This window comes from Enterobacter sp. PI-10 (assembly GCF_027947695.1).
GTDB lineage: Bacteria > Pseudomonadota > Gammaproteobacteria > Enterobacterales > Enterobacteriaceae > Enterobacter > Enterobacter vonholyi.
Genome location: NZ_JAJNOG010000010.1, coordinates 1 through 57,671, shown reverse-complemented (window position 1 = coordinate 57,671; position 57,671 = coordinate 1). Strand labels below are relative to the sequence as shown.

The window sequence follows — 57,671 nt, the reverse complement described above, 5'->3', positions numbered from 1 at the left end:
AGGTATTCGCCAGAATCGGAATGAAGGTGCTGCGCTCATGGCAATGCAGCATGGCGTCGACAATGTGGCGGCGGTAGGCGCGCAGCATGCAGCCGTAATCGCCCATCGCTTTACCGGTCGTGCGCTGGATCAGACGGTTGATGGTACGCGAGGCCAGCTTGCGGAACAGGCTGTCCTGGCGGTTCTGACGGACCGTGCCGACCACGTCATAGCCTTCGTCGGCTTTGGCCACCAGGCGCGGGATCTCTTCCGGCGGGTTTTGCAGGTCCGCGTCCAGGGTGATAATCAGATCGCCCGTGACGTGGCTAAACCCCGCCATAATCGCCGAGTGCTGGCCGTAGTTACGGTTGAGCAGCACGGCAACGATGTGGCTGCCTTCAGCCTGCGCGGCTTCGGTCATCATCAGCGCGGAATTATCGCTACTGCCATCATCCACCAGCAGAATTTCGTAGGCCTTGCCCATCGTGTCGCAGGCGGCCGTTGTACGGCGGATCAGTTCGGGCAGGCTCTCCTGCTCGTTATAAACCGGGATGACCACGGATACTTTTTGTACAGGCGGTGCACTGAACATATCAATGTCCTGCAAGCTGATGGAGTGCGGTAATGACGCGGGTTGTGTCGTCATGAGTCATGTCCGGGAAAAGAGGGAGAGAACAAATACGCGCGCTATTCCATTCAGAATTCGGGAGCGATACATCAGGAAAACGCTCGCGGTAGTATTTTTGCGTGTGGGCCGCGCGGAAATGGAGGCCGGTACCGATGCCTTTCTCTTTCAGCGCCGCCATCAGGTTGTCGCGTGAGATCCCGCAGCGCGCTTCATCCACGCGAATAATAAACAGGTGCCAGGCGTGCTCATGCGGCCATGATGGAATGGTGAGCGGCTGGAACGGCGTATCGGCAAGCTCCCGCAGGTAGCGTTGTGCTATTTCCTCACGGCGCCTGTTGGCCTCTTTCAGTTTGCCTAGCTGCACCAGCGCCAGCGCGGCGTTGATGTCCGCCAGGTTGTATTTATAGCCCGGCGCGATCACTTCCGCCTGCGGCGCGCGACCGTGCGTCTGGCGATCATAGGCATCTACACCCAGGCCATGGAATTTCAGACTGCGGATCCGCTGTGCCAGCTGCGCGTTATCGGTGACCACCAGGCCGCCTTCCGCGCAGGTCATGTTTTTAATGGCGTGGAAGGAGAAAATTGCCGTTCCTTTCCAGCCCACGTGACGGTTTTTGTAATACGTTCCGGCGGCATGGGCCGCATCTTCAATCACCGGAATACCGTGACGTTCACCGATGGCATGAATTGCGTCGATATCACACGGCGCGCCGGCATAGTGAACGGGAATAATGGCTTTAGTGCGCGGGGTAATAGCGGCTTCAACGGCTTCTGGCGTCACCATTAATGTATCTTTGTCCACATCAATCATGACCGGCGTGGCGCCCAGCAATACGATCATATTCAGCGTGGAGACCCAGGTCTGGGAAGGGGTAATAACTTCATCGCCCGGGCCAATATCCAGCGCCATCAGCGTAACGTGCATGCCCGCGGTGGCGGAACAGAGGGCAATCGCATGCTGATTCCCGGTAAGTTGACAGAATGCCTCTTCAAGTTGCTGATTCTTAGGCCCTGTGGTGATCCAGCCCGACATCAAAACGTCCTGAAGCGCCGCAATTTCCTCAGCGCCCATCGACGGCCGCGAAAAAGGCAGAAAATCACTCATTATTAATTTCCTTGCAATCAAAATGGCATGTTTTTGATATTAACCAAATGCCAGCCCGCTTATTTCAACGAACCATAAACTCATATCAAAGTAGCTCTCTTTCCTTAGGGAAAAATTAAGACAGCGTTTACAACGCTATAAGACAACTAGCAGCCAATTGAAAAACAACAAGTTAATTTTATATTAAATATTTTTGATGTGATCTTCCGCAACATTTTGAAATGGAAACATTTAAACCAATCCTCAACAAACAAAAAAAATCCCGGCTATTTCAAAATAATATGAAATAGCCGGGAACTTTTCTATTTAGTTAATTGTCGCGCTTATTACATGTTATCTGGAAAGTTTTTCGGTAATTCACTGGCCGCGCAGGCGATCACGCTTTCATTATTGGCACCGCAGTCGCGTACAAAGGTGATTGTGGCAAATTCATCAATCACTTCCGTTGGATACGCCGGGCCCGCATCACGGTAGCTGTTCATCAGTGGAATATGATCGTTCTGGAAGCAGACGGTTTTTTCCGGGTTGTTCATGACCCAGCGCGGGAAGAAGATGGTGCCGTGGAACAGTTTGTCGCCCAGGTTCACAATCAGGCTGACGTCGGTACCGGTTGGCTCGGTCCAGGAAATTTTATAGATGCTCTCCCCTACCCGCACGATGTAAGCCTGCTGATCTTTCACCCAACGGTTTGCCACCAGACCGCTGTGAATACGGTAATCCAGGGTCGTCTCATTTTTGACGTAAATCTCGTAGTTCCAGCCGTTGTCGTAGGTATAAACAAGGTGTTTGCCAACGAAGCCGCTTAAGTCGTGTTTGTCGAAGGTGTTCATAAGATGTCTCCTTTGTTTTGATGAGACGATCGTACCACTTCAAAAAATGAATGAATAACGCTATGTTTTAATCAAATTCATCCAAATTTTAGATAAATTATGCACAAGACGACGCTGGAACAATGGTCTTTACTGGAAAGAGTGGTCGAGGCGGGCAGCTTTGCCAAAGCCGCAGAAGAAACCCACCGCAGCCAGTCTTCGGTGAGCTATAACCTGTCGCTGCTGCAGGAGCGGCTCGGCGTGGCGCTGCTGGTCCCGGAGGGGCGACGGGCGGTGTTAACGCCGGCAGGAGAACTGCTGCTCAACCAGGTTAAACCGCTGCTGAAAGCCTTTTCGTACGTTGAGACGCGCGCAGCGACCCTTCGCAACGGGATGCGCACGCGGCTGGATCTGGTGGTGGATTCCATTTTCCCCCGCCGCCGCCTGTTTGCCATTCTGCGCCAGTTCCAGCAGCAGTATCCGCAAACCCAGGTACGCCTCACCGAGGTGCTGGAAAACACCCGGAACGATGCCATTAACGACGAAGCCGATGTGATGGTTCTCACCCGCCGCCAGGACATGACCGGGCTCGGCGAATGGCTGATGAATATCGACTTTGTTGCCGTGGCCCACCATCAGCATCCTCTCTTTCACCTCGACGCGCCGCTTAACGACGACATGCTACGCCCGTGGCCGCTCATTCAGATTGCGGACAGCCAGCCCGCCGCGCGCGCGGCCGGTGAGTCATGGACCTTCTCCACCATCGATGCCGCCATTGAGGCCGTCCTCTCTCAGGTCGGCTACGGCTGGCTGCCAGAGGAACGCATCCTGACCCAGCTGGATCAAGGCGTGCTGAAACGCCTGCCGCTGAGCCACGGCGCACGCAGAGCAACGCCGCTACATCTGATTGTAAAGCGCTCTCTCGCCCCGCTTGATGAGCAGGTTGAGACGCTATTGCGCCTTTTTAGCCAGGAGCCGCCATCCTCACCTGCTACGCTTTAAGGTCCGAACGTTAAAACGATAAGGAGCAGATGATGAAAATCGACTTTGCGGGGAAAGTGGCGCTGGTAACCGCCTCAACCGGCGGGATCGGATTCGCCATTGCCAGAGGTCTGGCAGAAAGCGGTGCGGAAGTGATCGTCAATGGCCGGAGCACGGAATCGGTGAATAGAGGCATTCAGCAGCTGCAGCAGGTAGTGCCAGGCGTACAGGTGCGCGCCGCGATTGCCGATCTCAGCACGGCGGAAGGGGTAGAATCGCTGCTGAAGGTGGCGAATAACGTCGATATTCTGGTCAACAACGCCGGGATTTACGGTCCGCAGGATTTCTATGCCACCGACGATGAGACCTGGGAGCGTTACTGGCAGACCAACGTGATGTCCGGCGTACGCCTGTCCCGCGCCCTGCTGCCGGGCATGGTGCAGAAAGGCTGGGGACGCGTGGTGTTTATCTCGTCCGAGTCGGCCTGCAATATTCCGGCAGATATGATCCACTACGGCGTGACCAAAACGGCGCAGCTCTCGCTGGCGCGCGGGCTGGCGAAGTTCGTGGCGGGAAGCGGCGTGACGGTCAACAGCGTCTTGCCGGGGCCAACGATGTCTGACGGTTTCGCAGAGATGATGAAAGATGAAATCGAAAAAACCGGCAAATCGCTGGAGCAGCTGGCGAAAGAGTTTGTGATGGCCAACCGCCCCAGCTCGGTTATCCAGCGCGCGGCCACGGTTGAAGAGGTGGCCAATATGGTGATTTATGTCTGTTCGACCCAGGCCTCCGCCACCTCGGGCGCGGCGCTGCGCGTCGATGGTGGCGTCGTGGATGACATCATCTGATGCAGTCAGGCCGCGCTGCCTGCGACCCGACGAGCGGTAATATAGTGTGCTTGCCAGTAATCATCCGTCAGGGTTGAAACCGTTACGCCCTGGCTGCTTGAGGCATGAATAAACTGGCTGTCGCCAATATAAACGCCAACGTGCTTGCGGTTCGGACCCGTCTGGAAGAATACCAGGTCTCCGGGCCTCAGGCGATATTGCGCCACCTGCACGCCGCGATGAATTTGCTCGCGCGTTGTGCGCGGCAAATTAAGGTGTGCCGCATCGCTAAACAGGTGCTGCATCAGCGCGGAGCAATCCACCCCGCGATGCGTGGTTCCGCCCCACCGGTACTGGGTGCCTTTCCATTTCTGGTATTGATCGAGAATACGCGAGCGCAGCGGGCCTGTTTCCTGATGCACCAGCGCAGATTTCGCCGGTGAAACTGCCAGCTCACTGTTCATCGAGACCATCGACGCTGGAAGTTGAAAGCTAAACGCAGAAAACGAAGCAAAACTTAACGTGAGGATTGAAATAAGCGATCTAAGAGTCATATCAAGAAAGAAGTAGTGAGTGAGTTTTTCCTTACCTGTGGGGTTCAATGGGTTCCCCTAAATATCTTGCGATGTGGCGATAATATAGACAGGTCGTTTTTTCGCCAATCCTTATCGAGGCCAAAAATAGACTGACTTTGAGATCGCAAGATCGAGAAAAAAATGGTGGGGATATAAGGACTGTCCTGCTAAAGCAGGTAAACTGATCCGCAGAATGTGTATTTCAGCTAAGACGTATTTATGACCAATATGATTGCCGACGAGACGGTGGCAAAATCTAACGTGCTCTCTGTCTTTGACTTTGACGGGACGTTAACGCACCACGACAGCTTTATTCCTTTCCTGCGTTTTGCCTTCGGTAAACGTTACTTCGCGGGCCGCCTGGTGCGCATGGCGCTGCCCACGCTCCACTGCGTGCGTCGCAAGCTGACGCGCGATGAGCTGAAGGAAGTGCTGATTAAAACGTTCCTGACGGGCGTCGATGAACACTGGTTGCGACAGCAGGCGGAAGCGTTTTGCGAAAAATACTGGAACAAGCTGATGCGTCCCGAAGGAGTTCTGGCGGTGGCGGCTGAGGTGAATTCCGGTGCGGAAGTGACCATCTGTTCCGCATCCCCGGCGCTGGTGCTCCAGCCGTGGGCTGACAAACTGGGCATTAAGCTGATTGGCACGCAGCTGGAAGTGAAAGACGGCAAGCTGACGGGGCGCATCACGGGCAATAACTGCCGCTGCGCCCAGAAGGTGGCCAGGCTGGAAAAAGTGTATGGCGATCTCAACGCCTATCACCTGCGTGCCTGGGGAGACACCCGCGGCGACCACGAGCTGCTGGCGGCGGCGCAGGATCCGCACTGGCGGCACTTCCATCACCCGCGCAAGCGTCGGAATTCACCGATTAAGGGTTAGGTGCGGTCTGGTGCCCTCACCCCGGCCCTCTCCCACAGGGAGAGGGAGAAAAACGATGCATCAGGCCTCACGTTTTCCCGGGAACATCACGCTCGCAATAATTCCCAGCGCCAGCACGCCCAATACCACAAACAGGCTGGCCGTGGCGCCAATGCTGTAACCGTGATGCCAGAAGTGATCGGTGGCATTTAACCCCAGCTTGAACGCCACGAAGAACAGCAGAAGCACCACCGCCTTCTCGAGATGCACCAGATACTGCTTCAGCGCTTCCAGCACGAAGTAAAGCGTACGCAGGCCAAGAATGGCGAACATCATGGCGCTGTAGATAATCAGCGGTTCGCGGCTCACGGCAATAATGGCAGGCACGGAGTCAAACGCGAACATCACGTCAGAGAGTTCGACGACGGCCACGCAAAGTAATAGCGGCGTCGCATAGCGCTTCGCCTTCTTCACGCGTCCGACCATCACGTCCTGGTTTTCCGGCTTTTCAAGCTCCGCATCCACCTCTTTCTGCGTCAGAATAAAGGCATTGCTGCTGATTTTTGGCCAGACCGGATAGAAGCGCTTCACCAGACGATAGGCGAGATGACCCGAGTAATCTTCCACTTCGTCACTCTCTTCATTGCGTCGGAGCATCATCACCGCCGTCCAGCCGACGACCAGCGCGAAAATTACCTCAACGTACGGCCCAAGGCTTAGCAGGCTGGTCCCGATAGCCACAAAGATGCCGCGGAAGACAATTGCCCCCAGCACGCCCCAGTAGAGCACGCGGTGACGGTACTTATCCGGCACGCCGAACCAGGCGAAGATCGCCATCATCACGAACAGGTTATCGACGGAAAGCACCTCTTCCAGCGCGTAGCCGGTGAGGAACAGGCTCGCCATCTGGGCGCCGTGGTGAACGTACAGGAAACCGGCGAAGGCCATCGCCATCATGACCCAGAAAACGGACCACATCGCCGCGCTTTTCAGCGAGATCGGTTTATCGTGACGGTGCATAAAGAGGTCGATAAACATCGCTCCAACGGCCATCACCACAAAGACAACAACGGTTTCAGTCGGGAAACCGAGATGAGCAGCAGACATACAAAACCCTTTTGGCAGACAAAACACAACACCATGCAAACTGGCGTAAACCAGGAACAGAAAAGGGTGGGCTGTTAATCAGCCTTTTCACCCTCAAAGCCGCAGCCCTGTCGGCTACGTAAAGAGGGGTGTACTTTACCTTACCAGGCGGGGATCGCGCATCTGCCGTTTAGGCGCTCATTCCGCGCAAGCGCTGCAGCACCGCCACCAGAACCGCTACAGACCAGCCCACCATCAACGCGCCCACCAGCCCCTCCACCCCGCCGATGAGCCGCCAGTGCTGGGGTAACGTGACGTCGCCGTACCCTACCGTCGCATAGCTCACCAGTGAAAAGTAGAAGCTGGTGTTCCAGTCATTAAACGCGTCGATGACAAAATAAAACGCCGCAAACAGTCCGGCCTCAAGGAGATGGGCAAAAATCATGGAGATCACGATACCGACATTGCGTAAAACAATGCGTACCGCAGAATCGACGTCTAATTTAATGAATTTTAAAACGCCAAACATCCACAGCGAATGAATCACCACGGTTAGGGTAAGCAAAATAATAATACTGAGTAGCTGCATGATGCGTGCTCTGACCAAAGGGAGTATGGCCCCGCGAGCGCGGCGGGGCATCTGGTCGAAGCTTAGTTGAATGGAGAGGAAAAGCTGGTGCAATAATTGCGTTGCGTGATTATTTCTCTACCGGCACGACCAGCTTGCGGCTGGTTAGCAGCTGAAAACGCTATATCCGCAGCGCACTATCTGTGAGTCACCTCTTATTTACATCATTTAAACCTTCCATTAACTGGATAAAAATAACGCGCCGTCGCTATAGTGGTTTTGTTTAATAAAACCAAGTTGTACCTAATAAAACAAAGAACACACCCTGCGAGGATACAATGACAGAACATTTACGTAACGGCGCGACCGCCACCGAGGACATAGAAAGAGAGACGATGCGGAAGGTGATCTGGCGTATTCTCCCGTTTCTGATTGTCAGTTACCTGGTCTCCATTATCGATCGCGGGAATATCGGCATGGCTTCGCTGCAGATGAATGAGGACCTTGACCTCAGCAAAGCGGCGTTTGGCTTCGCCAGCAGCCTTTACTTCGTGGCCTATTTTTTGTTTGAGGTACCCAGTAATCTGGCCATGCAGAAAGTCGGCGCCCGGCTGTGGATCCCGCGCATTATGATCAGCTGGGGCATCGTCTCCATGGGCATGGCGCTGGTTCAAAACACCACGTCGCTCTATATCGTCCGTTTTCTTCTCGGGGCAGCGGAAGCAGGCTTCTTCCCAGGCGTCGTGCTGTATCTGACCTGGTGGATCCCTTCCCGCTACCGCGCGCGCATTATTGCGTCCTTTATGGTCGCCATCCCGCTCGCTAACTTCATCGGTTCCCCGCTTTCAGGGTTGATACTGTCGCTGGATGGCTGGCTGGGTCTTCGCGGCTGGCATCTGCTGTTCATCATTGAAGGCTTACCTGCGGTGCTGCTGGGTATTGCGGCCTGGTTTATTCTCCGGGATCGCCCTCATCAGGCGAAATGGCTGAGCAATGAACAGAAAAAGTGGCTGGAAACCACGCTGGAAACCGAGCGGAGCCAGCAAAAGAACATTGGGCATCAGACGACGTGGCAGTTGCTGAAGCATCGCCAAATCTGGCTGATGGCGCTGATTTACGCGGGCGCATCGTCCGCGGGCACCACCATCAGCGTCTGGTCTCCTCAACTGCTGAAATCCTTCCATCTCGATAATCTTGAGACAGGTCTGCTTAACGCCATTCCTTACGGCCTGGCATCGGTTCTGATGATTGTCTGGGGACGACATTCCGATCGCACCAACGAACGCCGCTGGCATACCGCGCTGACGCTGTTCATGATTGCCGCCGGCGTGTTCGCTGCCTTTGTAAACGTCTCGCTCTTTGCCACTATCGTGATCCTGAGCATTATCCTGACAGGCGCGTATTCTGCGAAAGGGCCTTTCTGGGCGCTGGCATCCGGCTGGATGAGCAGCTCCTCGGCGGCGGCAGGGCTGGCCGCGATTGGCGCCATCGCGAACCTGATTGGCGGGGTGGTCATGGTAAATGCCTACGGCATAATCAGCGAGCAGACGGGCAGCTACACGCTGGCTATGCTTCCGCTAGCCGCGCTTTGCCTGGCCGGGGGTATCGCGGTGCTCATTATGGGACGGCAGGCCCGCAACGCTCAGCTACACGAAAAACAGGTCACACATTAGTGATGACAGAAGCGGGACAAATGTCCCGCTTCTGCGTTTAAAGATTTTCTTCCGCCGCGTCGCTCGTTTCACCAAAGAACTGCTGACAGAAGGGCTTACTGGCTCCCATTTTCTGCGACAGACGGCTGGCCGCCGCCTTCATCAATGGCCCTATCTCCTTCTCACGACGATCTTCCGTCAGCCGTGAGATGGGGCCGGTCAGGGCTAACGCCGAAACCAGCTTGTCGTGAACGCCGAAGACGGGCATCGCAAACGCCGCGGTGTGGGGATCGCGTGCGCCTGACGTGTAGAAAGGGAGTTCTGCGTCTCCCTCCGGCAGGCTTTCATTGAGCCCCCAATGGCGCAAGACCTTACTAATGGCCGAATTATCGAGCGGGAACTGGCTGCCGGGAAGATTGCTGTGTCGCAGGCCGTGCGACGCTTCCGCGCGAAACAGGCAAAGGCGCTGCCCACCCTCCAGCACATACCAGCTGGCACTCTCCTGAGACGCCAGGGAGAGCGCCTGAAGCTCTGGCTGAACCACCCGCGAAAGATGGAAAGATTGTTCATACAGCTTGCCGAGGTAAAGCAGACGTGGGCCAAGCGCATAATTGCCGTCTTCATGCCTGACGACGTAATTCATCCGTTCAAGAGAATTCATCAGGCGGTAAACCGTGGTTTTGTGATAACCCGACAGCTGTGCCAGCGCGGTCAGCGTCAGGCTCTCATCCCCAGGACGGAAGCAATCCAGTAAAGCCAGCGCTTTTTCAACCGCTACAACGCCTTCATTCCCCATCATTATCTCCTTGTTAGCCCGGCAGTGAGTGTACCTCAAATTTTGTGAGTCACTTCGTGTTTACATCACAAACGCCACCTCGGGTCTGGCTAAAAGGAAAGCAACACCGCTATAGTTGTTTTGTTCTGTACACCTGCATTGTACTCAGTAAAACAATATGGAGACATTCATGTCCGTTTCTGAAAAAAAACCGATTAATCGCCAGTTCGAACGCGTTTCTGCCGAGGATGTTCGTCGGGCAGCCGAGTATCAGGCAGCCATTCTGGCCGACGTGGCCGGTCGCCGCGGTACGCTTCACGGCCGCATCAAACCGCTGGCCCCACACATGTCCGTTGCGGGTCCGGCCATCACCGTGGAAGTCCGTCCGGGTGATAATCTGGCGATTCATGCCGCGATGGCGGTTGCGCAGCCCGGCGATGTCCTGGTCGTCGATGGCAAAGGCGACCTGAGCTGCGCGCTGCTTGGCGAAATCATGGCTACTCAGGCTCAGGCGAGCGGCATTGCGGGCATCATTATTGACGGCGCTGTACGTGACGCCGATTCCCTGAGCAAAGGCCACTACCCTGTCTTTTCTGCCGGCCTGAACCCCTGCGGCCCGACAAAGTTAATTTCTGGCCGGGTTAATCATCCCATTTCAGTCGCCGGGGCGACGGTTCAGGCCGGGGATCTGGTTGTCGCGGATATCGACGGCGTGGTCGTCATCCCGCGCGATGAGGTTCAGCAGGTTATCGCGCTGGCAAAAGAAAAGCTGGAGATGGAGACCCGGCGTCTTGCCGCCATCCGTGAAGGCGATTTGCGTCCACACTGGCTTGATGACGCGCTTCGTAAGGCCGGTATGTTGACCGACGGGGAGACGCTGTGATGGGGGGCAAAGACGTAGTTCTGGTTACCGGAAGCGACCTGGCGGAGCAGGCCAAGGTGATGCTGCAGGGCTTTGAGGTGGTGTTTGCGGGCCGCCAGCCGACAGAAGATGACCTGATCGCGCTGTGTGAACAACACAATCCCGTGGCGATTCTGGTTCGTTACGGCCGGATCACCGCGAAGGTTATGGATGCCGCCCCGGCTCTGCAGGTTATTTCCAAGCACGGAAGCGGGATCGATGTGATAGACCAGACGGCAGCGGCCGAACGCAATATCGCCGTCCGCGCTGCGCCAGGCGCAAACGCGGCAGCAGTGGCTGAACATACCTGGGCGCTGATCCTCGCCTGCGCAAAGTCCGTGGTGCCTCTGGACAAGCGGTTACGGGACGGGCACTGGGATAAGGCGACGCATAAATCCATTGAGCTGGAGGGCTTAACGCTGGGGCTAATCGGGTTGGGCGCTATCGGCTCGCGCGTGGCGACTATTGGTCACGCCTTCGGCATGAAGGTGCTGGCTTACGATCCCTATGCTAAGTCCATGCCTGCCCTGTGCGAACGCGCAGAGACGCTGACCGGACTTCTTTCCCGTTCCGATGTCATCTCTTTGCACTGTCCTCTGACCGATGAGAATCGGGAGATGATCAATAGCGAGACGCTCGCACACTGCAAGCGGAACGCCATTCTGGTCAATACGGCACGCGGCGGACTGATCCACAGTGAATCGTTACTGGCGGCGCTCCAGGATGGCACGCTGCACAGCGCAGCGCTGGACAGCTTTCCCCACGAGCCGCTGACCGCGCCACATCTCTGGCAGTCCGTAGAAAACGTGGTTATTTCACCGCATATTGGCGGCGTTACCGCAGCGTCATACATCAAGATGGGGACCGTGGCCGCGAGCAATATTCTGGCCGTGACGGACGTCAACACCGTCAGCCCGTAAAGCCAACCGCGACGAGTGGCAGCGCGCTTATGTCACTTGTCTTCTGCCAGCGCCTGAGCACACGCCCAGGCACTTGCCCATGCCCACTGGAAGTTGTACCCGCCGAGCCAGCCGGTCACGTCCATCACTTCGCCAATAAAATAGAGCCCCGGCACGTTGCGCGCTTCCATGGTGCGGGAAGAGAGCTCATTCGTGTCGACCCCGCCCAGCGTAACTTCCGCGGTGCGGTAGCCTTCCGTGCCGTTTGGCTGCACGCGCCAGTTTGTCAGGGTCTCCACCAGAACATCCTGCTCGCGGCTGTTAAGCTGCTTGAGCGACACGTCGGGGATCTGCCCCAGCGCCTGCAAACATTCCACCAGACGTTTTGGTAGCTGCATTGCCAGCGTGTTTTTCAGGCTCTGGTTCGGGTGTGCGGTACGCTGCTCATTAAGGAACGCGTCTAGATCGCAATCGGGGAGCAGGTTAACCGTGACAAACTCCCCCGGCTGCCAGTAGCTGGAGATTTGCAGTACCGCCGGGCCGGAGAGGCCGCGATGGGTAAAGAGCAGGTTTTCGCGGAACACCGTCCCGTCTTCGGCGGTAATGACGGAGGGAACGGACACGCCGGACAGCGTCTGGAGCTGCTCGAGAAGCGGTTTATGCAGCGTGAACGGCACCAGCCCGGCGCGCGTAGGCAGGACTTTCAGGCCAAACTGCTCGGCAATCTTATAGCCGAACGGGGAAGCGCCCAGCCCCGGCATGGACAGGCCGCCGCTGGCAATCACCAGATTATCGGCGCTGACGGTTTCGCCGTTGAGCTGCAGCGTGTAGCCCTGGTCGTCGCGGGAAACCTCCAGCACCTCGGTGCGCAGGCGCATGACCACGCCGCCCTTCTCGCACTCGGCCACCAGCATATCGACAATCTGCTGCGCGGAGTCGTCGCAAAACAGCTGTCCCAGCGTTTTTTCATGCCATGCAATACCGTGCTTACCCACCAGGTCGATAAAGTCCCACTGGGTATAACGCGCCAGCGCAGATTTACAAAAATGACGGTTTTGGCTCAAATAGGCCGCGGGTTCAACATACAGATTAGTAAAGTTGCAGCGCCCGCCGCCGGACATCAGGATCTTACGGCCTGGCTTTTTACCGTTATCCAGCAGCAGCACGCGGCGACCCGCCTGTCCGGCCATTGCCGCACAAAACATACCCGCCGCACCGGCGCCAATTACCACGGCATCAAACCTTTCCACGTCAAAACCCTCTTTGTTAACTGCCGCGGATTGTAAAGTTTCCTATGTGGTCACACCAGCGTAAAAAGATATTACAAAGCCATTCCATTGAAATTTAAAGAATATCCTTTCTGGCCCTTTTCTCAAATCAGGTGGTATGTCAAAAAAAGTCTATATTTCACTTTGCCCGCCGCGCATTTGTCCTGGATAATGCGCCGCGTTCATGTCCTCAAAATGGCGTAACGTCCTATGCTACATTTGTTTGCCGGCCTGGATTTACATACCGGGCTTTTATTATTGCTTGCTCTGGTTTTTGTACTGTTTTACGAAGCGATCAACGGCTTCCACGACACTGCAAACGCAGTAGCGACGGTTATCTACACTCGCGCAATGCGATCGCAGCTTGCGGTTGTTATGGCGGCAGTATTTAACTTTTTTGGTGTCCTCCTGGGCGGGCTGAGCGTTGCGTATGCGATTGTGCATATGCTGCCAACGGATCTGCTGCTTAACGTTAGTTCTGGCCATGGCCTCGCTATGGTGTTCTCAATGCTGCTTGCTGCAATTATCTGGAACCTCGGTACCTGGTACTTCGGCCTGCCTGCATCCAGTTCTCACACCCTCATCGGCGCGATTATCGGTATCGGGTTAACCAACGCCCTCATGACCGGTACCTCTGTTGTTGATGCATTAAATATCCCGAAAGTACTGGGGATCTTCGCCTCACTCATCGTCTCCCCTATCGTGGGTCTGGTGGTGGCGGGCGGGCTGATCTTCATCCTGCGTCGTTACTGGAGCAATACCAAAAAACGCTCCCGTATTCACCTGACGCCAGCAGAGCGTGAAAAGAAAGACGGCAAGAAAAAGCCGCCATTCTGGACGCGTATTGCTCTGATCATTTCCGCTATCGGCGTGGCCTTCTCACACGGCGCGAACGATGGTCAGAAAGGCATTGGTCTGGTGATGCTGGTACTGATTGGCGTTGCACCGGCAGGATTCGTGGTCAACATGAATGCCTCCGGCTACGAAATCACACGAACCCGTGATGCGGTAAACAACGTTGAAACCTATTTCCAGCAGCACCCTGAGCTGCTGAAAAAAGCGACCGGCGTTGACCAGCTGATCCCTTCTCCGGAAGCCGGTGCCACGACTGCACCTGGCGAGTTCCACTGCCATCCGGCAAACGCGATTAACGCGCTGGAACGTGCCAAAGGGATGCTGGGCAATATCGAAAGTTATGACAAACTGACCGTTGAGCAGCGTGGTCAGCTGCGTCGCATTATGCTGTGCATCTCTGATGTGACGGATAAAGTGGCGAAGCTGCCTGACGTGAATGTTGACGACCAGCGTCTGCTGAAGAAACTGAAAGGCGATATGCTCAACACCATTGAGTACGCGCCAATCTGGATCATCATGGCCGTCGCGCTGGCGCTCGGTATCGGTACGATGATTGGCTGGCGTCGTGTGGCGACCACCATCGGCGAGAAGATCGGTAAGAAAGGCATGACCTATGCGCAGGGCATGTCCGCGCAGATGACGGCGGCAGTGTCTATCGGTCTGGCGAGTTACACCGGTATGCCGGTATCCACAACCCACGTACTCTCCTCGTCCGTAGCAGGTACCATGATTGTTGACGGTGGCGGCCTGCAGCGCAAAACCGTGACCAACATTCTGATGGCCTGGGTGTTCACCCTTCCGGCCTCAATCCTGCTGTCTGGCGGGCTGTACTGGATTTCGCTGAAGCTGATTTAATCGGTTGAAGGCGACAAAAAAGCGGGTCAGGAAACTGACCCGCTTTTTTATGGCTGTTATTTGCAATCGAACATTTTATAACATTAGGATTTCCTGAACATTTTTTGCTCAAAAGAATTGCGAAGATAACACTATGATGACGGTCAGAAGAAAAACCAGACAAAGGAGAATGTATGGCTTCTGTCCCTATCTCAGGACCGGGTTCAATCGTTATAGCGAACAATATGCGTGAGGCACGCCTTAACGGAATGTCACGCAATATGGCCACTCCCTCAACGTATTACTGGTTCTACCAAAAAGTCCGAAATGGTGGTCCCTGGGATTACAAAAAGTTCGACCCTTATTTTGCTGCATTTGGTAATTTCAACTTCGGAGCCGCCGGAACTGCAGCAGGCATTCCTGCAAACATCCTTCTTATGGGAGCAGGTTGGGCGCAAAGCCGTGCTGGCACATCAAAACCTGAATGGGGAAAATGGTACGAAAAGCCGCCTTACGGGGACGATCCAACGGACCAACGCAATATCAGAGAAGGAATAGAGTATGCCATTCAAAACGGCTACTAAATGGATTCATCGCCTTGTTACGGTTTCGCTTCTGGCTCTGGTCATTGGATTTGTGTGGCTAAACCACCAGCCCAATCAGCGAAATAACGATGCACTTCAACACGCTTATAAATTATCTGACAGCGTCTGGCTCTATATGACCGTGAACAATCAGGGTGGTGCCACCGTACCCACCATCTACCGTTACTATCTCTCGGAAAAGATAACAGGGAAAGACACCGACATTATCCATCAGTTGGCTAAGAAGCATCCTGTCATTGAAGGTACGGGTACAATTACTGCGGCCAGTATCGATACAAACGGAGACGTTAACATCGCCTATAGCGGGAAGGTTACTTCGATTGAGACCAATATCTCCGATCTTCGGTTCTCAGTTAAGCCCTGAATCAGAGGAAAGAAGGCGGGGCTGACCCCGCCTGCTGTGGTGATCAGTGCCAAATCATCAATGCAATCATGCTGACGACGACCAGCCCGCACAGGGCACTGGTCAAAATGAACTGACGACGCAGGCGCTCGCAGCGACGGATAAATTCTTCATCGTGATGATCGCGGTAGCGCTGGTAGTAGATGTATCCCACCAGACGCATCTGTTTGCTGGGCTGTCCATGCGAGGTGAAGAACCCTCCACCGTCCACATACTGATAAAGCAACGGATCGCAACCACGAAGTACCACTAACAGCGCACGTAACGATGAGAAGTAGCGCGCCATATTCACTATGCAAACTACGCATAACGCCCAAAACAATGCGACGGTGCTAATCATACATCCTCCCCGGCGTCCGCCCACGAAGCAAGGCTTCTGAGCTACCGCACCCCAATGCCCTGACAGACAGTTCAGTGAAAGAATGACCAAAAGTCGATCCGGTTCGCGTTTTAATATCCGAACGGCTCATTTAATAGTGTAGGAGATCCGTTAATTTTTTTGCCACAAGGTTAATCGTTATCAACACCAAAGCTTGAAAAATATGTTTAACTGGGCCGTAATGAAAGCATCAGACGACGGCTTTCCTATTTAGTCATCGATAACTTAAGGAAGGAGTAACACTATGGCTTACAAACACATTCTCATCGCGGTAGACCTCTCCCCGGAGAGCAAAGTGCTGGTTGATAAAGCGGTATCCATGGCACGTCCCTACAACGCGAAAGTTTCGCTGATTCACGTTGACGTGAATTACTCCGACCTCTACACCGGTCTGATCGACGTCAATCTGGGCGATATGCAGAAGCGTATCTCCGAAGAGACGCACCACGCCCTGAGCGAACTCTCCACCAACGCGGGTTATCCGATTACCGAAACCCTGAGCGGCAGTGGTGACCTGGGCCAGGTATTGGTTGATGCGATCAAGAAATATGACATGGACCTGGTGGTGTGCGGTCACCATCAGGACTTCTGGAGCAAGCTGATGTCTTCCGCGCGCCAGCTGATCAATACCGTCCACGTGGATATGCTGATTGTTCCACTGCGTGACGAAGAAGACGAGTAAGTGCAAAAAAGCCCGGTGGCGCTAACGCTTACCGGGCCTACAGGCGGCACTAAATGTAGGCCGGGTAAGGCGAAGCCGCCACCCGGCTTTTTTTATTCCGGTGTCCCCGAATAAATATCAAACCGGTGCCCTTTGGTGGTCACCGCGTTAGTGGTCGCCACGTCCGCCAGCGGCGGTGCATAGTCAGGACGCTTCACCACTACCCGCTTCGTCGCCAGCTGACGAGCCGGCTCCAGCAGGCCATCCGCATCCAGATCAGGCCCTACCAGAGACTGAAACACCCGCATCTCTTTCTTCACCAGCGCGCTTTTCTGCTTGTGCGGGAACATCGGGTCGAGATAGACGACCTGCGGGCGCGGGGTGATATCCGTCAGCGCCGTCAGGCTGGAGGCGTGAATCAGCTGCAATCGTTCCTGCAACCACGGGCCGATTTCCGGGTCCGCATAGCCTCGCGTCAGCCCGTCGTCGAGCAGCGCAGCGACCACCGGATTACGCTCCAGCATCCGCACGCGACAGCCGACAGACGCCAGCACAAACGCATCGCGCCCCAGCCCCGCCGTGGCATCGACCACGTCCGGGAGGTAGCTCCCTTTGATGCCAACCGCTTTGGCAACCGCTTCACCACGACCGCCACCGAACTTGCGCCGGTGCGCCATCGCGCCGCCGACAAAATCGACGAAAATCCCGCCGAGCTTCGGTTCATCGCGCTTACGTAATTCGAGGTGTTCTGGTGTCATCACCAGCGCCATCAGGTTATCTTCATCATGTTCCAGCCCCCAGCGGGCGGCCAGAACAGATAAGGCGCCGTCTCCGGCGCCCGTTTCATCTACTAAGCAGATCTTCACGTAACAATCAGCCTTTGATCCCGTAATGCTCAAGCATCGCATCCAGCTGCGGCTCGCGGCCGCGGAAGCGTTTGAACAGCACCATTGGCTCTTCGGAACCGCCGCGGGTCAGGATATTGTCGAGGAACGACTGGCCGGTTTCGCGGTTGAAGATCCCCTCTTCTTCGAAACGAGAGAAGGCATCCGCCGCCAGCACGTCGGCCCACAGGTAGCTGTAGTAACCCGCCGCGTAGCCGCCAGCGAAGATGTGGCTGAACGCGTGCGGGAAGCGGCCCCAGGTTGGCCCAGGGATCACGGCGACCTGCTTTTTAATCTCGGCCAGGGTCTCAAGAATCTTCGCACCCTGCTCCGGGCTGAACTCGGCGTGCAGGCGGAAGTCGAACAGTCCGAACTCCAGCTGGCGCAGGATAAACATCGCCGCCTGGTAGTTTTTCGCCGCCAGCATTTTGTCCAGCAGCTCTTTCGGCAGCGGTTCGCCGGTCTGGTAGTGGCCGGAGATAAACGCCAGCGCGTCCGGCTCCCAGCACCAGTTTTCCATAAACTGGCTCGGCAGCTCGACCGCATCCCACGGCACACCGCTGATGCCTGCCACGCCTGCGGTTTCGATGCGGGTCAACATATGGTGCAGGCCGTGACCGAACTCGTGGAACAGGGTGATCACTTCATCGTGGGTAAAGAGCGCAGGTTTGCCGTTCACCGGACGGTTGAAGTTACAGGTCAGGTAGGCGACCGGCTTCTGCAGAGAACCGTCTGCTTTACGCATCTGGCCCACGCAGTCGTCCATCCACGCCCCGCCGCGCTTGTTCTCACGCGCGTAAAGATCGAGGTAGAAGCTGCCGCGCAGTTCGTTTTTATCGTCATACAGTTCGAAGAAGCGCACGTCCGGATGCCAGACGTCGATATCGGTACGCTCTTTGGCGGTGATGCCATAGATGCGCTTCACCACTTCAAACAGGCCGTTCACGGCTTTGTTTTCCGGGAAGTACGGGCGCAGCTGCTCGTCGCTGATGCTGTAGAGGTGCTGCTTTTGTTTTTCGCTGTAGTAAGCAATGTCCCACGGCTGCAGCTCGTCCACGCCGAACTCCGCTTTCGCGAAGGCGCGCAGCTGGGCCAGCTCTTTTTCACCCTGCGGACGGGCGCGTTTCGCCAGATCGGTCAGGAAGTCGAGCACCTGCTGCGGGTTCTCCGCCATTTTGGTGGCGAGGGATTTATCGGCGTAGTTTTCGAAGCCCAGCAGCTGGGCCAGCTCGTGGCGCAGGGCGAGGATTTCCGCCATGACCGGGCTGTTGTCCCACTTACCGGCATTCGGCCCCTGATCGGAGGCGCGGGTGCTGTAGGCGCGGTACATCTCTTCGCGCAGGGCCTGGTTGTCGCAGTAGGTCATTACCGGCAGATAGCTCGGGATATCCAGGGTTAACAGGAAACCGTCCTGCTCTTTCGCCTCGGCCTGCGCTTTTGCCGCCGCCAGGGCGCTTTCCGGCATGCCTGTCAGCTCCGTTTCGTCGGTAATCAGCTTCGTCCAGCCCATGGTGGCGTCGAGCACGTTGTTGCTGTACTGGTTGCCCAGCTCGGACAGGCGCGCGGCGATTTCACCGTAGCGGGTCTGCTTCTCTTTTGGCAGGCCAATCCCGGACAGCTCAAAATCACGCAGGGCGTTATCGACCGATTTTTTCTGGGCGGTGTTCAGCTCGGCGTAGTGATCGCCGTCGCGCAGGTCGCGGTAGGCTTTGTAGAGCCCTTCGTGCTGGCCGACCCAGGTGCTGTATTCAGAGAGCAGCGGCAGGGTCTGTTCGTAGGCTTCGCGCAGTTCCGGGCTGTTTTTTACCGAGTTCAGGTGGCTTACCGGGGAGAAGATACGCCCCAGCACGTCGTCCACTTCGGCCAGCGGCTGACACAGATTTTCCCAGGTGTACGGCCCGCCCTGCGCGACCACGCTTTCTACCGCCGCGCGGCAGTTGTCCAGCGATTGCGTAACCGCTGGAACCACATGCTCGGGGAGGATTTTAGAAAACGGTGGCAACGAAAAAGGCGTCAGTAATGGATTGGTCATAAACGCTGTCCTGTTGAAATAGGTGAATGAAGCGCGCATCCGGCGCTGTGCATATGGGATCTAGAATGGGGTTAAGTGTAGAGGATTTCAATGCCGGACGTTGTCGAAAAGAGCCCGGTGGTGCTGCGCTTACCGGGCCTACGGGTAATCTTTGCCGTTCTGCTGTAAACTGTGGCAAATCGTCAATTCAGCGGAATATCATTACCCATGCTCAGTTATCGCCACAGCTTCCACGCAGGCAACCACGCCGACGTCCTTAAACACACCGTTCAGAGCTTGATCATCGAATCGCTCAAAGAGAAAGAGAAGCCGTTTCTCTATCTGGACACCCACGCGGGCGCGGGCCGTTATCAGCTGAGCGGCGAGCATGCCGAGCGTACCGGTGAATATCTGGAAGGGATTGCCCGCATCTGGCAGCAGGACGACCTGCCTGCCGAGCTGGAGCCGTACATCGGCGTGGTGAACCACTTCAACCGCAACGGCCAGCTGCGTTATTACCCGGGCTCGCCGCTGATTGCCCGCCAGCTGCTGCGCGAGCAGGACAGCCTCCAGTTGACCGAGCTGCACCCGAGCGACTTCCCGCTGCTGCGTTCAGAATTCCAGAAAGACAGCCGCGCCCGCGTCGAAAAAGCCGACGGCTACCAGCAGCTTAAGGCCAAACTGCCGCCGGTTTCCCGTCGCGGCCTGGTGCTCATCGACCCGCCGTACGAAATCAAAACCGACTATCAGGCGGTGGTAACCGGTATCCACGAAGGCTACAAGCGCTTCGCCACCGGGACATACGCCCTGTGGTATCCGGTGGTGCTGCGCGCGCAGATCAAACGCATGATCAAAGACCTGGAAGCGACCGGCATCCGCAAGATCCTGCAGATCGAGCTGGCGGTACGTCCGGACAGCGATCAGCGCGGTATGACCGCCTCCGGCATGATTGTAATCAACCCGCCGTGGAAGCTCGAAGCGCAGATGAACAACGTGCTGCCGTGGCTGCATAAAACGCTGGTGCCAGCCGGTACGGGCCATACCTCCGTCAGTTGGATCGTGCCGGAGTAATCGCAGCCATCGGTGGAAACTATTGATTTCAGGTATACAATCGCGGCAATTCACGATTAAGGACAAAAGCTATGACTAAGCATTATGACTACATCGCAATCGGCGGCGGCAGCGGCGGCATCGCCTCCATCAACCGCGCGGCCATGTACGGCCAGAAGTGCGCGCTGATTGAAGCCAAAGCGCTGGGCGGCACCTGCGTGAACGTGGGTTGTGTACCGAAGAAGGTGATGTGGCATGCGGCGCAGATCCGTGAAGCTATCCATATGTATGGCCCGGACTACGGCTTTGACACCACCATCAACCGCTTCGACTGGGACAAGCTGATCGCCAGCCGTACCGCGTACATCGATCGCATTCACACCTCGTACGACAACGTGCTGGGGAAAAATAACGTCGACGTTATCCACGGTTTCGCTCGCTTCGTTGACGCGAAAACGATCGAAGTGAACGGCGAGACGATCACCGCCGATCACATCCTGATCGCCACCGGCGGTCGTCCGAGCCATCCGAACATCCCGGGCGTGGAATACGGCATCGACTCCGACGGTTTCTTCGAGCTGCCAGCCCTGCCTGAGCGCGTTGCCGTGGTAGGCGCGGGATACATCGCGGTTGAACTGGCCGGAGTGATTAACGGCCTGGGCGCAGAAGCGCACCTGTTCGTACGTAAACACGCGCCGCTGCGCAGTTTTGACCCGCTGATTGTCGATACGCTGGTTGAAGTGATGAACACCGAAGGCCCAACCCTGCACACCAACGCCGTACCAAAAGCGGTGGTGAAAAACGCGGACGGAAGCCTGACGCTTGAGCTGGAAGATGGTCGCAGCCAGACCGTTGATTGCCTGATCTGGGCGATTGGCCGTGAACCGGCGAACGATAACTTCAACCTGGGCGTGACTGGCGTGAAAACCGACGAAAAAGGCTATATCGTCGTCGATAAATTCCAGAACACCAGCGTACCGGGCATTTACGCGGTCGGTGACAATACCGGTGCGGTTGAGCTGACGCCGGTCGCCGTTGCGGCGGGTCGTCGTCTCTCCGAGCGCCTGTTTAACAACAAGCCGGACGAGCATCTGGACTACAGCAACATCCCGACCGTGGTCTTCAGCCATCCGCCAATCGGCACCGTCGGCTTAACCGAGCCGCAGGCGCGCGAGCAGTACGGCGACGACCAGGTGAAAGTGTATAAATCGGCGTTCACCGCAATGTATACCGCCGTCACCTCGCACCGTCAGCCATGCCGAATGAAGCTGGTCTGCGTCGGCCCGGAAGAGAAGATTGTCGGTATCCACGGCATTGGCTTCGGCATGGATGAGATCCTGCAGGGCTTCGCCGTGGCGCTGAAGATGGGCGCAACCAAGAAAGACTTCGATAATACTGTGGCAATCCACCCGACGGCCGCGGAAGAGTTTGTGACCATGCGTTAATCCTGATGCCCCTCCCCGGAGGGGCATTTTTTTTAACATTCATAAATCGTTGCAAAACGAATGCTCCGAAAATAGTGATCTACCGCACATTTCCCTCCCCATCTACCGAAGCGAATGTCTACGCTTATAAGACGCCCGGATAAACCTGTCTTTTGAACATACAACCGGAGGTCCCTATCACCATGTTCAACCAGAAACTACAGGCTACCGAGAACATCGAGTTCGAGATTGCAGAAGAGCTGCGCTACGAGACCGATCCCTGCGAGTTGAAACTGGATGAAATGATTGAGGCGGAGCCGGAACCCGAAATGATCGAGGGGCTACCCGCCTCCGATGCGTTGACGCCCGCAGACCGCTACCTTGAACTGTTCGAACACGTGCAGTCGACGCGGCTGTTTGCGGACAGTAAAACCTTCCCCGACTGCGCGCCGAAGATGGATCCGCTGGATATCCTTATCCGCTACCGCAAGGTCAGACGCCACCGGGATTTCGACCTGCGCCAGTTTGTGGAGAACCACTTCTGGATGCCGGAAACGTACGGCACAGAATATGTCTCCGACCCGGGACTCTCCCTGAAAGAGCACATTGATAACCTGTGGCCGGTGCTGACGCGCGAGCCGCAGGATCATATTCCCTGGTCTTCCCTGCTGGCGCTGCCGCAGGCCTATATCGTCCCCGGCGGGCGCTTCAGCGAGACCTACTACTGGGATTCTTATTTCTCCATGCTGGGGCTGGCGGAGAGCGGCCGTAACGATCTGCTCAAATGTATGGCGGACAACTTCGCCTGGCTGATTGAACGCTACGGGCATATCCCCAACGGCAACCGCACCTATTATCTCAGCCGCTCACAGCCGCCGGTCTTTGCGCTGATGGTGGAGCTGTTTGAGGAGGACGGCGTGCGAGGTGCGAAACGCTATCTTGATCACCTCAAAATGGAGTACGCCTTCTGGATGGACGGTGCGGAGTCGCTGCTGCTTAATCAGGCATACCGCAGCGCCGTGCGCATGCCGGACGGTTCACTGCTCAACCGCTACTGGGATGACCGCGATACCCCGCGCGACGAATCGTGGATTGAGGACGTGGAAACCGCGCGCCACTCGGGCCGTCCGCCAAACGAGGTGTATCGCGACCTGCGCGCGGGTGCGGCGTCCGGCTGGGATTACTCGTCCCGCTGGCTGCGCGATCCGTCGCGGCTCGCCAGCATCCGCACGACGCAGTTCATCCCCATCGATCTGAACGCCTTCCTGTTCAAACTGGAAAGCGCTATTGCCAACATCTCGGCGTCGAAAGGAGATAAAGAGACGGCAGAGGAATTCCGCCAGAAAGCCAACGATCGCCGCGCGGCGGTGAACCGCTATCTGTGGGACGAGGAGAGCGGCTGTTACCGAGATTATGACTGGCGGCGCGAAGAGCTGGCGCTGTTTTCTGCCGCCAGCATCGTGCCGCTGTACGTTGGCATGGCAACTCACGAGCAGGCGGAACGCCTGTCGGATGCGGTCAAGGCGCGTCTGCTGACCCCGGGCGGAATTCTGGCGACCGAGTACGAAACCAGCGAGCAGTGGGATAAACCCAACGGCTGGGCGCCGCTGCAGTGGATGGCGATTCAGGGATTCAAGCAGTACGGCAACGACTCGCTGGGGGATGAGATCGCCTGGAGCTGGCTGCATACGGTGAACCATTTCTACAAGACGCACCACAAGCTGATTGAGAAGTACCACATCGCCAGCAGCACGCCGCGCGAAGGTGGCGGGGGTGAGTATCCGCTGCAGGACGGTTTCGGCTGGACAAACGGCGTGGTGCGGCGGCTGATTGGGTTGTATGGGGAGCCTTGAGCAGGGTGCGGTCTTTTCCCCCTCGCCCCTCCGGGGAGAGGGCTGGGGTGAGGGGAAAATGTTAGCGAATCACCTCATAAATGGCGCTCTGAATAGACTGCCATTTTTTGGTGGTGGCATCCGGCTGTGACTGCGCGCGGCGTGTGGCCATGTCGAGATCGTGCTGCTGGCGTTTCACTACGGCAGGCACGGTGCAGAACGCTTTAAGATACTCTTTACGTACCGAGGTCAGAGACTCGCCGTTCGACATCGCGTGGCTGAGCGTGTTGATGAAGCGGCGACACGGCTTCTCTTCCACCATGTTTTGCCGGTAGCGTAACATCAGCTCCAGCACGTCGTCATGGCCTGCCGACATCGCCTCTTCAGTCCAGGACAGCTTCCAGTCCATACCGCCCTGCAAAAAGAGCTGGGTCACGCGTGTATCGTTGCGGTTAATAGCCGAGCGGAAATTATTCTCGTCCCAGGTCACCCCCATGCGCGTGAGCGTTTCGCGCGAGGAAGGCGTCTCACGCATTTCCTGCGGTGGAGCCGCTTCAGCCGCGCTGACGGCCGCTGGCTGCGGCTTGCTGCTGGTCACCAGCCAGAAGCCCCCTGCCACAATGGCAATCACCATAACGCCAACCGCCCCCCATAGCGCACCGGAAATGAGCTGCTCGCGTTGTTCGGGGGTGCGCGGCGCGCGCTGGGTCGGCTTTTCAATGGTGTCACGGACTTCAAACAGATCCCCACCGGTAACCCGATCCATTTTCTGCGCCTTTTCCCAGAAGGTATGCAATTCACTGGCATCTACCGCCATGAATCCTGCCGGATTAACGCGCGTTCTACCCTCTTCAAACGCGCGTTGAACGGGCCGCGCGATCTGCGCGTAGTAGTTGTCCAGCAGCTGAATTTGCGCCGAGCTTAACGTCTTCTGAACGGTGATGCTGTTGCGGATTTGCCGAATGTCGTCGAGAAAGGTTTGCAGCGTTTTGCGTGGTTCAACCAGCAGCGTCAGCATGGACGGGTCGCTGAAAAGCGAAGCGTAATAGCGGCTGAATTCTTTTTTATCCACCAGCATCTGCGCCAGCTCGCTGAACATCATGCCGCTCAGGACATCGTTGATCTCGCCAAGCTTCAGCCAGCGCCTTACGCGGTCAGCGTTAAACAGGGTCTTAAGATGGTTGTTCAGCTTTACCTGATCGGGCCAGGCCTGCTGGATAAGCCCTTTAAGCATCAGCTCAATTGCGCGTACCTGCTTGTGCGCCTGCTGCTGCTGGAGTTCGCTGCCCGGTGCCAGCTCCGTGCTATAGGTCAACAGCGGCTGCTGAAGACGAAGATGTTCCAGCGCGGTCACAAACCGCATCGCCGCAATAAGCTGGTTTTCACTCACATCCTGTCCGCTTTCATACTGCGGTACGCGCTGCTGCAGCAGGCGCAGCTGGAGCGTAAATTCCGACATCTCGGCATCATTCAGGTTTAGTTTTTTCGCAACGGCTCCCCAGCCGCCCAAAGCTAATCGCGCGCTGTCGAGTTGTTCCAGAAACCAGCGTGGATCTTTGCCCTCAGAAGCATGTACATTCAGAAGGAGTAAAATTTCCACCGACGCAAGGCGAATGACCGCCAGACAGTGTTCAAACTGTTCGCGAATATGGTGTGATGTGCTGAGAGTCATTGTTTTCCTTAAGCGACAACGAAGACATCAGGAATGGGCGCGAGACGCCCTTTATTCTTTTTATTTATACGCGGTTAACCATACCTGACTTTCTGTTGAAATAAAGTGACAACCCTAAAATGATTTAAAATGTTTCAGGAGAATCTGAATGCCGGTTTTAATTACCTCTCGCCTTACCTGTTCGCCCCTGCAGGAACAAGACTGGCCCTTTTTTCTGGCGCTCCAGCAGCACCCGGACGTTATGCGCTTTGTGGCGGAAGACCGCCCTGTCGCGGCGATACGCGAAGCGTTTGATTCGCGCCTGATGCCATGGGCTCCGGGCAGCGCGCACTGGCTTTGCCTCGTCGTACGTGACACCGCCTCACTGACCCCGCTGGGCGTTACCGGGTATATTCATCGGGAGGAGGACTGCGCCGAAGTGGGCTTCCTTTTCGCCCCCGAAGCGCAGGGGAAAGGTTACGGCTTTGAATCCCTGAAGGCGCTTTGCGATTACGCTTTTCTTCAGGGCGGTATACGGCGACTCACCGCCACCGTAACAGCGGGAAACGCTGCTTCAAGACGCCTGCTGGAAAAAGCCCGCTTTCGCCTGGAAGGTGAATTACGTGAGAGCTATTATCTTGCGGGTCGCTGGCAAAATGACTGGCTATTTGGTTTATTACAGCAGGAATACCTGAATAATAATTCCTGACCAACAGCAATTTAGCCGATATTTCCGGACGTCGTTTCCTCTTCAGGGTCGCTATTAAGAGGAAACGAATATCAAACGTCATGCGCTGAAAATATTTTCTGCGGCCATTGCGTTAATAAAAAACATCAGGGTCTTTCCCCAGAAGAAATATCGTGATGAAAATGGGTTATCGGCTATGGCTGACTGCGTTCTTTATCGCTGTCAGTGTGCAGACACATCCATATTAAGGGTTCCTTAAGAGGTTCCTTCCCCTTAAGTCCGGGCATCACAGGAACATACCGCCTGACACTTCAATACGTTGCGCATTCATCCAGCCCAGCTTATCGCTGAGCAGTGCCGCAATGGCACCACCGATATCGTCCGGTAGACCCACCCGTCCCAGCGCCGTCTGCGAGGCCAGCAACTGATTCAGCTCCGCGTTGTCGCGCACGCGTCCGCCGCCAAAGTCTGTTTCTATCGCGCCAGGCGCAATGATATTGACGGAAATGCCGCGCGCGCCCAGCTCTTTCGCCTGATAGCGCGTCAGCACTTCCATCGCCCCCTTCATGGCCGCGTAGGTCCCTGAGCCCGGCTGGGTAAAACGGGCCAGCCCGCTGGAGACGTTGAGGATACGTCCCCCGTCGTTAAGCAGCGGCAGCAGGCGCTGGGTCAGGAAGAAAGGCCCTTTGAAATGAATGTTCAACGCTTCATCAAACTGGGCTTCCGTCGTGTCGGCATAGGGTGCATATAAACCCGTCCCGGCATTGTTCAATAAATAGTCAAATGTTTCGCGCTGCCAGACGGTCCTAAGGGTTTCCTGAAGCTGTCGGGCAAAATGTTCAAATCCCGCGATATCCCCGACGTTGAGCTTTAATGCCGCTGCGTTGACGCCTTTTTGCTGAATTTCATGCACAACATCCAGCGCTTCCTGCTGGCTACGGTTGTATGTCAGGACAATTCCCGTGCCGTCTGCCGCCAGCTTTAACGCAGCGTTTTTGCCCAGACCACGGCTACCACCCGTCACTAATGCGATACGTTCACTCATCATAAACCTCGTTTTGGCTGTTAAGGAGATTGAGAAAGAGCTTATTAGGTGATAGAAAATCAATAAAGATGGGTTAAAACGCTTCACTGTTTCACCAGAAACAACAATGAGCTTCCTCTATGGATAAAATTCACGCAATGCAGTTGTTCGTCCGCGTCGCGGAACTGGAGAGTTTTTCCCGCGCGGCCGAAACATTAACCCTGCCGAAAGGCAGCGTCTCACGGCAGATTCAGGCCCTGGAAAACCGGCTTGGCACCCAGCTATTACACCGCACCACGCGCCGCGTCAGCCTGACGCAGGACGGCATGGTCTATTACGAGCGGGCAAAAGATCTGCTGGCAAACCTTGATGAACTCGACGGTATGTTTCAGCACGATCCCTCCAGCATCAGCGGCCGGCTCCGCGTGGATATGCCCGTCGGCATTGCTCGAAATTTAGTCATCCCCAAACTGCCTGCTTTTCTGCAGCACTATCCGGGCATCGAACTGGAGCTCAGCAGCAGCGATCGTCTGGTGGATGTGATCCGCGAAGGGTTTGATTGCGTGGTACGCGTCGGCACGCTGAAGGATTCAGGGCTGATTGCCCGTCCACTGGGCAAGCTGTCGGTGATTAACTGCGCCAGCCCGGACTATCTGGCGCGTTTTGGCTACCCGGAAACCCTGGACGATTTAGGCTCGCACGCCGTTATTCACTACACCGCTACGCTGGGAACACGCCCACAGGGCTTTGAGTTTTATAACGGCAGTGCAACGCAGTGGATAAAAACGGGCGGGGTCTTGACCGTCAACAGCACGGAAACATACCAGGCTGCCTGTCTCGCCGGACTGGGCATTATTCAGGTGCCGCGGGTTGGGGTGCGCGATTTACTGCGCGCGAAGAAGCTGATTGAGATCCTCCCGCAATACCGGGCCGAACCGATGCCTGTTTCCCTGATTTATCCCCACCGGCGCAACCTCTCCCGCCGGGTCCATCTGTTCATGGAGTGGCTAACCGAACTCACAAAAGCTTACGTGGACTAGCCGCAAGCTATAATTCAAAAACACATCCAGCTCAACGAAAAGGAAAATGCGCGTGACGCCGGAAAACAACCCGCAACGACCCACCCAACATTTAGAGTATGAGCCCGTCAAAAAGATGGAAACCGGGCCCGAAGAGGCCAAAACGCCAGGTACCGCCAGCAAAGCGCTGGGAACCGTAACCGGCATCGCCGCGAGAATTCAGCAGTTTCCCATGATTGCACACCTGATACGCGCGACCGAACGCTTTAATGACCGCATGGGAAACCAGTTTGGTGCCGCTATCACCTATTTTTCCTTCCTGTCTATGATACCGATCCTGATGGTGTCGTTCGCGGCAGCCGGTTTTGTCCTCGCGTCGCACCCGACGCTGCTGCAGGATATCTTCAATAAGATCCTGAATAACGTCAGTGACCCGACCCTTGCCAGTACGCTCAAAAGCACTATCAATACCGCCGTTCAGCAGCGTACCACCGTCGGCATCGTCGGCTTGCTGATTGCCCTTTACTCCGGCGTTAACTGGATGGGCAACCTGCGCGAGGCCATTCGCGCCCAGTCGCGCGACGTCTGGGAGCGTAAGCCGCAGGACCAGGAGAAAATCTGGGTCAAGTATCTCCGCGACTTTGTTTCGCTGATTGGCCTGCTGGTCGCGCTCATCGTGACGCTTTCCATTACCTCCGTGGCGGGCTCGGCGCAGCAGATGATCATCTCCGCGCTCTATCTGGATTACATCGAATGGCTGAAGCCCGCCTGGCGCGGCATTGGGCTGGCTATTTCCATCTTCGCCAACTACCTGCTGTTCTTCTGGATCTTCTGGCGCTTGCCCCGGCATCGGCCGCGCAAGAAGGCGCTGCTCCGCGGCACATTGATTGCGGCGATCGGCTTTGAGGTGATCAAAATCGTGATGACTTACACCCTGCCGTCACTGGTTAAATCCCCTTCCGGCGCGGCGTTTGGCTCGGTGCTGGGACTGATGGCCTTCTTCTACTTCTTCGCCCGCCTGACACTGTTCTGCGCGGCATGGATTGCCACCGCCGAGTACAAAGGCGACACGCGAATGCCCGGCAAAACGCACCGCTAGCCGCGCCATCGGGCTGAAATTTCAGCCCGATTCATCATTTCAGCATATAAATCCAGCCCGTAACTTTTATTTAACCGAAAACCAGTTTAATTGACTGATATTTAAAATCTGTGAAGCATTTCATAGACGTGTTTTGGCTGGTCTGAAAATTATCCGCTTTTTGCTGTTTTTCTCACCGGGTCGCGGCTTTGTTACAGATTGAAATGTCGCTTTTGCTGTGCGTAATATGGCCTTTCGTTCGACAAAAATAAGAAAATATTATGCAAGCAACCGCCACCACACTCGACTCAGAAACGGAAAACGTTCCGGTAAATTCGCGCAATAAAGTCGTTGTCGCATCGCTGATTGGCACCGCCATCGAGTTCTTCGACTTCTATATTTATGCCACCGCCGCGGTCATCGTATTCCCGCACATTTTCTTCCCGCAGGGCGATCCGACGGCGGCCACGCTGCAGTCTCTGGCGACCTTTGCGATTGCGTTTGTTGCGCGTCCGATTGGCTCTGCGCTGTTTGGACACTTTGGCGATCGCATCGGCCGCAAAGTCACGCTGGTGGCCTCGCTGCTGACGATGGGGATCTCCACCGTAGCCATCGGCCTGCTGCCGACCTACGAAACCATTGGTATTCTGGCGCCGGTCCTGCTGGCGCTGGCGCGTTTTGGTCAAGGTCTGGGGCTGGGTGGTGAATGGGGCGGCGCGGCGCTGCTGGCCACCGAGAACGCCCCGGCGCGCAAGCGCGCGCTGTACGGTTCATTCCCACAGCTTGGCGCTCCGATTGGCTTCTTCTTTGCCAACGGGACGTTCCTGCTGCTCTCCTGGCTGCTGACGGATGAACAGTTCATGAGTTGGGGCTGGCGTATTCCGTTTATCTTCTCAGCCGTGCTGGTGCTGATTGGCCTGTATGTGCGTGTTTCTCTGCATGAAACGCCTGTCTTCGCGAAAGTGGCCGCGGCGAACAAGCAGGTGAAAGTGCCGCTGGGTACGCTTCTGACCAAACACGTTCGCGTGACTGTGCTGGGCACGTTTATCATGCTCGCCACCTATACGCTGTTCTACATCATGACCGTCTATTCCATGACGTTCAGTACCGCCGCCGCGCCGGTTGGGCTGGGGCTGCCGCGTAACGAAGTGCTGTGGATGCTAATGATGGCGGTGATCGGCTTTGGCGTGATGGTTCCGATTGCGGGCCTGCTGGCGGATAAATTCGGTCGTCGTGCAAGCATGATTACCATCACCACGCTGATCGTTTTGTTTGCCCTGTTCGTCTTCCCGCCGCTGCTGGGTTCAGGTAGCCCGGCGCTGGTGATGGCCTATCTGCTGATTGGCCTGAGCCTGATGGGGCTGACCTTCGGCCCGATGGGCGCGCTGCTGCCCGAGCTGTTCCCGACTGAAGTACGTTATACCGGCGCGTCGTTCTCCTATAACGTCTCGTCTATTCTGGGTGCGTCCGTTGCGCCATATATCGCCACCTGGCTGCAGGCAAACTATGGTCTGTTCTATGTGGGCGTCTATCTTGCGGCCATGGCGGCGCTGACGCTGATTGCGCTGCTGCTGACGCACGAGACGAAGCACCAGGCTCTGTAATTCACTGCGGCCTGATGCCCTCACCCCGGCCCTCTCCCACAGGGAGAGGGAGAAAGGGAGCTATTTCTTCATCTGCGACAAAATGGTCCGGCACTGATTCGCCTCGCCCTCTGACGGCGAAATCAGTGCCAGCAGCGCTGCAGCTGGGGTAACCAGCGTCGCAAGGGCCGCAGCCACGGCACCGCGCGCAATCAGCGGCCCTGGCTTCACGCCCGCCTGCGGATTTTTGAAGGTCCCGCGCACGTACAGCGGCGAGCGCAGCGTGATAATACGGATCCCCTTACTCTCCGGGTCAATCGTCAGATCAAGCTGCTCCGAAGCCATGCTGGCGGTACCGGTCACGTTAATCACCGCGTTTTCCGTGTCGAAGGCAAAAATCTGCGGGCGCGCCACGCCGTTCACCAGATCCAGATTGGCCGCCGCGCAGTTCACCCGCACCTCGTCATCGCCGAAGATTTGCCCGACGACGTAGTTACCGACGTTCAGCCCCAGGATCTCCATCAGGTTTCGGCTCACCAGCCCGTCGTTCATCAGCAGCTTCAGGTTTCCGTTGCCGCTGCCCAGCAGCCCCGCCACGGAGTTACCCACGCCGCGAATGTCGGCATCACCGTTCATTTCACCGAGGGTTTTCTGCATCAGCTCTACGTTCGGCATCAGCTCTTTCAGCTTCAATCGACGCGCCTGGATCTCCGCCCGTCCCTGCATCGGCTTCTTATCGCCTTCCAGGTGAATGTTCGAGGAAATCGTCCCACCCGCCATGCCGAACTTCAGTGGCTGAAGGCGCAGGTCGGCGTTTTTGAGGAGGATATGGGTCGAAAGATTGCTGATCGGCAGCGTACTGCCATGTTCAATTTTCCCGCCTTTGAAACGTACATCCGCATCCATTACGTTCCATTTGTCGGTTTCGAAACGATCGTAAGGCAATACTTTACCCGCAGGCTGAACGTCCTTTTTGACCTCTTTGGACTTTGTGCCTTTGCCCGAATCCACGCCAATCAACGGACCAAGATCGGCCAGACGCAGCTGACGGGATTCAACATCCCCTTCCAGTTTCGGGCGCGGTTTTCCGGTGGTGTAGGTCAGCGTGCCGTGGATGTCGCTGTCGCCAATGCGGCCATTAAAATCCCGGTAGTCAAAAACGGACGATTTTTCGGTATCGATTTTGGCGACCAGATGCCCGTCCGTTTCGAATGGCGGGGTATCCGGCAGCAGTACGCCGGTCAGTTCATACAGCTCGCCCAGCGAATCACCGGCAAATTTAAGCTGAAGGTCAACGCCGCCCATGTTCATCGGGTCGTTAACCGTTCCCACGAACGCCACGCGGGTGTTACCGGAACGGAAGTCCGCCTGCACCGGGAACGGCGTGCCCTCGCTCCGTAGCGCCAGCATGCCGCCGATTTTCCCTTTACCGCTGAGAGGCTGATCGTTGTAGCGTCCTTTTGCCGTCAGGCCAAAGACATAGTCACCTACGCTTGCCGCGTCGCCTTTTGCTTTCGTGCCCGTGACCTCGCTAAACGGCAGCGGTTTGCCCAACGGATCGACCAGGATCTCCATATCCGCCTTGCTGACCTTATCGTCGATGGCGATCCGTCCGCGATCGAAAAGAATATTGTCGAGACGGAATGACCAGGAAGAAGGCTGGGCATTCGGATCCTTGTCGCCATCGCTGGCAAGGTTAAACGTCCAGTTGTTGGTTTTTTCTGAGAGTCGGATCAGACGCGCATCAGGCTGCTGAAGTTTGATCCACGGCAGATAAACGGTTTTGGTCAGAAGCGCTAACGGCGCTAGCGTGGCCTCCACGCGCGGCAGGTGGACCATGGTGACGTCCGGGATGTCCGGCGGGTTGCCGAGAATGATGTCGTCGGCATGGACGTGTGGCCAGGGGATCCAGCTTCGCCAGCCTGGCTCCTCTTTCTGACGCTCCCATACCACACCTAAATCACCGCGTATGGCGAAGGGGCGGTTCAGTTCGGTTGAGACTTTCTGGTTGATGGTCGGCTTGAGACGGTTCCAGTCAAACGTCGCAATAATGATGGCGACGACCACGATCAACAACAAGAAAATCCCTGCTGTCCAGGAGATTACCCTGGTTGTTCTTGTCATTTTTATCCCCTTTCCTGATGACCTGTCCTGTAAAACTATAGTCCAGACAAAGGGAAGCGGGCTTATCAGAGGGTCGTTATAACGTTATCGAGGCGATCCATGGGCACCGGGCGGGAGAGATAGTAGCCTTGCGCCGCCGCTGCGGGAGAGTTTTGTACATCACGCCACTCTTCCAGCGTTTCCACACCTTCAACAATCACACCCTGGCAATAGCGGTTCATCAGCTGTAATAACAGCGTAAACAGGTTCCGACCTTCCGGGGTCTGACGCAGCATAATGAACAGATCGCGGGCCACTTTAATGTAGTCGTAGCGCACCTCACTCAGGGCGGAGAAATTCGCCATGCCGGTGCCAAAGTCATCCAGCCACAGCGGGCCGTATTCGCATATCGAAGCAAACGAGGAATCCTGCGGCAGACGGACATGCTCCACCAGCTCAAAGCGCATCCACGGCAGGGTGGCGATCAGCTCCTGCAATTTTGCGTTCTGCCGCAGCGCCAGCAGGGTTGGGCCGTCGACGTTCACCGAGGCGAGGATATCGTGCTGTTCAAAAAAGGACTGCTTCGTCGCCAGCATGCGAAGCTGTTCTTCCAGCACATCCAGACGCTGGCGAACGGCAACTTCGGCAAAATAGCGATCCGGCGCGATGCGCTGAGTGGGGTTTGAGGGGTGCGTAACGACGGTCAAAATTTCAATTGCCATCAGTCGACCATCTGTTCGGTAGATCGGCTGATAGGTGTACGCACGCTCACATTGCAGCCAGTAGCGATGCTCCTGCAAGTTCTCAATACTTGCCTCAGGCGTAGTGCTCAGCCGCTGGATAACCTGCTCTGACTTCATTTCAGATGTCCTGTTGTTGGGATAGCCTTTCTGGACTCGTCACAGGATTATCGGCGCGGCAATTGAGAACTTTATGTTCAATTCACCGGGAAAATGAAATTAAGATGACAGAAATGCGCGGGAACACGCGCTGGCTCAAATAAAATAATGGAACGTTGTTTTAATATAGTTGACCGGTTAATTCACTCAGCGCACACTGCTGATTATTCTTCTGTTCAGGTTCACGACTATGTCCAAAAAAATTGCCGTGATTGGCGAATGCATGATTGAACTGTCACAAAAAGGCGCTGAAGTCAGCCGCGGATTTGGTGGCGATACGTTAAACACGTCCGTTTATATTGCCCGCCAGGTCGCGCCTGAGGCGCTCACCGTGAACTACGTTACCGCCCTGGGAACGGACAGCTTCAGCCAGCAGATGCTGGAGGCGTGGCAGAGTGAACATGTTGAAACGTCGCTGATTCAGCGTATGGAAAACCGCCTCCCGGGACTTTATTACATCGAGACCGACAGCACCGGCGAACGCACGTTTTATTACTGGCGTAACGAAGCCGCGGCCAAATTCTGGCTGGAGAGCGACGCGGCTGCGGCCATCTGCGAAGAGCTGGCGACCTTTGACTATCTATATCTGAGCGGGATTAGCCTTGCGATTTTAAGCCCCACCAGCCGTGAAAAGCTGCTCTCGCTGCTGCGCGAATGCCGTGCAAACGGCGGCAAGGTTATTTTCGATAACAACTACCGCCCGCGCCTGTGGGGCAGCCGCGAAGAGACGCAGCAGGTCTATCAACAGATGCTGCAGTGCACCGACATCGCCTTCCTCACGCTCGACGATGAAGACGCCCTGTGGGGTGAGAAACCGGTAGAGGACGTGATTGCACGCACGCAGGCGGCTGGCGTGAGCGAAGTGGTGATTAAGCGCGGTGCGGAGTCTTGTCTGGTCGCGATTGCGGGTGAAACGCTGGTTGACGTTCCGGCGGTGAAGCTTGCCAAAGAGAAAGTGATTGATACCACGGCGGCGGGGGATTCATTCAGCGCGGGCTATCTGGCGGTACGTCTGACGGGTGGAACGCCGGAAGCGGCGGCACGGCGTGGGCACCTGACGGCCAGCACGGTGATTCAGTATCGCGGGGCGATTATTCCGCGCGAGGCGATGCCAGTTTAAGTAAGGTGCGGGCTGATGCCCTCACCCTAACCCTCTCCCACAGGGAGAGGGAATGTTTAAGCATTACTGCCCCTGCGGAATATCCGACGCGTCCTGGTGTAGATCATCAGCCGTTGCAGCCTGCGCTGGCTGCGGCGCGGTAGCCATAATGGAATCCCATGTCGTCTGAAGTTCCTTCATGTCATATTCCGGCTCGCCCTTCGGCTGCAGGAGGATCAGCGCCATCTCCTGTGACAGCTGCTGACGGAGGTCCTGATTGAGCATCTCGACGGTCAGACCGTTCAGGAAGTCCTGACGCAGCTTCTGGTACTGTTCCGGCGCAATGTCCACCACCTGATTCTGCAGGGAGCGAATACGCTGGCTGATCAGAATGTCGGTATCGGCACGTGCGTAGGTCGCAAACAGCTTCTGCAGCTCGAGTTTTTTCTGAGCCACGAGAGCATTGAATTCCTCTTCGGAAAGCCCCTCTTTACGCACTTTTGCCAGCTCTTTCGCGACCACGCCCAGATTGGCATTCAGCTTATCGCCCGGCGATTCAACGTTAATGGCACACTGCGCGCGCTGGAACAGCACGCGGCAGTCAAAGCCAAGACCAATATTCTTGACGTTGTTCTTGCTCAGCGTCTGCTGAACGTGCCAGAACAGCGCCTCACGCGCCAGATCGGCACGCCAGTAGCGCAGCATTGCCGCTGACTCACGGATGGGCTGCCAGGCGTTATCCCACATGACGGAGAGGCGATCCTGACGCACGGCGTCCGTCATAATGCTGACAGGCTCTGCACGCAGCGGAGAGAGCGTCGGGACAGGGGCTGGCGTTTCACGCTTACCTTTCAAATCACCAAACGCTTTGTTGATCTGCTCCACCACCGCGCGGCTGTCCACGTTACCTACCACGATCAGCGTCATGGCGTCCGGGGTGTACCACTTCTGGTAGAACGATTTTACCTGTTCGGCATCGACCGGCTGTTTCAGCGGTTCGGCCGGGTCATGTCCCAGTAACGTTGAGCCCTTCAGGCGGTAGCGCCACCAGCCCTCTTTGGTATCTCCGGGCCAGGTCGCCACCATGTCACTGTTGCTCAACGCATAGTTAACGGTGTCCGGCGTAATCGCCAGATTGCCAGAGGCATCGGAGAGATACGTAAGCGCTTCTTTAAGCAGGTCGTTACGGTTATTAGGCAGGCTCAGGTTAAACATGGTGTAGTCATACGAGACAACAGCCGGAGGAAGCGGGCGCTTCGGATCGATGGCCTGCTGCCAAAGTGAGCGCACCTGAACCGCTTGCAGGCTGCCGCTCTGCGTGAGCGCCAGTCGGGGAATAAAATGGCTAAAACCGGTTTGCTGGGTGCTTTCCGTGAGGGAACCGGTATTAATGGACAGACGGATTTCTATACGGTCACTGGGACGTTGCGGAGTGGCTAACACCTGCCACTGAAAACCGTTCGCTAATGTCCCTTGTTGCCAGGCCGGGTCTGGCTGGAGCGCATCTGCCTGCACATAACTGGCTGCTGCCATCATCAGCAAACCGCCGGTTAAGAGTCGAATTTTTGTGCCCTGCATGTGAACCCCTGATCAACATTCCTGGTTAAAAAAGAGTGCCTCGCGACGCGCTTCACTCTTAAAGATGACGATGAAAACACGTCGATTAGACCGCGCGTTCGGCAAAACGTCACGGTCCGAAGTGAAATATACCCAAAAAAATCTTGTCGAATTATGACAGGTACGAACAGTTATTATGCGCAGGAGCCCGCATCCCGACAAGGGAATACGGGCATTTGTGACAAGATTAAGAGGTTAAGCCAGGATTTTTGCTGTCAGTTGAACGATTATTCAGAGTATCGTCGAGCTTTTTGTGATCCAGCTCTTTCACCCATTTCGCCACCACCACCGTTGCCACGCCGTTACCCACCAGGTTGGTTAACGCACGGGCTTCTGACATGAAGCGGTCGATACCCAGAATCAACGCCAGACCCGCAACCGGCAGGTGACCTACAGCGGAAATGGTGGCTGCCAGCACGATAAAGCCGCTGCCCGTCACGCCTGCCGCGCCTTTAGAGGAGAGCAGGAGAACCACCAGCAGGGTAATCTGATGGAAAATATCCATATGGCTGTTGGTCGCCTGAGCGATAAACACGGCCGCCATCGTCAGGTATATCGAGGTGCCGTCCAGGTTGAAGGAGTAGCCCGTCGGGATCACCAGCCCGACCACCGATTTACGGCACCCCAGCTTTTCCATCTTGTCGAGCATACGCGGCAGCGCCGATTCTGAAGAGGAGGTCCCCAGAACAATCAGCAGCTCTTCACGGATGTAACGAATAAATTTGAAGATGTTGAAACCCGTCGCGCGGGCGATGGAACCCAGCACCACGACTACGAAAAGGATACAGGTTATATAGAAGCAGATAATCAGCTGACCCAGCTGCACCAGCGTACCGACGCCATACTTACCGATGGTGAAGGCCATCGCACCAAAAGCACCGATCGGCGCCAGGCGCATGATCATATTGATGATGCCGAAGATCACCTGCGAGAAGCTTTCGATTACGTTAAAGATAAGCTGGCCTTTGCTGCCCAGACGGTGCAGGGCAAAGCCAAACATCACGGCGAACAGCAGCACCTGGAGGATGTTTCCGCTGGCGAACGCGCCAATGACGCTGCCCGGTATCACGTCCAGCAGGAAGGCTACCACGCCCTGATCCTTCGCCTGCTCGGCATACACCGCGACCGCTTTGGCATCAAGCGTTGACGGGTCTACGTTCATTCCCGCGCCTGGCTGCACCACGTTGACGATGATCAGACCGATAATCAGCGCAAGTGTACTGACCACTTCAAAATAGAGAAGCGCCACTGCACCGGTACGACCAACCGCCTTCATGCTTTCCATGCCAGCGATGCCCGTTACTACGGTACAGAAGATCACCGGAGCGATGACCATTTTGATGAGCTTAACGAACGCGTCGCCAAGCGGTTTCATTTGCGCGCCCAGCTCAGGGTAATAGTGACCCAGCAGAATACCGATGGCGATGGCTGTCAGGACCTGGAAATAAAGACTTTTGAAGAGTGAGGTTTTCATAAGGTGTCCTTGGGAAGAAAAACCACAGGTTTTGTAAGGTTATGGTTAACCTGCGGCTTTAAAATAACACCCACATAACAGGACAGAAATAAACTCAGTTCAAATTTGAAACACAAATGTTAAGAACTTTGAGCTGGCTCGCACAAGCCAGCAACAAAATTACACTTTTGCGTTATTGTCAGCACCAGAAAGGTATCGTTCTTCAAAGATATCCGAAGGGACTGCGGGGGCAAAAAGGAAGCCTTGTCCGCTCTCCACGCCCGCCTCTGCAAGCCAGGCGCGTTGCGCTTCGGTTTCAATCCCCTCGGCAATAAGATGCAGGTTGAGGCTACGCGCCATCTGGATAATCGCCTGCACCATGCTGCTGTCGCCCGGCAGACCGTCGACAAACGCTTTGTCAATTTTGAGCACATCTACCGGAAGGGTTTTCATGTGCTGAAGCTGACGCAGCCCGGCGTATCCCATGCCAAAATCGTCCAGGGCAATGCGAATACCGGCATTACGCAGCGGTTTGAGAATCGCGACCGCCTGATTAGGAGCGTCGATGCGTCGGCTCTCCGTCACTTCCAGAGTTAACGTATCAGGCTTGATTCGGTAACGATGGATCAGCTCCAGCATCTCTGAAACCATGGTCGGGTGCATAAGCTGCATAGCAGACAAATTGACCGACAGCGGCAGCGTCACGCCGCGCTCCTGCCAGGCGGCCAGCTGACGGCAGGACTCTTCCAGCACCCAGTAGCCGACGGTAACCATCAGGCCGCAGGACTCAATGCGCTCAATCAGCCCTTCCGGCAGTTCCCATGAACCATCCGGCTGCTGCACGCGCAGCAGTGCCTCGGCGCTTTTCACTTCTCCCGTCAGCAAATTCATCTGCGGCTGTAGCCAGAGGGCAAACTGCCGGTTATCCAGCGCGGTCAGGATGTCGCTCTCTTCCGTCAGGCGCTGCTGCGCCTTTTCCATCTGCTCCGGTTCAAAGAACTGGATCTGATTTTTCCCTTTGCGCCGGGCGGTAAACGCCGCCGAGAACGCGCGACGATAAAGCTGCTCCGCCGTTAAATCACCATAGTACATGGCGATACCGATACTGGCGCTCGGACGAAGCTGGATACCCTGAATGGGCAACCGCTCATTAATGACAGTGAGTACTTGCTGACCTAAGGTGATCGCATGCCACGGTTCTTTTACGCCGTTGGCAATCACCACCAGATCGTAACCGCTGACCTGGGTCAGCACCATGCGCGGGGCAAGGACAGATTTGATCTTTTCCACCAGGGTGAGCAGCAGCATTTCGCGCTGGCTCTCCTGAAGCACGCCAGCCGTGTCCTGCAAGGTTTCACAGGCGATAACCATCAGCGCCGTAGTTTGCTGACGGGCAACGGTCTGCTCCAGCATCGCCATCAGGAAGGCTTTATTGGGGAGCTCCGATACCGGAAAACGGGTGGCGCTGCTGTTTAATTCATCCTGCTGACGCTGGATGCGCTGCTGGTTGAGGTTGTAGCTGCGCACCAGCATACCTATCTCATCGTCATGATGCAGACGCGGCAGCTCAAGCTGATGTCCCATCTGATCCTGCGGCGCAAGCGTATTCAGCTCACGGGCGATACGGCGCAGCGGATGAACAATCAGCCGGTTAATGCACCAGGTGAGCGCCACGCTGAGAATAAGCGTCATAAGTAAGCAAGTGGTCACTAACGTAACCACCCAACTCATGACGAATTTATACATGCGGTAGGAGTCCGCCTGCAAAACCAGGTAGGCCAGCGGCTGCGGATTCGCAGGGCGTTCAAGCGAATAAACGGGAAGCGAAATTTGCACCGGCAGTTCAAACAGGCGCATCACCATCATCGGGACGGGACGCTCCGGGATAAAGCTCATCCGCAGCGCCTGAAACTGGTTGGGCAAGACGACATCTGCGCGGCTAACGACGCCGGCAGGCTGAATACGTTTTAAAATGGTTTCCGCTTCGGGAATATCCCCTTTCAGGATAGAGGCAGAAAGCGGGCCACGCACCGAGCGGGCGATACTTTCTAACTGCGAAGCCGTGTTATAGCGATTCTGCTGTACGGAATGAAACAGCAAAATTACGCAGAAGAGCAGGACAAACAGCATGGTGACGGCAGAGACCATCGCCATCTGTTTGATTGTTAAGGAACGGCTGACACGCAAAATGACTCTCCACAAAACTCGAAGCGCAGGGCGCGCCAGGGTGTAAACCCGGCGCGCCTGAGTATACCCGATTGCCGCGCTATTAAGAGAGACTTACAAATGGATTAAGGAAAATCCGATTACCAGTCCGCGTAAGGGATGAGCGGCTGCGGCGGTAAGTCCATATCGCCCTGCCAGCCTGCGGCAGAGTAGCGCACATAGATCAGCGCATGGCTTGGGGTATAGTCTTTCGCCTCCTGAATATCCACGCCCATGCCTACAAACCAGTTGGACGTTACGCGGCGCTCGATAATGGCCCGCGCGGTATAACCCGTTCCTGATGAACTGCTGCCGGTCTCCATTGCGCCCCGGTCGGTATAGCGGTCTGGCTCATCGGTCGGGATCAGATTCTGGATCGGGTAGCGCAGTTCGTCTTTGGTTTTCGAGTGAGACCAGGAGACCGAGCCACCCAGCTCCCAGGACCAGTTCTCCGTGCGTTTACGCCAGGTCACCGGCAGTGCGAAGGAGACGTACTCCTGCGGACTGTAGTAACCGCCCTGACCCAGGGTATACCCGCTCAGGTCTTTGTCGTAGTGCCAGAGCATATTGGAGACGCCGACCGTCAGGCGTTCATTGTTTTTATTAATGAGCTTGTAGTAGTAACCCGTCATCCAGCGGACGCGCCAGTTATCCTCAACATTTTTACCCGTCAGCGTTTCCGCATTCAGGCTCGACCAGATACCGTTCGCTTCACCTTTGTCATAGCTCATGCTTACGCCGCCACCGGTGGCACGTACGCCGCCCCAGGTGGTGCCGGTGTTGGTATCTTTTTGCCCGGCGAACGCCAGCAGAGAGCTGGAGATTGGGCGGCGATGGGCGTTAACGGTATAGCCGATGGGGCCCAGATCGCTGCTGTAGCTTATGCCGCCCACCACGTCGACAACGTCAAAGCCCATCGGCGTGGTGCCAATATCCATCGCCCAGGTTTTATTCTGCCAGCCGACGGCAACGCTTGCGCCATTGTCGGACTGATGGGTATTGCCGCTACACGGCGTTTCGTAGCAGGTCCCCCATTTAGGATCGTAGGTCCCGTTATTGTTATCAAATGAACCAGCGTCCATGTTGACCAGATCGCTTCTGAAGAACATGCGCCCGTCAGAGAGCGGGGCATCCACCTGCAGCATGGTGGTATGCGCTTTCAGGTCGGAATAGCCGCCCGTGCCGCTGGAGCCCCAGTAGTCGTGCTGCAGCGTGACGTTAACATCCTGCTGACGGTACAAGTCACCGGCATCACTGCGCACGCCGCGTTTCAGCCAGTCGTCTTTTTCATCGTTACGCGTCAGACGAGTGAAACTGTCGTTATCCACCGGTCGCGTCGTGGTGATGCCAGACGACACCATCGCGTCTTTGTAGGTTTCCAGTGCCTGCTGAGGCTGCCCGTTCTGCGCCTGGAAACGCGCGGCATCACGCAGCACCAGCGCGTTTTCCATGGAGCCGGGCTGCGATTTAGCCTGCGGAATAATTTTATTGAAGGTCTGTTCTGCGGCGGCGGAATCGCCCAGACCCGCCTGCGCCATCGCGATGCGGCGCTGCATATTGAGCGACAGCGGCTGACCGTTTTGCGCGGCGGGCAGCTTCGCCAGCTCCGAGCGCGCGGCATCTTTGTTACCCTGAGCGCTATAAATCTCGGTCAGGCCGAGGATGGCGTCTTCGTTCTGCGGTTCACGCTGCAGAACGGCGTTGTACGTCGTTTTTGCCGAGTCCAGATCGCCACGCTGCTGCGCCCAGTCCGCCAGCGTCAGGTCGATGCGGGTGGAGGTTGGCTGCTGGCGCAAAAGGTTTTCAGCCTCCTGCTCTTTGCCGCTGTCGCGCAGACGGTTGGCGGTTTCCAGCACCTGGTTACTTTGCAGACGGTCAGCAAGCTCCTGAATATTGCCGTTCCACTGGCTTCGCGGCAGCGTATCCAGATGCGCCAGCGCGGCGCGGTCCTGATCGTTTCCGGAAAGATAGAGCCCGTTAGCATAAACCTGATCCGGGTCGGACGGTTTCTGGCTGGCAAGCTGACGCATAAGGGTATCCGCCTGGCTTCGCTGACCCGCGCTGTAGAGATCGCGCGAGAGACGATAGGTTATCCACACATCGCCGGGAGAGAGCGCCAGACGACGACGCTGAATCTCTGCCGCCTGAGCGTATTTCCCCTGATTTTCAAGCTGCTCGGCCTGAGCAGAGAGCTGCTCGTTGGTCAGGCTACGTTCAATATCATCTATGCTTCTGCGCTGGCTGGCGGAGAGAGACTGGATAAACTGCGAGGCTTTCTCCGGGGACTGCGCACGGTAAATATTGGCCAGACCGCGGACCGCATTGCTGTTGCCGCTGTCCATTCGCAGCGCCTGACGGTAATAACGCTCCGCCGCGTCGTTATCTTTACGCGCCGCGGCGGCGTCGCCCAGCCCCAGCACGGCATAGCTGTCGGTATTGTCGATACTGCGTGCCTGCTGATAGTAACGCTCCGCCTGCGCCGGGTTATTCGCCTTCAGCGCCGCATCGCCCTGCTGGATCAGCAGCCAGTAGCGGTTAACCTTCAGCAAACTGTCCCATTTACCCCGGTTATCGCTCTGGGGATCGAGGGCAATTGCCTTTTCAAACTGTGCCACCGCGCGGGCGCGGTCGCCTTTCTGGGAATAAGCCTGTCCCAGGGCACCCACCGCTTCACTGTCGGCATGGTTGGCGCTGACGGCTTTTTGCAGCTCCGCCACCGCCTTACTGCCCTGCCCGGCATCCACCGCCGCCAGCCCTTCCGCTTTCGCGCGGAATGCAGGGTCAGCGAGCTGTTTTTGCTGGGCTTCAAGCTGGGCACGCGCCGCCGCGACGCTATCACCATCGCTGAATACGCTCAGGTATTTTTGCAGCGCGCTAACGCTCGCGCTGCTGGCAGGCTGGTCTTTGATTTGGTCATACCACATATCAGACGCCTGGCTGCGCCCGTTGGTGGATTTGGCCATCTCCTGCAATAGCGCAAAGCCTTCGTCACGGCGTCCGCTCTGGAACAGAAGCTGGGACAGCGTCGCCTGCAGCTGTGTATTTCCGGGGCTGCTGCTGTTTATTTTCTTGAGCTGGTTAATGGCTGCATTCCGGCGAGCAGGATCTTTCGCCACCACGTTCCAGTATTCCGTCGCCACGTCGCCGCCCGGTGGGTTGCCGTCAAACAGCTTGTCATAGGCTGCAATCGCCTCCTGCGTGTGTCCCGTGGTGGCGAGCAATCGCGCCTGCTGGAGCTGCTGGCGGCCATCCGGAGTGGAAAGCAGCATCGTATTGCGTGATGACTGGTACGCGCTCGAGCCCGGCGCGATCCCTTTCAGACGGTCCAGCTCTTTTTGCGCGCCGGCGTTATCGCCCTGGCGCAGCAGGTAGCGAAAGCGTGCGGCAATGACGTCAGGGTTGTTCGGGTCAATCAGCTCCAGACGATAAAGCGACTGACGAACCAAATCCTCACGCTGTGTCGATTCGCCCAGCCGAACCTGTTCCAGCAGCTGTTTCTGCTGCGGAGAGTTGGCGGCCTCAGCCATCGGCATCAGTGCCAGGCCAAGCGATAAAGTGAGTAGATTTACTGTGAACTTGCGCATTCCTGGCCCCAATCCGGTATTAATTCACCTTTTGCGGTGAAGCGAAAACGATGCTGATCCCATCCTTGCCCAAAGAGAGTCAGCACGTAGCTGTAATAGGCATTATTATCGGGAAAATGGTCTGCAACGCGCTGGCGCTGAACCGCCTGGGCATCACGTTGTTGTAAAAACGGCAGCATGGCGGCAGAGAACCCGACCGGACCATTCCCGGTGCGTTTACCCGTCGCCACATCCACTTTCTCCGGCGGCACACCCCGTTTCATTGTCTTGGCCGCCATCGGCTGGAAGCGCGTCATCAGCCGGGCTTTCTGAGGATCTTTATCACTCATCATTCCCACCCAGAGATAAACGCGGATGGCATCGTAGCCGCCCACCAGCGATTTATCCTGCTGTAACCGCCAGCCTTTGTTTTTCTGATACTGCACCCAGTCCGGCGAAAATCCTTTCGGCGCACTCTCCAGCAGCAGGCGCTGATTGGTTTCACGAAGCGTGGTCCACGGGGTACCAAAACGCGTGAAATAACTCGCTAGCTGCGGAGGAAGATAGCTGGGATTAAAGCGCCATACGTTCTCATCGGCAAAGCCGACTTTACCGGGAAGCAGCATTGCGCCGAGCCCCGGGACTTTCACCACTTCCTCGCTGACAATGCGTTTCAGCAGCGCTTTACCCGTGCGGGTATAATCCGGATGTTTCCACAGTCGACCCGCTTCGAGCAGTGACCAGGCGATCCAGACATCGGCGTCAGAGGCGGAGTTGGTATCAATCACCGCCCACGTCTCTTTATCTTTCTGACCCCATAGCCAGGCAGGCAGATGGTCGTTGAGATCGCCGCTGGCAAGATTATCGCGCGTCCACGTCAGCAGCTGGTCAAAAGATTTGCGATCGTTCGCCGCCAGGGCAAAGAACAGGGCGTAGCTTTGCCCTTCCGAGGTCGTAATTTTGCGCGTGTCGCTGGGATCAACGACACGCCCGCCCTCGCTGATGTAGTCCTTTTTAAACTGCTCCCAGGCAGGCCAGGTACAGGCGGCGCGAAGAGGTAGCGCCGCCAGCATCACCGCTGCTAATACACACCAGCGAAAGGCTTTCATCACATCTTACTCATCCGGGTTCAGACGACGACGGCTGATGATTCGCAGCAGACGCCACAGCACCCATGCCAGCAAGACCACGCTGACCGCAGCCAGGATGGCGAGCAGAACCGGATGGTTAGCCAGCGCATACCACAGGCGTTCAAACCACGGCAGATGGCCTACGTAGTACACATCGCCCACGCGCAGGCTATTGACGCCGGACTCACGGATCACCGACACGGAACCAAACATCGCGGCACGTTTACCGCTGTCGTTCATGGCCGTATTGAGCAGTTCATACCCCCGCGGGCTGTCCGCGAGGAGAGCCACCACGCTACGCTGTTCGTTGTAAGGTGACTGGAAGCCCACCACCGCGGCCATTGCCCCCTGAGACGTTACCGTCGTCTGCGCGCTGGCCTGACGATCGTTAACATCCGGCATAATGCTCGGGAACTCGGTCTGGCGCAGCGGCGTGTTAACCCAGGACTGGGCCGCTTTCACCAGCAGATCGATACGTTTGTCATCCTTCAGCTTGTCCGGAATGGTACCGATCACCATGATGTCAGCGTCTTTGTTCTGAATCTGGCTGCCATCGTCCGTCAACGTAACGTTAATCGCCGGTAATCCCGTCTGTCCTCCAACGGTCGCCATGGTATCCAGCAGGGTCGTTACCTGCCCTTCAGTTGGCGCTTTTGGCATTACTACGATGGACTCAGAAAGATCGGCCATGCGGCTGAACGGGAAGCCCGCGTTAGCAAAAGCGCGCAGATCCGGCATCGCCAGGAAGTGATAGTACTTCGAGAAGTCGATGGTCGACTCATCGCCAATCACAACGTGGTTCTGTACGGGCTGGAAGGTGATGCAATTTTCCGCAGAACCGCCAGGCATTGGGTTCATGTACTGGAAGTCAAAGCGCAGCTGGTTTATCGCGCCAAGCTTCAGTGCCGGAATAGAGACATCCGTTTTGCCATCCAGAAGACCCTGCAGCACCGGCAGGCGAAGCATCAGGCGGTTAGTATCCTGCGTGCTTTGCAGGCTGAAGGATTGCAGGAACTGGTTGTTCAGGCTGATATCCATGCGCGAGCTGTCTTTGGTGGCCGGCGCGGTATAGCGGTAGTTCAGATTGATATCAATGCCGTTGGTACGCAGCAGGTACAGATCCGGCGGCAGATTCAGCGACAGGCTAATCGGCGCTGGCTCAAGCCCCGTCGCCTGCAGCTGTTCTTCATAGGTTTTCAGCTCACCGAATGTCACCGCACGGTCGGTACGCACCCAGTTTGGCGCATCATAAGGTTTACGCGCCAGCAGCGGTTTGACCTCATCCACCACCACGCTGTTGCCGCGGAAAAGGACGTTACCCTGAGCAATGGCTTTTGCTGCCTGCACCAGGTCTTTATCATCACGACCAAAGACCACCAGCAGCTTCACGTACGGGTTTTCCGGGTGGCTTATCATCTCAACGGTCGGCGCTTTGACGTCCGGACGATCGCGCAGGAAGGCCGGGCGTTTCGCGTTGGTCGCAAACACAATGGCATTTCTGTCCGGCAGTTTGTCATACATCGCCGGGAAGCTCTGTCCACGCCAGCCCGCGCGTGAACCAAACCAGGACGCCACAATGGTGGCCGCCAGCTGTTCGGTCACGTCCGGGGACGAGGCAAACACCATCGGCAGCGTGAGCGGACGGTTATCACGCGGATCAAAGAACGGAACCGGGAATGCGGAGAGATCGTTTTTCAGCGCCAGTGACTGGTAGGTCATCTGCAGCGAGGAGTTACGTCCGACGTCCATCCACAGCGTGTTGCTGGCCGGGTTTTCGCAGACATCGCGGTAGTGACCGACAAACTCCAGGCGAATACGGTTAAAATCGGTGATGAACAGCGGGTTGATCGGCACCTGAGCCTGAGTTTTCTTGCCCAGCTGCTCTTTCGTGACCGGCAGTACGTCCATCAGCTCGTCATTCAGGTAGACCTTCAGCTGAGACTGCGTCGGCAGCAGAGACGGCGACGGGGTGTATTCAAGGTTCAGCACCGCATTAGAGACGACCTCATCGCTGCGCATGCCAAACTCAATGCCGCCGTTAGGGTTGATGCCGCGCAGCACCATGCTGCCCGGAGGCGGCGCAATTTGCGCGAAGGTCAGCTTCACGTCGCGCGACGGCGCATTGTCCGCAACGACGGGCGCATTCGCCCCCCGGACGCCCGGCATCACCTGCCCGATGACCTGGCCGTCTGCCGGCAATGTGTTCCCCTCCGTCGGCTGGTTCGGCGTGATATTTTCTGTTTGGCCAGGTGCCGCGGTGACAACCGGATCGGTTGCTTGCGCGACGACAGGTACCGTTGGCGCAGGCGTTGCCGCTGCGTTACCCGGGGCTGCGTTAGCCATTGTTGCGGGGATCGCATTCATCCCCATTGCCACTGCACATAACCAGGAAAGTTTTGTTTTCATCGCGTTATCATCATTGTTGAGCCATAACCGGGTCCGCCTGCTTCGCCTCATCCCGCTCAGGACGACGAGGAATGAACGACACGACCCAGGAAACCAGCGAAGTAAGTGACCGGAAAATTAATTTCACCGACGACGGGGCAAATTCTGCAAGGTGACGATAGCCACGGAACCCCAGCTTCAGAATATCCAGCAGGCTTTCCAGAGGTTTATCTTCCGGGAAGCTGTCCTGCCAGAGAGCCCACGTATCCGCGCGGGCAAACGTACACTGCACAAAATCGATATGTTGCTTTTTGGTCAACGGCATCAGCTGCAGACCGACTTCATTGCCCGCCACGCGAACAACCTGCGTCGGGAAGACATACTCCTGCTGACCGCGCTTAAGCAGCAGGTTAACTTTTTGCCCTTCCAGCACCTTCGCCTGGCCGTTGATTTTGATCCCCAGACCGCCGTCAGAGAAGTCATGCACGGTACAGGAGAAGAGGTGGCCATCTTCACGGGCAATCGCCGCAGGCATGCAGATTTCAACACGATGCGCACGACGAACCTGTTTGCTTTCCACCGACACCGCCACCGCGCCGCCGAGGATAATCAGGTTGTAGAAGACCCATGCCATACTGACGAAGACGGTCAGGATTTCGTTTTCCGGGCCGTAGAAGTAACGCCAGATACCCGCAATGACGCCCACGATATTCAGCAGCACCAGGAAGATATACGGCCGGGAGATCACCCAGTCGACGTACTCCTCCTCCACCAGCCCGCCCTTCGCGGTGACGTTGAATTTACCTTTGTGCGGATTAATCAGCGCCACCATCGTCGGCGGCGCGATGTACCAGGCCAGCACCGTTTCGTAGATTTCACTCCAGAAGGAGTGGCGGTATTTACCCTGTATCTTCGAGTTCGTCAGGCTCGCGTGGATCATGTGCGGCAGAACAAACAGCGCAATCATCAGCGCGGGAGCGTAGATGATATAAGCGTGAAGAAGCAGGAACGCCAGCGGCGCGGTCAGGAAGATTAGCCGCGGAATGCCGGACAAGAAGTGGAACATGGCGTTGACGTAGCAGAGACGCTGCGCCAGCTTGAGTCCTTTACCGATCAGGGGGTTATCGAGACGGAAAATCTGCACCATCCCGCGCGCCCAGCGAATACGCTGGCCAATGTGCGCCGACAGTGACTCCGTTGCCAGACCAGCTGCCTGAGGAATACGCATATAGGCAGAGGTATAGCCACGACGGTGCAGGCGCAGAGAGGTGTGCGCATCTTCAGTTACCGTTTCGACGGCGATACCGCCAATTTCATCCAGCGGTTTACGGCGGATAACCGCACAGGAGCCGCAGAAGAAGGTGGCATCCCACATGTCGTTCCCGTCCTGCACCAGGCCATAGAACAGCGTACCTTCGTTCGGGGTCTTACGGAAGCGGCCAAGGTTACGTTCAAACGGGTCCGGCGAGAAGAAGTGGTGCGGCGTCTGCATCATCGCCAGCTCTTTCTCCTTCAGGAACCAGCCCATGGTCATCTGCAGGAAAGAGCGCGTCGGCACGTGGTCACAGTCAAAGATCGAGACATACTCCCCGGTGGCATACTTCAACGCGTTGTTGATGTTACCCGCCTTAGCGTGTTCGTGAGTCGGACGGGCGATGTATTCGACGCCGACCTCCTCCGCGAACTGGCGGAACGCCGGGCGGTTGCCGTCATCCAGGATCCAGACCTTGAGCTTGTCTTTCGGCCAGTCGATACCCAGCGCAGCATAAATCGTGTTCTTCACCACGCTCAGGTCTTCGTTGTAGGTCGGCACGAAGAGATCGACGGTTGGCCACTGGGTCGTGTCCTTTGGCAGCGGAACCGGCTGGCGGTTGAGCGGCCAAATCACCTGGAAATAGCCCAGCACCAGCACGATCCAGGCGTAGGTTTCTGCAAACAGCAGCACCAGACCGCATACCAGGCTGACCGGGTCGTCCCAGTTCAGGGTTGAGGTATAACGCCACCAGATGTAGCGACAGGAGACGGTCAGCGACAATACGATCAGCATCAGCGCCGAGAAGCGACCCGGAATACGGCGGACCAGCAGCGCCACGCCCCACAGCAGGATCAGGAAGGTGAACTGCGCCAGAGGGTTGAAAGGTTGCGTAATACAGACCAGCGCCAGAATGAGCGAGAACACGACGATCACGCCGAGGATAAAACGCCGCAGGCCCGGATGGAGATGTCCGAGCTCTTTATGGTTATCCAGATGGCTGGTCTTATCGCTGACGCTGTTGGGCAGTCTGTCCAGCCACTGGTGGTAGCGCTCACGTAACTGCTGCACGCGGGAGAAGCTGCGCCAGTGCGGCGTTATTTTCTCTGAGCGGGATGATGTGACCACCAGCCAGATAGCCTGAATGAGATAACGCGCCGGATCCAAAGGACGCGGTCGGTTGGGATTAATGTGCGGATATAGCTCACTGTGGCGGGCGCGTATGCGCTGCCAGCGAGGGTGTTCGAGTGGAATAAACATCCAGGCCAGAATCATCCAGAAACAGCCGAGCGCGGCGCTAAATGCCGACGCACCGTGACGGCGAAAATGCCGGTAATGTTCACTCAAACGCGAACTGACCGGCGGGATGAGTAACCAGCTGGCGAGACGACTCATACATCACTCCCTGCATGCTCCGCCCGGTTGGCGAAGTTCAGCAGACACCAGTTAGCCAGCGTCAGAATCTCTTCTGCCGCCAGTGAATCGCTGCGGTATTCGCCGAGCGGTTGCTTAGACGCAAGACATTCCGCCATTCCCTCATCACGATGAATGACAATAGGAAGCAAACGGCGCTGGCTTTGCAGCCACACCTGATAGAGATCGTCCTGGATCTGGCTGCCAATACGCAAATCGTTAATCAGAATATGAGCGTTCTGAGGTAGCCCCTGCTGGTGCAGGCGGATATGGCAGTTCGCATCAACGTTAACGATCGAGAGGATATGATCGCACTGGGCGATAAGCTGTCTGGTCAGCGTACCGGCGCCGTGGGGCAGATCCAGCAGGATCCATTTGTAGTGCCCCTTTTCTTTCAGGGTCTGCAGCGCCAGCGTGAACTGCGAAAACAGGCGCTGATACGCGGCTTCATTTTCGCGTTCCGTGGTGGTCAGTTGACCAAACGGCAGCAGATCGAGCTGGGAGGTATAGCGCATCCCCGCATCCTGCCAGTCTTTATCATCAAGCAGCGCGCGGGCCCAGCCCTCTTCACGAGTAAAGTCAACGTTAAACGACATACGCAACAAATTATCGGCGCAGGCGTCAATAACCAGCACCGATTCACCTAAAAGCTGTAATGACCACGCCAGCGCCGCGGTAACTGATGTGGTACCCACACCGCCACGGACACCCTGTAATCCGAGTATGGCCATCAATGGCTCCCTTATTGTTGATGGGCGAATTCAGCTAATAACGGCCAGCGTTTAATAGCCGCGGCCAACTGTTCCCGCTGGGAAATATCGGTGTAATCTATTTCAGGTAAAGAAAAGGCCTGCGTCAGCGCCAGAAAATCGTTTTGGAATGTGTAACCCAGAGTCGAGTCGACTGGGGTTCCAGGTTCGTTATTATCCATTCTTTTTCCATCCCTTTAAGGAAAATCGCACGCTAAAGAAGTTGCGGGGCTTCCTGCCCTGACAAATTTCATTTACATGCTAAATCTGATGTTCTTTAATTTCAATGTTAGGTTTATTTCTACGCTTTCGCTAGTAAACTGAGATACAGATAAATTAGACGAAAAGAGGGACACCGTGGACTCCATATTTTCTATTGGCATCCAGTCATTATGGGACGAATTGAGCCACATGCCAGTCGGAGGAGTCTGGTGGATTAATACGGACCGAAATGAAGATGCTATCAGCCTGGTTAACCAGACAATTGCTGCCCAGGATAAGGATTCCCGCGTGGCCGTCATTAGCATGGGCGAAGACCCGAAGAAAATTATCACGCTGGAAAACAATCGCGGGCCTCAGACGGTGCAATTATTTTCCATGACATCGGAAGCCGATAGTCTATACTTTTTGTCCCGCGACGTTCAGTGCTCTATTGATCCGGATCACCATTTGGTGATTCTTAAATGTGCAAATAACGTCCTGCAAAATATCCCTGCTGAAAAACTGTTGCCATGGCTTGAAAAAATCAATAAATGGGCAAAATTTCAAAATTGCACGCTATTGATAGTCAATCCTGGCAGTAATAATGACAAGCTGTTCTCACTTTTAATGGGCGAATATCGCTCCCTGTTCGGTCTGGCAAGCGTTCGCGATCAGGTGGGTAGCTATCTCTACGATATTGCATTCTGGTGTAATGAAAAGGGCGTGAGTGCCAGGCAACAGCTTACCCTGAAACATATTGAGGGCGAGTGGCACATTGCACAGCAGGAAGAAACCGTGGTCCAACCGCGCAGTGATGAAAAACGCATTCTGAGCCATATCGCGGTTTTAGAGGGGGCACCCGCCCTGTCGGAAAACTGGACACTTTTTGAGTCTAACGAAGCCCTTTTCCATGAAGCCCGCACAACCCAGGCGGCGACCCTTATTTTCTCGCTGATGCAGAATAACCAGATTGAGACGCTGGCACGGCAAATCCACACCCTACGCCGCCAGCGCGGAAGCGCGTTAAAAATCATCGTGCGCGAAAATAATACCAGCCTGCGCGCCACCGATGAGCGCCTGCTTCTGGGCTGCGGCGCCAATATGGTTATCCCATGGAATGCGCCGCTGTCACGCTGCCTGACGCTTATCGAAAGCGTTCAGGGCCAGCAGTTTAGCCGCCATGTACCGGAAGATATTTCCACGCTGCTCTCCATGACGCAGCCGATGAAGCTGCGTGGGTACCAAAAATGGGATACCTTCTGCGACGCCGTCGGCAACATGATGAACAACACCCTTCTTCCTGCTGACGGAAAAGGAGTCATGGTTGCCCTGCGTCCTGTACCGGGTATTCGCGTTGAACAGGCTCTCACCCTATGTCGTCCGAACCGTACAGGGGACATCATGACCATTGGCGACAATCGCCTGGTGCTATTTTTGTCCTTCTGCCGGGTTAACGATCTCGATACGGCGCTTAACCATATCTTCCCCCTGCCTACCGGGGATATTTTCTCGAACCGTATGATTTGGTTCGAAGATAATACTATCAGCGCGGAGCTGGTGCAGATGCGTGCGCTCCAGCCCGAACAATGGGCTAAACCGCTCGCTATCACGAGCGATGCTAAACCGATCCTGAATGCCAGACATGATGGACACGTCTGGCGTCGGGTTCCGGAACCCCTTCGCTTATTAACAGACAACGCGGAGAACGCATCATTATGAATATCAGCGATATTATTCAACTGGTTATATTCTGTGCGCTGATCTTTTTCCCGCTTGGCTACTATGCGCGCCATTCCATACGCCGTATCCGTGATACGGCCAGAGTGCTGTTTATAAAACCTCGCTATGTAAAACCAGCCGGAACACTGACACGGGCATCACACGTCAAGGCAGACCGAAAACATGACTAATTCTACCTATACCGCTTCGTCACCCTCGCCGCTCTGGCAATACTGGCGCGGCCTTTCCGGCTGGAACTTCTACTTTCTGGTGAAGTTTGGTCTGCTGTGGGCAGGCTATCTGAATTTCCATCCTCTTCTCAACCTGGTGTTTATGGCCTTCCTGCTGATGCCGCTGCCGAATATCAGGCTGCATCGCTTACGTCACTGGGTCGCCATTCCTGTCGGCTTTGCGCTGTTCTGGCATGATACCTGGCTACCGGGGCCGGATAGCATTATGAGCCAGGGTTCGCAGGTAGCGGGCTTTAGCGCCAGCTATATCCTCGATCTGACCGAGCGCTTTATTAACTGGCAGATGATTGGTGCGGTATTTGTGCTGCTGGTTGCCTGGCTGTTCCTGTCACAGTGGATCCGCGTCACGGTGTTTGTCGTCGCGATTATGATCTGGCTTAACGTGCTGACGCTGGCTGGGCCAAACTTTTCTCTGTGGCCTGCCGGTCAACCAACCACCACGGTGACCACCACAGGAGGAAGCGCGGCGGCAACCGTCACAACGGCAGGCGATACGCCTGTAGTGGGCGATATCCCAACCCAGACCGCACCGCCGACTTCTACAAACCTGAACGCCTGGCTCTCCAGTTTCTATACCGCGGAAGATAAGCGACAGACTAAATTCCCGGATGCGCTTCCGGCGGATGCTCAGCCGTTTGAACTGCTGGTGATCAACATCTGCTCTCTCTCCTGGGCCGACGTGGACGCCGCCGGTTTGATGTCTCATCCGCTGTGGTCACACTTCGATATTCAGTTTAAAGATTTCAACTCTGCCACCTCGTACAGCGGCCCGGCAGCAATCCGCCTGCTGCGTGCTAGCTGCGGTCAGACATCCCATAAAAACCTGTATCAACCCGCCGGCAACCAGTGTTATCTGTTCGATAACCTCGCAAAACTGGGCTTTACGCAGCATCTGATGCTGGGGCATAACGGCCAGTTCGGTAACTTCCTGAAAGAAGTACGCGAACAGGGTGGCATGCAGGCACCGCTGATGGATCAAACCGGCCTTCCTGTCTCTCTTCTGGGCTTCGACGGCTCGCCCGTCTATGACGATACCGCCGTCCTGCAGCGCTGGCTGCAGACCATCGGAAAAGACAGTAATCCACGCAGCGCGACGTTCTTTAACACCCTGCCGCTCCACGACGGTAACCATTTCCCGGGCGTGAGCAAAACGGCTGATTATAAAGTGCGTGCGCAGAAGTTCTTTGACGAGCTGGATGCGTTCTTCACGGAACTGGAAAAGTCAGGCCGTAAAGTGATGGTGGTAGTGGTACCTGAGCACGGCGGCGCGCTGAAAGGCGACAGAATGCAGGTATCAGGTCTGCGTGATATCCCAAGCCCGTCGATTACCAACGTACCTGCTGGCATTAAGTTCTTTGGTATGAAAGCACCCCATCAGGGCGCACCGATTGAAATCACCCAGCCGTCCAGCTATCTGGCGATTTCAGAACTGGTTGCCCGTGCCGTTGACGGGAAGCTGTTTGTGGAAGATAGCGTGAACTGGGATCAGCTCACCAGCAACCTGCCGCAAACGGCAGAAGTCTCAGAGAACGCTAACGCGGTTGTCATTCAGTATCAGAACAAACCGTACGTTCGCCTGAACGGCGGAGATTGGGTACCGTATCCGCAGTAACTGATTTACGCCTCACCCTCTCCCCGTTGGGGAGAGGGGATAGTCAGTGCGTTATTATTGCGCTGAAATCCACACCAGCATTTTCAGACTTGCCGAATAGTAGTCGTCTTTAGCGGTGATTTCGGGTTCGCCGGAAGACTGTCCCATCGTTAAATCGCGTACAGCCAACAGGCCGCCTTCCATCATATAGGGCGCATATTCGTTGGTCGTGACGTTAACCCAGGCGGGCGTTTGTTCCCGGGGGAACTGACCGAACCAGGCCTTCCACGGTGTCAGCAGCGGGCTTTGCTTATCAGACCAGGCGACATACAGCGGAACACGAATCGCGTCATAGCTCATTCGTGGTGGCCAGCCTTTAGCAGGGGTCAGCTTGCCACCTGATGCCAGTGAAACCCAGTCAGTGGGCAGATTCGCTTTACCCGAGCCCATTTTCCCCAGCAGGCGTTTACCATCCTTAATCAAATCACGCCAGACCGGCAAATGACTGCGTCCGGCGAAGGCCTGCCAGGCCGGAAACACAAAATAGGAAGGATTAAGGACCACTTCACCGTCAAGCTTAAATCCCTGGACGCCGGGCAGCATCACTCGGTAACCCGCATAGCGGATCACGCTATGGGCAACCAGCGCTTTTGTAATGGCATCCGATGCGGCGCTGTAGCGTTTGTCATGCCAGCGGGCGTCGGCTTTAAGCAACGCCCAGGCAATCAGCACGTCACCATCGGCGGCGTTGTTTTTGTCCGCGACCGGGTTGGACTCTGCGGGGTTATAGCGCCAGTAAAAGAGACCATTCTCTTTGTTCTTCAGCTGGCTGTCCGTCCATTGCCAGAGCTTATCGAACGTGGCTTTATCGTCGTTGGCAACTGCCATCAGCATGGCAAAGCCCTGACCTTCCGTATGCGACACGCCACCATTGCCGGTATCGACAATGCGGCCTTCCGGTTTGAAAAAGCGGGCCTTGTAACTCTCCCAGGCCTGATCCGCCAGAGAGGGAGGCGAGAACAGCACACTCATCATGACGGCCAGCGTCGCGCAGACGGGTTTTCGCATAATTAACTCGATCCGGTTATTCGGCACTTCGCAGGGAAATCTCACCGCCCACCCAGGGTTTGATCGCGCCATCCTGTTCCAGGAGCAGCGCGCCCTGTGCGTCAATACCGCGGGAAGTTCCGTAGATCTCTTTATCACCAATCAGCAATTTCACCGGGCGATTGATGAAGTTATCCAGCTTTTCCCAACGAGACAGGAACGGCGCCAGCCCTTCCTGCTCAAAAAGCGTGAGTGAGCTACGCAACTCTTTAATCATACGCACGGCGAGGGTATTACGATCGATGACGATCCCCGCCTCCTGGAGGTTAGTCCAGGCCTGATTCACCACATCACTTTGTACATTGCGCATCACCATATTGAGGCCTGCGCCAATGACGATTTGCGCCGCGTCGCCCGTTTTCCCCGTCAGTTCGACCAGAATGCCGGCAAGTTTACGATCGTTGAGGTACAGGTCATTAGGCCATTTAACACGTACTTTATCCGCACCCAGATCGTGCAGCACTTCCGCCATGACGATGCCGATAACCAGACTCAAGCCAATGGCAGCGGCCGGGCCCTGATCGAGTCGCCAGTACATGGACAGATAGAGGTTGGCACCAAAGGGGGAAAACCACTTGCGACCGCGACGACCGCGACCGGCCTGTTGGTATTCAGCAACGCAGGCATCTCCGGATTTCAGCTCAGGCAGCCGATCCAGAAGATACTGGTTCGTCGAGTCAATCACCGGCAGCACAGCAACATTGCCGTGTCCAATCTGGCTGCGGATCGCTTCTTCATTCAGCAATTGAATCGGCTCCGGCAGGCTGTAACCTTTTCCGGGAACCGTGAACACATCAACACCCCAGTCGCGAAGCGTCTGGATATGTTTATTGATAGCAGCACGGCTCATGCCAAGCTGTTCACCCAGCTGCTCGCCAGAATGAAACTCACCGTCAGCAAGGATGCTAATCAGGGTTAAGGGGATAGTATTGTCCTTCACGCGATAGTCTCCACGGCATTGACTTCACCTGTGCGGCCAATGAAGCGAACTTCTGGCTCCAGCCAGACGTTGAATTTTTCGCCCACACGCTGACGAACATAATGAGCCAGCTGTACAACATCATCGCTGGTCGCATCGCGTTGGTTAATCAGCACCAGAGCCTGATGTTGGTGAACGGCGGCACCGCCTACTGAAGTACCTTTTAGCTGGCATTGATCGATAAGCCACCCCGCGGCCAGCTTCACGCTGCCATCCGCCTGAGGGTAATGTGGCGCAGTTGGCCATCCTTCAAGAAGAATTTTTGCATTTTCGCTGCTGATAACCGGGTTTTTGAAGAAACTGCCAGCGTTTCCGTTAACTTTAGGATCGGGAAGCTTGGTCATCCGCATATGGCAAACTGAGTCAAAAACGTCGCATGCGGTAACGGTAGCCGGATCGAGACGCGTTAAATCTCCGTAGGTCAATACGGGCTGCCAGTTCTTCGACAGACGCAGCCCCACGGCGACAATCACGTAGCGATCCTGATATTCATGTTTGAAGATACTGTCACGATAGCCAAATCGGCACTGTTCTGCCGTTAAACGCTTAGCCGTTCCGGTCGCCAGTTCGATGCAGTCGACATATTCACAGACATGTTTCAGTTCGATGCCGTAGGCGCCGATGTTTTGAATAGGTGACGATCCGGCGCAGCCTGGAATAAGCGCAAGGTTTTCCAGGCCCGGCATCCCTTTTTCGAGGGTAAATTGCACCAGCTGATGCCAGTTTTCTCCGGCCCCCACGTGCAGGTGCCAGCTATCGGCACTCTCTGCAACATCAATTCCCATGATGCGGTTAACGATCACCGTTCCCGCAAAATCGTCGAGAAACAGGACATTACTTCCTTCGCCCAGAATCAGTACGGGTTCGTTATTTTCTGTTGCGCTTTGCCATGCATCCAGCAGCTGATGTGCGGTATCGGCACGTACAATTTGATTAGCATTGCGTTGAATGCCAAAGGTATTCCAGGGCTTAAGGGAATGGTTCATAGACGCTATCCTGATGCAAAAACGCAGGTAGTTTACCGTATAAGCAGGGCGTTGGGGGATTAGTTTGTGCAGCG

Annotated in this window: 48 protein-coding genes (1 of these 48 running past the window's edge); 21 read left to right on the top strand and 27 right to left on the bottom strand. The window is 56.1% G+C overall.

Features of this window, described 5'->3' with window-relative positions:
* From arnC to LRM19_RS18380, 3 genes are all read right to left on the bottom strand, one after another.
* Nucleotides 1-571, bottom strand: partial view of an undecaprenyl-phosphate 4-deoxy-4-formamido-L-arabinose transferase gene (arnC, locus tag LRM19_RS18390; protein WP_008503101.1) — the 5' portion only. The gene continues 413 nt to the left of window position 1, outside the view; the window shows 571 of its 984 coding nt (coding positions 1-571); its start codon is at nt 569-571; the stop codon falls past the left edge of the window.
* 1 nt (nt 572) lies between these two features.
* Nucleotides 573-1,712, bottom strand: a complete 1,140-nt coding sequence (gene arnB, locus LRM19_RS18385; protein WP_021242163.1) for a UDP-4-amino-4-deoxy-L-arabinose aminotransferase — start codon at nt 1,710-1,712, stop codon at nt 573-575.
* A gap of 326 nt (nt 1,713-2,038) precedes the next feature.
* Nucleotides 2,039-2,542 (bottom strand): phenolic acid decarboxylase, encoded by a 504-nt coding sequence (locus LRM19_RS18380; RefSeq protein ID WP_063417850.1) that lies wholly within the window; start codon nt 2,540-2,542, stop codon nt 2,039-2,041.
* 99 nt (nt 2,543-2,641) lie between these two features.
* On the opposite strand from LRM19_RS18380, the gene LRM19_RS18375 reads away from it, so the two are divergent.
* Nucleotides 2,642-3,523, top strand: a complete 882-nt coding sequence (locus LRM19_RS18375) for a LysR family transcriptional regulator (protein ID WP_271369592.1) — start codon at nt 2,642-2,644, stop codon at nt 3,521-3,523.
* Nucleotides 3,524-3,555: 32 nt separating this feature from the next.
* A complete protein-coding gene (locus LRM19_RS18370; protein WP_115876820.1) occupies nt 3,556-4,350 on the top strand; it encodes an SDR family NAD(P)-dependent oxidoreductase in 795 nt (264 codons plus the stop codon).
* A 5-nt stretch (nt 4,351-4,355) separates the two neighbouring features.
* Here LRM19_RS18370 and LRM19_RS18365 read toward each other — a convergent pair whose 3' ends face one another.
* Nucleotides 4,356-4,883, bottom strand: coding sequence for an NlpC/P60 family protein (locus LRM19_RS18365; RefSeq protein ID WP_407719102.1), 528 nt, complete (start codon nt 4,881-4,883; stop codon nt 4,356-4,358).
* A 240-nt stretch (nt 4,884-5,123) separates the two neighbouring features.
* Here LRM19_RS18365 and LRM19_RS18360 point away from each other — a divergent pair, with 240 nt between their 5' ends.
* Nucleotides 5,124-5,786: an HAD family hydrolase gene (locus tag LRM19_RS18360; RefSeq protein ID WP_111963721.1), complete on the top strand. Its 663-nt coding sequence runs from the start codon at nt 5,124-5,126 to the stop codon at nt 5,784-5,786.
* A 60-nt stretch (nt 5,787-5,846) separates the two neighbouring features.
* Here the strand turns inward: LRM19_RS18360 and LRM19_RS18355 are convergent, their stop codons facing one another.
* Nucleotides 5,847-6,872 (bottom strand): TerC/Alx family metal homeostasis membrane protein, encoded by a 1,026-nt coding sequence (locus LRM19_RS18355; RefSeq protein WP_271369591.1) that lies wholly within the window; start codon nt 6,870-6,872, stop codon nt 5,847-5,849.
* 169 nt (nt 6,873-7,041) lie between these two features.
* The gene (locus LRM19_RS18350; protein ID WP_115876818.1) at nt 7,042-7,440 is read right to left on the bottom strand and encodes a potassium channel family protein; all 399 of its coding nucleotides are present in this window, start codon (nt 7,438-7,440) and stop codon (nt 7,042-7,044) included.
* Between the two features lie 317 nt (nt 7,441-7,757).
* Here LRM19_RS18350 and LRM19_RS18345 point away from each other — a divergent pair, with 317 nt between their 5' ends.
* Nucleotides 7,758-9,092: an MFS transporter gene (locus LRM19_RS18345; protein WP_115876817.1), complete on the top strand. Its 1,335-nt coding sequence runs from the start codon at nt 7,758-7,760 to the stop codon at nt 9,090-9,092.
* 37 nt (nt 9,093-9,129) lie between these two features.
* Here the strand turns inward: LRM19_RS18345 and LRM19_RS18340 are convergent, their stop codons facing one another.
* Nucleotides 9,130-9,867, bottom strand: coding sequence for an IclR family transcriptional regulator (locus tag LRM19_RS18340; RefSeq protein ID WP_115876816.1), 738 nt, complete (start codon nt 9,865-9,867; stop codon nt 9,130-9,132).
* A gap of 169 nt (nt 9,868-10,036) precedes the next feature.
* Between LRM19_RS18340 and LRM19_RS18335 the strand changes: the two genes are divergently transcribed.
* Nucleotides 10,037-10,729 (top strand): RraA family protein, encoded by a 693-nt coding sequence (locus LRM19_RS18335; protein WP_115876815.1) that lies wholly within the window; start codon nt 10,037-10,039, stop codon nt 10,727-10,729.
* Nucleotides 10,729-11,667: an NAD(P)-dependent oxidoreductase gene (locus tag LRM19_RS18330; RefSeq protein ID WP_271369619.1), complete on the top strand. Its 939-nt coding sequence runs from the start codon at nt 10,729-10,731 to the stop codon at nt 11,665-11,667. The genes LRM19_RS18335 and LRM19_RS18330 overlap by 1 nt, the downstream gene beginning before the upstream one ends.
* A 32-nt stretch (nt 11,668-11,699) precedes the next feature.
* Here LRM19_RS18330 and LRM19_RS18325 read toward each other — a convergent pair whose 3' ends face one another.
* Nucleotides 11,700-12,896, bottom strand: coding sequence for an NAD(P)/FAD-dependent oxidoreductase (locus LRM19_RS18325; protein ID WP_271369590.1), 1,197 nt, complete (start codon nt 12,894-12,896; stop codon nt 11,700-11,702).
* A 228-nt stretch (nt 12,897-13,124) separates the two neighbouring features.
* Here LRM19_RS18325 and pitA point away from each other — a divergent pair, with 228 nt between their 5' ends.
* The 3 genes from pitA (at nt 13,125) to LRM19_RS18310 (ending at nt 15,572) form a co-directional block, all read left to right on the top strand.
* Nucleotides 13,125-14,624, top strand: coding sequence for an inorganic phosphate transporter PitA (gene pitA, locus LRM19_RS18320; RefSeq protein WP_127732547.1), 1,500 nt, complete (start codon nt 13,125-13,127; stop codon nt 14,622-14,624).
* 173 nt (nt 14,625-14,797) lie between these two features.
* Nucleotides 14,798-15,187, top strand: coding sequence for a polymorphic toxin type 44 domain-containing protein (locus tag LRM19_RS18315; protein ID WP_201268158.1), 390 nt, complete (start codon nt 14,798-14,800; stop codon nt 15,185-15,187).
* A complete protein-coding gene (locus tag LRM19_RS18310; protein ID WP_127732549.1) occupies nt 15,165-15,572 on the top strand; it encodes a hypothetical protein in 408 nt (135 codons plus the stop codon). The genes LRM19_RS18315 and LRM19_RS18310 overlap by 23 nt, the downstream gene beginning before the upstream one ends.
* Before the next feature lie 43 nt (nt 15,573-15,615).
* Here LRM19_RS18310 and uspB read toward each other — a convergent pair whose 3' ends face one another.
* Nucleotides 15,616-15,951, bottom strand: a complete 336-nt coding sequence (gene uspB / locus LRM19_RS18305; RefSeq protein WP_003861224.1) for a universal stress protein UspB — start codon at nt 15,949-15,951, stop codon at nt 15,616-15,618.
* 283 nt (nt 15,952-16,234) lie between these two features.
* Between uspB and uspA the strand changes: the two genes are divergently transcribed.
* Complete coding sequence (gene uspA / locus LRM19_RS18300; protein WP_003861223.1) at nt 16,235-16,672, top strand: universal stress protein UspA; 438 nt, start codon at nt 16,235-16,237, stop codon at nt 16,670-16,672.
* A 92-nt stretch (nt 16,673-16,764) separates the two neighbouring features.
* Here uspA and rsmJ read toward each other — a convergent pair whose 3' ends face one another.
* Nucleotides 16,765-17,517, bottom strand: coding sequence for a 16S rRNA (guanine(1516)-N(2))-methyltransferase RsmJ (rsmJ, locus tag LRM19_RS18295; protein WP_017384177.1), 753 nt, complete (start codon nt 17,515-17,517; stop codon nt 16,765-16,767).
* Between the two features lie 7 nt (nt 17,518-17,524).
* The gene (prlC, locus tag LRM19_RS18290) at nt 17,525-19,567 is read right to left on the bottom strand and encodes an oligopeptidase A (RefSeq protein WP_115876810.1); all 2,043 of its coding nucleotides are present in this window, start codon (nt 19,565-19,567) and stop codon (nt 17,525-17,527) included.
* A 207-nt stretch (nt 19,568-19,774) separates the two neighbouring features.
* Here prlC and LRM19_RS18285 point away from each other — a divergent pair, with 207 nt between their 5' ends.
* The 3 genes from LRM19_RS18285 (at nt 19,775) to LRM19_RS18275 (ending at nt 23,873) form a co-directional block, all read left to right on the top strand.
* A complete protein-coding gene (locus tag LRM19_RS18285; protein ID WP_271369589.1) occupies nt 19,775-20,617 on the top strand; it encodes a 23S rRNA (adenine(2030)-N(6))-methyltransferase RlmJ in 843 nt (280 codons plus the stop codon).
* 71 nt (nt 20,618-20,688) lie between these two features.
* Nucleotides 20,689-22,041, top strand: a complete 1,353-nt coding sequence (gorA, locus tag LRM19_RS18280; RefSeq protein ID WP_133295294.1) for a glutathione-disulfide reductase — start codon at nt 20,689-20,691, stop codon at nt 22,039-22,041.
* Nucleotides 22,042-22,223: 182 nt separating this feature from the next.
* A complete protein-coding gene (locus tag LRM19_RS18275) occupies nt 22,224-23,873 on the top strand; it encodes an alpha,alpha-trehalase (RefSeq protein WP_111963711.1) in 1,650 nt (549 codons plus the stop codon).
* 61 nt (nt 23,874-23,934) lie between these two features.
* Here LRM19_RS18275 and LRM19_RS18270 read toward each other — a convergent pair whose 3' ends face one another.
* Nucleotides 23,935-25,524 carry an STY4199 family HEPN domain-containing protein gene (locus LRM19_RS18270; RefSeq protein ID WP_111963710.1) on the bottom strand — a complete coding sequence of 530 codons (1,590 nt, stop codon included), beginning with the start codon at nt 25,522-25,524 and terminating at the stop codon, nt 23,935-23,937.
* A 148-nt stretch (nt 25,525-25,672) separates the two neighbouring features.
* Here LRM19_RS18270 and LRM19_RS18265 point away from each other — a divergent pair, with 148 nt between their 5' ends.
* A complete protein-coding gene (locus LRM19_RS18265) occupies nt 25,673-26,212 on the top strand; it encodes a GNAT family N-acetyltransferase (RefSeq protein WP_133295297.1) in 540 nt (179 codons plus the stop codon).
* Nucleotides 26,213-26,477: 265 nt separating this feature from the next.
* Here LRM19_RS18265 and LRM19_RS18260 read toward each other — a convergent pair whose 3' ends face one another.
* Nucleotides 26,478-27,236, bottom strand: coding sequence for an SDR family NAD(P)-dependent oxidoreductase (locus LRM19_RS18260; RefSeq protein ID WP_271369618.1), 759 nt, complete (start codon nt 27,234-27,236; stop codon nt 26,478-26,480).
* 119 nt (nt 27,237-27,355) lie between these two features.
* Here LRM19_RS18260 and LRM19_RS18255 point away from each other — a divergent pair, with 119 nt between their 5' ends.
* The 3 genes from LRM19_RS18255 to LRM19_RS18245 all read left to right on the top strand — a co-directional run bounded on the left by LRM19_RS18255 (nt 27,356) and on the right by LRM19_RS18245 (nt 30,916).
* On the top strand, nt 27,356-28,255 hold the full coding sequence (locus tag LRM19_RS18255; protein ID WP_271369588.1) for a LysR family transcriptional regulator: 900 nt from the start codon (nt 27,356-27,358) through the stop codon (nt 28,253-28,255).
* A 52-nt stretch (nt 28,256-28,307) separates the two neighbouring features.
* On the top strand, nt 28,308-29,333 hold the full coding sequence (gene yhjD / locus LRM19_RS18250; protein ID WP_115876806.1) for an inner membrane protein YhjD: 1,026 nt from the start codon (nt 28,308-28,310) through the stop codon (nt 29,331-29,333).
* 260 nt (nt 29,334-29,593) lie between these two features.
* The gene (locus tag LRM19_RS18245) at nt 29,594-30,916 is read left to right on the top strand and encodes an MFS transporter (protein ID WP_111963705.1); all 1,323 of its coding nucleotides are present in this window, start codon (nt 29,594-29,596) and stop codon (nt 30,914-30,916) included.
* A gap of 60 nt (nt 30,917-30,976) precedes the next feature.
* On the opposite strand, the gene LRM19_RS18240 is transcribed toward LRM19_RS18245, so the two are convergent.
* Nucleotides 30,977-33,019, bottom strand: coding sequence for an AsmA family protein (locus tag LRM19_RS18240; protein ID WP_115876805.1), 2,043 nt, complete (start codon nt 33,017-33,019; stop codon nt 30,977-30,979).
* A gap of 65 nt (nt 33,020-33,084) precedes the next feature.
* Nucleotides 33,085-33,858, bottom strand: coding sequence for a cyclic-guanylate-specific phosphodiesterase (gene pdeH / locus LRM19_RS18235; RefSeq protein WP_111963703.1), 774 nt, complete (start codon nt 33,856-33,858; stop codon nt 33,085-33,087).
* 229 nt (nt 33,859-34,087) lie between these two features.
* Between pdeH and LRM19_RS18230 the strand changes: the two genes are divergently transcribed.
* Entirely contained in the window at nt 34,088-35,017 is a 930-nt protein-coding gene (locus LRM19_RS18230; protein WP_115876803.1) for a sugar kinase, read from the top strand.
* Between the two features lie 63 nt (nt 35,018-35,080).
* Here the strand turns inward: LRM19_RS18230 and LRM19_RS18225 are convergent, their stop codons facing one another.
* The 9 genes from LRM19_RS18225 to bcsR all read right to left on the bottom strand — a co-directional run bounded on the left by LRM19_RS18225 (nt 35,081) and on the right by bcsR (nt 50,945).
* Entirely contained in the window at nt 35,081-36,574 is a 1,494-nt protein-coding gene (locus LRM19_RS18225) for a M16 family metallopeptidase (RefSeq protein WP_271369587.1), read from the bottom strand.
* A gap of 226 nt (nt 36,575-36,800) precedes the next feature.
* Complete coding sequence (locus LRM19_RS18220; protein ID WP_023309587.1) at nt 36,801-38,087, bottom strand: dicarboxylate/amino acid:cation symporter; 1,287 nt, start codon at nt 38,085-38,087, stop codon at nt 36,801-36,803.
* A gap of 159 nt (nt 38,088-38,246) precedes the next feature.
* Nucleotides 38,247-40,253 carry a biofilm formation regulator HmsP gene (hmsP, locus tag LRM19_RS18215; protein WP_271369586.1) on the bottom strand — a complete coding sequence of 669 codons (2,007 nt, stop codon included), beginning with the start codon at nt 40,251-40,253 and terminating at the stop codon, nt 38,247-38,249.
* 119 nt (nt 40,254-40,372) lie between these two features.
* Nucleotides 40,373-43,855, bottom strand: a complete 3,483-nt coding sequence (gene bcsC / locus LRM19_RS18210; protein ID WP_136195974.1) for a cellulose synthase complex outer membrane protein BcsC — start codon at nt 43,853-43,855, stop codon at nt 40,373-40,375.
* Entirely contained in the window at nt 43,837-44,943 is a 1,107-nt protein-coding gene (gene bcsZ, locus LRM19_RS18205; protein WP_271369617.1) for a cellulose synthase complex periplasmic endoglucanase BcsZ, read from the bottom strand. The genes bcsC and bcsZ overlap by 19 nt, the downstream gene beginning before the upstream one ends.
* A 6-nt stretch (nt 44,944-44,949) precedes the next feature.
* Entirely contained in the window at nt 44,950-47,370 is a 2,421-nt protein-coding gene (gene bcsB, locus LRM19_RS18200; protein WP_115876799.1) for a cellulose biosynthesis cyclic di-GMP-binding regulatory protein BcsB, read from the bottom strand.
* A gap of 10 nt (nt 47,371-47,380) precedes the next feature.
* On the bottom strand, nt 47,381-49,996 hold the full coding sequence (bcsA, locus tag LRM19_RS18195; RefSeq protein WP_271369585.1) for a UDP-forming cellulose synthase catalytic subunit: 2,616 nt from the start codon (nt 49,994-49,996) through the stop codon (nt 47,381-47,383).
* On the bottom strand, nt 49,993-50,745 hold the full coding sequence (bcsQ, locus tag LRM19_RS18190) for a cellulose biosynthesis protein BcsQ (protein WP_115876797.1): 753 nt from the start codon (nt 50,743-50,745) through the stop codon (nt 49,993-49,995). Before bcsQ ends, bcsA begins: the two co-directional genes overlap by 4 nt.
* Before the next feature lie 11 nt (nt 50,746-50,756).
* Complete coding sequence (gene bcsR / locus LRM19_RS18185) at nt 50,757-50,945, bottom strand: cellulose biosynthesis protein BcsR (RefSeq protein WP_008503237.1); 189 nt, start codon at nt 50,943-50,945, stop codon at nt 50,757-50,759.
* Between the two features lie 175 nt (nt 50,946-51,120).
* Between bcsR and bcsE the strand changes: the two genes are divergently transcribed.
* The 3 genes from bcsE to bcsG are packed head-to-tail and all read left to right on the top strand — an operon-like array spanning nt 51,121 to nt 54,546.
* Complete coding sequence (bcsE, locus tag LRM19_RS18180; RefSeq protein WP_271369584.1) at nt 51,121-52,683, top strand: cellulose biosynthesis c-di-GMP-binding protein BcsE; 1,563 nt, start codon at nt 51,121-51,123, stop codon at nt 52,681-52,683.
* The gene (gene bcsF / locus LRM19_RS18175) at nt 52,677-52,874 is read left to right on the top strand and encodes a cellulose biosynthesis protein BcsF (RefSeq protein ID WP_024908822.1); all 198 of its coding nucleotides are present in this window, start codon (nt 52,677-52,679) and stop codon (nt 52,872-52,874) included. Before bcsE ends, bcsF begins: the two co-directional genes overlap by 7 nt.
* Entirely contained in the window at nt 52,867-54,546 is a 1,680-nt protein-coding gene (gene bcsG, locus LRM19_RS18170; protein ID WP_249577099.1) for a cellulose biosynthesis protein BcsG, read from the top strand. The genes bcsF and bcsG overlap by 8 nt, the downstream gene beginning before the upstream one ends.
* Before the next feature lie 54 nt (nt 54,547-54,600).
* Here bcsG and LRM19_RS18165 read toward each other — a convergent pair whose 3' ends face one another.
* The 3 genes from LRM19_RS18165 to murB are packed head-to-tail and all read right to left on the bottom strand — an operon-like array spanning nt 54,601 to nt 57,597.
* Nucleotides 54,601-55,593, bottom strand: a complete 993-nt coding sequence (locus LRM19_RS18165; protein WP_271369583.1) for a glycosyl hydrolase family 8 — start codon at nt 55,591-55,593, stop codon at nt 54,601-54,603.
* Nucleotides 55,594-55,609: 16 nt separating this feature from the next.
* On the bottom strand, nt 55,610-56,572 hold the full coding sequence (gene birA, locus LRM19_RS18160; protein WP_127732572.1) for a bifunctional biotin--[acetyl-CoA-carboxylase] ligase/biotin operon repressor BirA: 963 nt from the start codon (nt 56,570-56,572) through the stop codon (nt 55,610-55,612).
* Entirely contained in the window at nt 56,569-57,597 is a 1,029-nt protein-coding gene (gene murB / locus LRM19_RS18155; protein ID WP_115876793.1) for a UDP-N-acetylmuramate dehydrogenase, read from the bottom strand. Before murB ends, birA begins: the two co-directional genes overlap by 4 nt.
* Nucleotides 57,598-57,671 lie beyond the last annotated feature (74 nt).

What these genes read in the sequence shown, in the direction of transcription:
- arnB (WP_021242163.1), bottom strand. Translation starts at nt 1,712, where the DNA reads ATGAGTGATTTTCTGCCTTTTTCGCGGCCGTCGATGGGCGCTGAGGAA.
- LRM19_RS18380 (WP_063417850.1), bottom strand. Translation starts at nt 2,542, where the DNA reads ATGAACACCTTCGACAAACACGACTTAAGCGGCTTCGTTGGCAAACAC.
- LRM19_RS18375 (WP_271369592.1), top strand. Translation starts at nt 2,642, where the DNA reads ATGCACAAGACGACGCTGGAACAATGGTCTTTACTGGAAAGAGTGGTC.
- LRM19_RS18370 (WP_115876820.1), top strand. Translation starts at nt 3,556, where the DNA reads ATGAAAATCGACTTTGCGGGGAAAGTGGCGCTGGTAACCGCCTCAACC.
- LRM19_RS18365 (WP_407719102.1), bottom strand. Translation starts at nt 4,883, where the DNA reads ATGACTCTTAGATCGCTTATTTCAATCCTCACGTTAAGTTTTGCTTCG.
- LRM19_RS18360 (WP_111963721.1), top strand. Translation starts at nt 5,124, where the DNA reads ATGACCAATATGATTGCCGACGAGACGGTGGCAAAATCTAACGTGCTC.
- LRM19_RS18355 (WP_271369591.1), bottom strand. Translation starts at nt 6,872, where the DNA reads ATGTCTGCTGCTCATCTCGGTTTCCCGACTGAAACCGTTGTTGTCTTT.
- LRM19_RS18350 (WP_115876818.1), bottom strand. Translation starts at nt 7,440, where the DNA reads ATGCAGCTACTCAGTATTATTATTTTGCTTACCCTAACCGTGGTGATT.
- LRM19_RS18345 (WP_115876817.1), top strand. Translation starts at nt 7,758, where the DNA reads ATGACAGAACATTTACGTAACGGCGCGACCGCCACCGAGGACATAGAA.
- LRM19_RS18340 (WP_115876816.1), bottom strand. Translation starts at nt 9,867, where the DNA reads ATGGGGAATGAAGGCGTTGTAGCGGTTGAAAAAGCGCTGGCTTTACTG.
- LRM19_RS18335 (WP_115876815.1), top strand. Translation starts at nt 10,037, where the DNA reads ATGTCCGTTTCTGAAAAAAAACCGATTAATCGCCAGTTCGAACGCGTT.
- LRM19_RS18330 (WP_271369619.1), top strand. Translation starts at nt 10,729, where the DNA reads ATGGGGGGCAAAGACGTAGTTCTGGTTACCGGAAGCGACCTGGCGGAG.
- pitA (WP_127732547.1), top strand. Translation starts at nt 13,125, where the DNA reads ATGCTACATTTGTTTGCCGGCCTGGATTTACATACCGGGCTTTTATTA.
- LRM19_RS18315 (WP_201268158.1), top strand. Translation starts at nt 14,798, where the DNA reads ATGGCTTCTGTCCCTATCTCAGGACCGGGTTCAATCGTTATAGCGAAC.
- LRM19_RS18310 (WP_127732549.1), top strand. Translation starts at nt 15,165, where the DNA reads ATGCCATTCAAAACGGCTACTAAATGGATTCATCGCCTTGTTACGGTT.
- uspB (WP_003861224.1), bottom strand. Translation starts at nt 15,951, where the DNA reads ATGATTAGCACCGTCGCATTGTTTTGGGCGTTATGCGTAGTTTGCATA.
- uspA (WP_003861223.1), top strand. Translation starts at nt 16,235, where the DNA reads ATGGCTTACAAACACATTCTCATCGCGGTAGACCTCTCCCCGGAGAGC.
- prlC (WP_115876810.1), bottom strand. Translation starts at nt 19,567, where the DNA reads ATGACCAATCCATTACTGACGCCTTTTTCGTTGCCACCGTTTTCTAAA.
- LRM19_RS18285 (WP_271369589.1), top strand. Translation starts at nt 19,775, where the DNA reads ATGCTCAGTTATCGCCACAGCTTCCACGCAGGCAACCACGCCGACGTC.
- gorA (WP_133295294.1), top strand. Translation starts at nt 20,689, where the DNA reads ATGACTAAGCATTATGACTACATCGCAATCGGCGGCGGCAGCGGCGGC.
- LRM19_RS18275 (WP_111963711.1), top strand. Translation starts at nt 22,224, where the DNA reads ATGTTCAACCAGAAACTACAGGCTACCGAGAACATCGAGTTCGAGATT.
- LRM19_RS18270 (WP_111963710.1), bottom strand. Translation starts at nt 25,524, where the DNA reads ATGACTCTCAGCACATCACACCATATTCGCGAACAGTTTGAACACTGT.
- LRM19_RS18265 (WP_133295297.1), top strand. Translation starts at nt 25,673, where the DNA reads ATGCCGGTTTTAATTACCTCTCGCCTTACCTGTTCGCCCCTGCAGGAA.
- LRM19_RS18260 (WP_271369618.1), bottom strand. Translation starts at nt 27,236, where the DNA reads ATGAGTGAACGTATCGCATTAGTGACGGGTGGTAGCCGTGGTCTGGGC.
- LRM19_RS18255 (WP_271369588.1), top strand. Translation starts at nt 27,356, where the DNA reads ATGGATAAAATTCACGCAATGCAGTTGTTCGTCCGCGTCGCGGAACTG.
- LRM19_RS18245 (WP_111963705.1), top strand. Translation starts at nt 29,594, where the DNA reads ATGCAAGCAACCGCCACCACACTCGACTCAGAAACGGAAAACGTTCCG.
- LRM19_RS18240 (WP_115876805.1), bottom strand. Translation starts at nt 33,019, where the DNA reads ATGACAAGAACAACCAGGGTAATCTCCTGGACAGCAGGGATTTTCTTG.
- pdeH (WP_111963703.1), bottom strand. Translation starts at nt 33,858, where the DNA reads ATGAAGTCAGAGCAGGTTATCCAGCGGCTGAGCACTACGCCTGAGGCA.
- LRM19_RS18230 (WP_115876803.1), top strand. Translation starts at nt 34,088, where the DNA reads ATGTCCAAAAAAATTGCCGTGATTGGCGAATGCATGATTGAACTGTCA.
- LRM19_RS18225 (WP_271369587.1), bottom strand. Translation starts at nt 36,574, where the DNA reads ATGCAGGGCACAAAAATTCGACTCTTAACCGGCGGTTTGCTGATGATG.
- LRM19_RS18220 (WP_023309587.1), bottom strand. Translation starts at nt 38,087, where the DNA reads ATGAAAACCTCACTCTTCAAAAGTCTTTATTTCCAGGTCCTGACAGCC.
- bcsC (WP_136195974.1), bottom strand. Translation starts at nt 43,855, where the DNA reads ATGCGCAAGTTCACAGTAAATCTACTCACTTTATCGCTTGGCCTGGCA.
- bcsZ (WP_271369617.1), bottom strand. Translation starts at nt 44,943, where the DNA reads ATGAAAGCCTTTCGCTGGTGTGTATTAGCAGCGGTGATGCTGGCGGCG.
- bcsB (WP_115876799.1), bottom strand. Translation starts at nt 47,370, where the DNA reads ATGAAAACAAAACTTTCCTGGTTATGTGCAGTGGCAATGGGGATGAAT.
- bcsA (WP_271369585.1), bottom strand. Translation starts at nt 49,996, where the DNA reads ATGAGTCGTCTCGCCAGCTGGTTACTCATCCCGCCGGTCAGTTCGCGT.
- bcsQ (WP_115876797.1), bottom strand. Translation starts at nt 50,745, where the DNA reads ATGGCCATACTCGGATTACAGGGTGTCCGTGGCGGTGTGGGTACCACA.
- bcsR (WP_008503237.1), bottom strand. Translation starts at nt 50,945, where the DNA reads ATGGATAATAACGAACCTGGAACCCCAGTCGACTCGACTCTGGGTTAC.
- bcsG (WP_249577099.1), top strand. Translation starts at nt 52,867, where the DNA reads ATGACTAATTCTACCTATACCGCTTCGTCACCCTCGCCGCTCTGGCAA.
- LRM19_RS18165 (WP_271369583.1), bottom strand. Translation starts at nt 55,593, where the DNA reads ATGCGAAAACCCGTCTGCGCGACGCTGGCCGTCATGATGAGTGTGCTG.
- murB (WP_115876793.1), bottom strand. Translation starts at nt 57,597, where the DNA reads ATGAACCATTCCCTTAAGCCCTGGAATACCTTTGGCATTCAACGCAAT.